At 69.8% G+C, this 57,671-nt stretch carries 51 protein-coding genes, 3 tRNA genes and 1 pseudogene (2 of these 55 only partly in view); 34 read left to right on the forward strand and 21 right to left on the reverse strand.

All coding sequences use genetic code 11. The features are described from left to right. The 10 genes from pstC to FVP77_RS01680 form a co-directional block, all read left to right on the forward strand. Positions 1-77, forward strand: partial view of a phosphate ABC transporter permease subunit PstC gene (pstC, locus tag FVP77_RS01635; RefSeq protein WP_147892956.1) — the final stretch only. The gene continues 991 nt to the left of window position 1, outside the view; only the last 77 of its 1,068 coding nucleotides appear in the window; the start codon falls outside the window, past its left edge; its stop codon occupies positions 75-77. Next, positions 74-1,528: a phosphate ABC transporter permease PstA gene (pstA, locus tag FVP77_RS01640; RefSeq protein WP_147892957.1), complete on the forward strand. Its 1,455-nt coding sequence runs from the start codon at positions 74-76 to the stop codon at positions 1,526-1,528. The genes pstC and pstA overlap by 4 nt, the downstream gene beginning before the upstream one ends. Next, a complete protein-coding gene (gene pstS / locus FVP77_RS01645; RefSeq protein WP_246133931.1) occupies positions 1,525-3,132 on the forward strand; it encodes a phosphate ABC transporter substrate-binding protein PstS in 1,608 nt (535 codons plus the stop codon). Before pstA ends, pstS begins: the two co-directional genes overlap by 4 nt. A 268-nt stretch (positions 3,133-3,400) precedes the next feature. After that, the gene (locus FVP77_RS01650; protein ID WP_147892958.1) at positions 3,401-5,953 is read left to right on the forward strand and encodes a hypothetical protein; all 2,553 of its coding nucleotides are present in this window, start codon (positions 3,401-3,403) and stop codon (positions 5,951-5,953) included. Between the two features lie 70 nt (positions 5,954-6,023). After that, positions 6,024-7,148 carry a hypothetical protein gene (locus FVP77_RS01655; RefSeq protein ID WP_147892959.1) on the forward strand — a complete coding sequence of 375 codons (1,125 nt, stop codon included), beginning with the start codon at positions 6,024-6,026 and terminating at the stop codon, positions 7,146-7,148. A gap of 27 nt (positions 7,149-7,175) precedes the next feature. Continuing rightward, a complete protein-coding gene (locus tag FVP77_RS01660) occupies positions 7,176-8,240 on the forward strand; it encodes a hypothetical protein (protein ID WP_147892960.1) in 1,065 nt (354 codons plus the stop codon). Between the two features lie 125 nt (positions 8,241-8,365). After that, positions 8,366-9,487, forward strand: a complete 1,122-nt coding sequence (locus FVP77_RS01665) for a COG1361 family protein (protein WP_147892961.1) — start codon at positions 8,366-8,368, stop codon at positions 9,485-9,487. Beyond that, positions 9,484-10,323, forward strand: a complete 840-nt coding sequence (locus tag FVP77_RS16685; RefSeq protein ID WP_187266774.1) for a hypothetical protein — start codon at positions 9,484-9,486, stop codon at positions 10,321-10,323. Before FVP77_RS01665 ends, FVP77_RS16685 begins: the two co-directional genes overlap by 4 nt. Next, on the forward strand, positions 10,320-11,312 hold the full coding sequence (locus tag FVP77_RS01675) for a sortase (protein WP_246133932.1): 993 nt from the start codon (positions 10,320-10,322) through the stop codon (positions 11,310-11,312). The genes FVP77_RS16685 and FVP77_RS01675 overlap by 4 nt, the downstream gene beginning before the upstream one ends. 23 nt (positions 11,313-11,335) lie before the next feature. Then, positions 11,336-12,280, forward strand: a complete 945-nt coding sequence (locus FVP77_RS01680; RefSeq protein ID WP_147892963.1) for a phosphate ABC transporter ATP-binding protein — start codon at positions 11,336-11,338, stop codon at positions 12,278-12,280. Positions 12,281-12,313: 33 nt separating this feature from the next. Here FVP77_RS01680 and FVP77_RS01685 read toward each other — a convergent pair whose 3' ends face one another. Then, complete coding sequence (locus FVP77_RS01685) at positions 12,314-13,711, reverse strand: threonine/serine exporter family protein (RefSeq protein WP_246133933.1); 1,398 nt, start codon at positions 13,709-13,711, stop codon at positions 12,314-12,316. 189 nt (positions 13,712-13,900) lie between these two features. On the opposite strand from FVP77_RS01685, the gene FVP77_RS01690 reads away from it, so the two are divergent. Continuing rightward, positions 13,901-15,187: an aspartate kinase gene (locus tag FVP77_RS01690; protein WP_147892964.1), complete on the forward strand. Its 1,287-nt coding sequence runs from the start codon at positions 13,901-13,903 to the stop codon at positions 15,185-15,187. A 100-nt stretch (positions 15,188-15,287) separates the two neighbouring features. Here the strand turns inward: FVP77_RS01690 and FVP77_RS01695 are convergent, their stop codons facing one another. The 5 genes from FVP77_RS01695 to FVP77_RS01715 are packed head-to-tail and all read right to left on the reverse strand — an operon-like array spanning position 15,288 to position 21,585. Further along, positions 15,288-16,898, reverse strand: a complete 1,611-nt coding sequence (locus FVP77_RS01695) for a dipeptide ABC transporter ATP-binding protein (protein ID WP_147892965.1) — start codon at positions 16,896-16,898, stop codon at positions 15,288-15,290. Beyond that, positions 16,895-17,692, reverse strand: coding sequence for an ABC transporter permease (locus FVP77_RS01700; RefSeq protein ID WP_147892966.1), 798 nt, complete (start codon positions 17,690-17,692; stop codon positions 16,895-16,897). The genes FVP77_RS01695 and FVP77_RS01700 overlap by 4 nt, the downstream gene beginning before the upstream one ends. Beyond that, positions 17,689-18,711, reverse strand: a complete 1,023-nt coding sequence (locus FVP77_RS01705) for an ABC transporter permease (protein ID WP_147892967.1) — start codon at positions 18,709-18,711, stop codon at positions 17,689-17,691. Before FVP77_RS01705 ends, FVP77_RS01700 begins: the two co-directional genes overlap by 4 nt. Then, positions 18,711-20,333 carry an ABC transporter substrate-binding protein gene (locus FVP77_RS01710; RefSeq protein WP_187266775.1) on the reverse strand — a complete coding sequence of 541 codons (1,623 nt, stop codon included), beginning with the start codon at positions 20,331-20,333 and terminating at the stop codon, positions 18,711-18,713. The genes FVP77_RS01705 and FVP77_RS01710 overlap by 1 nt, the downstream gene beginning before the upstream one ends. A gap of 49 nt (positions 20,334-20,382) precedes the next feature. After that, complete coding sequence (locus tag FVP77_RS01715) at positions 20,383-21,585, reverse strand: metal-dependent hydrolase family protein (protein WP_187266776.1); 1,203 nt, start codon at positions 21,583-21,585, stop codon at positions 20,383-20,385. Between the two features lie 401 nt (positions 21,586-21,986). On the opposite strand from FVP77_RS01715, the gene FVP77_RS01720 reads away from it, so the two are divergent. The 5 genes from FVP77_RS01720 (at position 21,987) to FVP77_RS01740 (ending at position 27,090) form a co-directional block, all read left to right on the forward strand. Beyond that, positions 21,987-23,057, forward strand: coding sequence for an aspartate-semialdehyde dehydrogenase (locus tag FVP77_RS01720; RefSeq protein ID WP_147892970.1), 1,071 nt, complete (start codon positions 21,987-21,989; stop codon positions 23,055-23,057). 101 nt (positions 23,058-23,158) lie between these two features. Next, positions 23,159-24,592 (forward strand): malate dehydrogenase (quinone), encoded by a 1,434-nt coding sequence (gene mqo / locus FVP77_RS01725; RefSeq protein WP_246134045.1) that lies wholly within the window; start codon positions 23,159-23,161, stop codon positions 24,590-24,592. 8 nt (positions 24,593-24,600) lie between these two features. Continuing rightward, positions 24,601-25,206 (forward strand): thymidine kinase, encoded by a 606-nt coding sequence (locus FVP77_RS01730; protein WP_147892972.1) that lies wholly within the window; start codon positions 24,601-24,603, stop codon positions 25,204-25,206. A gap of 40 nt (positions 25,207-25,246) precedes the next feature. After that, a complete protein-coding gene (gene galE, locus FVP77_RS01735; protein WP_147892973.1) occupies positions 25,247-26,272 on the forward strand; it encodes a UDP-glucose 4-epimerase GalE in 1,026 nt (341 codons plus the stop codon). A gap of 116 nt (positions 26,273-26,388) precedes the next feature. Next, positions 26,389-27,090 carry a FadR/GntR family transcriptional regulator gene (locus tag FVP77_RS01740; RefSeq protein WP_147892974.1) on the forward strand — a complete coding sequence of 234 codons (702 nt, stop codon included), beginning with the start codon at positions 26,389-26,391 and terminating at the stop codon, positions 27,088-27,090. 9 nt (positions 27,091-27,099) lie between these two features. Here the strand turns inward: FVP77_RS01740 and FVP77_RS01745 are convergent, their stop codons facing one another. The 5 genes from FVP77_RS01745 to FVP77_RS01765 form a co-directional block, all read right to left on the reverse strand. Then, the gene (locus FVP77_RS01745) at positions 27,100-27,870 is read right to left on the reverse strand and encodes an HAD-IIB family hydrolase (RefSeq protein ID WP_246133934.1); all 771 of its coding nucleotides are present in this window, start codon (positions 27,868-27,870) and stop codon (positions 27,100-27,102) included. 78 nt (positions 27,871-27,948) lie between these two features. Continuing rightward, a tRNA-Pro gene (locus tag FVP77_RS01750) sits at positions 27,949-28,022 on the reverse strand. Between the two features lie 121 nt (positions 28,023-28,143). Further along, positions 28,144-29,646, reverse strand: a complete 1,503-nt coding sequence (locus tag FVP77_RS01755) for a hypothetical protein (protein ID WP_147892976.1) — start codon at positions 29,644-29,646, stop codon at positions 28,144-28,146. Between the two features lie 115 nt (positions 29,647-29,761). Continuing rightward, entirely contained in the window at positions 29,762-30,685 is a 924-nt protein-coding gene (locus FVP77_RS01760; RefSeq protein ID WP_246133935.1) for a metallophosphoesterase, read from the reverse strand. Next, positions 30,686-33,277: a transglycosylase domain-containing protein gene (locus FVP77_RS01765; protein WP_147892977.1), complete on the reverse strand. Its 2,592-nt coding sequence runs from the start codon at positions 33,275-33,277 to the stop codon at positions 30,686-30,688. It abuts the gene before it with no gap. 100 nt (positions 33,278-33,377) lie between these two features. On the opposite strand from FVP77_RS01765, the gene sp36 reads away from it, so the two are divergent. Both sp36 and FVP77_RS01775 read left to right on the forward strand, forming a co-directional pair. Further along, positions 33,378-33,596 carry a Sp36 family protein gene (gene sp36 / locus FVP77_RS01770; protein WP_116647906.1) on the forward strand — a complete coding sequence of 73 codons (219 nt, stop codon included), beginning with the start codon at positions 33,378-33,380 and terminating at the stop codon, positions 33,594-33,596. Then, entirely contained in the window at positions 33,593-34,060 is a 468-nt protein-coding gene (locus tag FVP77_RS01775) for a RidA family protein (protein WP_147892978.1), read from the forward strand. The genes sp36 and FVP77_RS01775 overlap by 4 nt, the downstream gene beginning before the upstream one ends. A gap of 86 nt (positions 34,061-34,146) precedes the next feature. On the opposite strand, the gene acs is transcribed toward FVP77_RS01775, so the two are convergent. Further along, positions 34,147-36,114, reverse strand: coding sequence for an acetate--CoA ligase (gene acs / locus FVP77_RS01780; RefSeq protein ID WP_147892979.1), 1,968 nt, complete (start codon positions 36,112-36,114; stop codon positions 34,147-34,149). A 365-nt stretch (positions 36,115-36,479) separates the two neighbouring features. Here acs and FVP77_RS01785 point away from each other — a divergent pair, with 365 nt between their 5' ends. From FVP77_RS01785 to FVP77_RS01845, 13 genes are all read left to right on the forward strand, one after another. After that, positions 36,480-37,547, forward strand: coding sequence for a TadA family conjugal transfer-associated ATPase (locus tag FVP77_RS01785; RefSeq protein WP_147892980.1), 1,068 nt, complete (start codon positions 36,480-36,482; stop codon positions 37,545-37,547). Further along, positions 37,547-38,428, forward strand: coding sequence for a type II secretion system F family protein (locus tag FVP77_RS01790; RefSeq protein ID WP_147892981.1), 882 nt, complete (start codon positions 37,547-37,549; stop codon positions 38,426-38,428). Before FVP77_RS01785 ends, FVP77_RS01790 begins: the two co-directional genes overlap by 1 nt. A 50-nt stretch (positions 38,429-38,478) precedes the next feature. Then, on the forward strand, positions 38,479-38,736 hold the full coding sequence (locus FVP77_RS01795) for a DUF4244 domain-containing protein (protein ID WP_246133936.1): 258 nt from the start codon (positions 38,479-38,481) through the stop codon (positions 38,734-38,736). Next, positions 38,733-39,089 (forward strand): TadE family type IV pilus minor pilin, encoded by a 357-nt coding sequence (locus tag FVP77_RS01800; RefSeq protein ID WP_187266777.1) that lies wholly within the window; start codon positions 38,733-38,735, stop codon positions 39,087-39,089. Before FVP77_RS01795 ends, FVP77_RS01800 begins: the two co-directional genes overlap by 4 nt. Next, positions 39,089-39,418: an Rv3654c family TadE-like protein gene (locus tag FVP77_RS01805; protein WP_147892982.1), complete on the forward strand. Its 330-nt coding sequence runs from the start codon at positions 39,089-39,091 to the stop codon at positions 39,416-39,418. Before FVP77_RS01800 ends, FVP77_RS01805 begins: the two co-directional genes overlap by 1 nt. A 62-nt stretch (positions 39,419-39,480) precedes the next feature. Continuing rightward, complete coding sequence (gene topA, locus FVP77_RS01810) at positions 39,481-42,231, forward strand: type I DNA topoisomerase (protein ID WP_147892983.1); 2,751 nt, start codon at positions 39,481-39,483, stop codon at positions 42,229-42,231. After that, entirely contained in the window at positions 42,228-42,875 is a 648-nt protein-coding gene (gene tmk, locus FVP77_RS01815) for a dTMP kinase (protein ID WP_147892984.1), read from the forward strand. The genes topA and tmk overlap by 4 nt, the downstream gene beginning before the upstream one ends. Before the next feature lie 60 nt (positions 42,876-42,935). Continuing rightward, positions 42,936-44,102: a DNA polymerase III subunit delta' gene (locus tag FVP77_RS01820; RefSeq protein WP_147892985.1), complete on the forward strand. Its 1,167-nt coding sequence runs from the start codon at positions 42,936-42,938 to the stop codon at positions 44,100-44,102. 5 nt (positions 44,103-44,107) lie between these two features. After that, the gene (locus tag FVP77_RS01825; protein ID WP_342779723.1) at positions 44,108-45,640 is read left to right on the forward strand and encodes an alpha/beta hydrolase; all 1,533 of its coding nucleotides are present in this window, start codon (positions 44,108-44,110) and stop codon (positions 45,638-45,640) included. A gap of 68 nt (positions 45,641-45,708) precedes the next feature. Beyond that, positions 45,709-45,781: transfer RNA gene (locus FVP77_RS01830), tRNA-Thr, on the forward strand. 52 nt (positions 45,782-45,833) lie between these two features. Continuing rightward, complete coding sequence (locus FVP77_RS01835; RefSeq protein WP_246133937.1) at positions 45,834-46,226, forward strand: hypothetical protein; 393 nt, start codon at positions 45,834-45,836, stop codon at positions 46,224-46,226. 48 nt (positions 46,227-46,274) lie between these two features. Beyond that, entirely contained in the window at positions 46,275-48,572 is a 2,298-nt protein-coding gene (locus FVP77_RS01840; protein ID WP_147892988.1) for an MMPL family transporter, read from the forward strand. 36 nt (positions 48,573-48,608) lie between these two features. After that, positions 48,609-49,190 (forward strand): isochorismatase family protein, encoded by a 582-nt coding sequence (locus tag FVP77_RS01845; RefSeq protein WP_147892989.1) that lies wholly within the window; start codon positions 48,609-48,611, stop codon positions 49,188-49,190. Between the two features lie 4 nt (positions 49,191-49,194). Here the strand turns inward: FVP77_RS01845 and FVP77_RS01850 are convergent, their stop codons facing one another. From FVP77_RS01850 to FVP77_RS01875, 6 genes are all read right to left on the reverse strand, one after another. Next, positions 49,195-49,395, reverse strand: a complete 201-nt coding sequence (locus FVP77_RS01850; protein WP_147892990.1) for a hypothetical protein — start codon at positions 49,393-49,395, stop codon at positions 49,195-49,197. 32 nt (positions 49,396-49,427) lie between these two features. Continuing rightward, positions 49,428-50,216: an MOSC domain-containing protein gene (locus FVP77_RS01855; RefSeq protein ID WP_147892991.1), complete on the reverse strand. Its 789-nt coding sequence runs from the start codon at positions 50,214-50,216 to the stop codon at positions 49,428-49,430. 19 nt (positions 50,217-50,235) lie between these two features. Next, entirely contained in the window at positions 50,236-51,927 is a 1,692-nt protein-coding gene (locus FVP77_RS01860; protein ID WP_187266778.1) for a substrate-binding domain-containing protein, read from the reverse strand. A gap of 158 nt (positions 51,928-52,085) precedes the next feature. Next, the gene (locus FVP77_RS01865) at positions 52,086-52,463 is read right to left on the reverse strand and encodes a hypothetical protein (protein ID WP_147892993.1); all 378 of its coding nucleotides are present in this window, start codon (positions 52,461-52,463) and stop codon (positions 52,086-52,088) included. Beyond that, complete coding sequence (locus FVP77_RS01870; RefSeq protein WP_147892994.1) at positions 52,460-53,071, reverse strand: hypothetical protein; 612 nt, start codon at positions 53,069-53,071, stop codon at positions 52,460-52,462. The genes FVP77_RS01865 and FVP77_RS01870 overlap by 4 nt, the downstream gene beginning before the upstream one ends. Before the next feature lie 95 nt (positions 53,072-53,166). Beyond that, positions 53,167-53,520 (reverse strand): hypothetical protein, encoded by a 354-nt coding sequence (locus FVP77_RS01875; protein ID WP_147892995.1) that lies wholly within the window; start codon positions 53,518-53,520, stop codon positions 53,167-53,169. A 572-nt stretch (positions 53,521-54,092) separates the two neighbouring features. On the opposite strand from FVP77_RS01875, the gene FVP77_RS01880 reads away from it, so the two are divergent. Further along, complete coding sequence (locus tag FVP77_RS01880; protein WP_147892996.1) at positions 54,093-54,542, forward strand: hypothetical protein; 450 nt, start codon at positions 54,093-54,095, stop codon at positions 54,540-54,542. 304 nt (positions 54,543-54,846) lie between these two features. Then, positions 54,847-55,110, forward strand: a pseudogene (locus FVP77_RS01885) (tyrosine-type recombinase/integrase); the annotation flags it as partial. Here FVP77_RS01885 and FVP77_RS01890 read toward each other — a convergent pair. The 3 genes from FVP77_RS01890 to FVP77_RS01900 all read right to left on the reverse strand — a co-directional run bounded on the left by FVP77_RS01890 (position 55,037) and on the right by FVP77_RS01900 (position 57,253). Beyond that, positions 55,037-55,981 (reverse strand): hypothetical protein, encoded by a 945-nt coding sequence (locus FVP77_RS01890; RefSeq protein WP_147892997.1) that lies wholly within the window; start codon positions 55,979-55,981, stop codon positions 55,037-55,039. The pseudogene FVP77_RS01885 and the gene FVP77_RS01890 sit on opposite strands and share 74 nt — an antisense overlap. A 221-nt stretch (positions 55,982-56,202) precedes the next feature. Beyond that, a tRNA-Lys gene (locus FVP77_RS01895) sits at positions 56,203-56,275 on the reverse strand. Positions 56,276-56,578: 303 nt separating this feature from the next. After that, positions 56,579-57,253 (reverse strand): fasciclin domain-containing protein, encoded by a 675-nt coding sequence (locus FVP77_RS01900; protein ID WP_147892998.1) that lies wholly within the window; start codon positions 57,251-57,253, stop codon positions 56,579-56,581. A gap of 248 nt (positions 57,254-57,501) precedes the next feature. Here FVP77_RS01900 and sigK point away from each other — a divergent pair, with 248 nt between their 5' ends. Further along, positions 57,502-57,671: the 5' portion of an ECF RNA polymerase sigma factor SigK gene (sigK, locus tag FVP77_RS01905; RefSeq protein ID WP_147892999.1), read on the forward strand. It continues 421 nt past the right edge of the window; only the first 170 of its 591 coding nucleotides appear in the window; it begins with the start codon at positions 57,502-57,504; the stop codon falls past the right edge of the window.

Here is a 57,671-nt window from a genome sequence, read left to right on the forward strand (position 1 = left end):
TCATCACCCTCGTCATCAACTTCACCGCGTCGTCGATCGTCGCGCGGTCGCGCTCAGGAGCGGAGAGCGACGGATGACCATCGCCGCCGAACAGACCCTCACCACCCTCCACCCGCCGCACGCCGACGCGGGCGACGTCGACGTCTCGCACACGCTCGACGAGCGGGGCGAGACGACACACCGACAGACGATCCTGCCCGCGCGAGGCGCCACCCCGATCGGCCCGCGTCGCCAGATCCGCGGTACCGCAGCCGACGACACCTTCAACGTCGTCGGCGCGCTCGTGGCGTCGCTCGCCGTCGCCACACTGCTGTTCGGGTGGATCACGCCGATGACCGGCGCCGTCGGCTGGGCGGTGGTGGCCTACCTCGGATTCGTGCTGATCTACGCCCTGCTCATCGCGTTGCGCGCCGACAGGCTCGAGGTGGCGGATCGTGTCATGACCGCGCTCCTGTACAGCGCGGGGTCGATCCTGCTGGCCGCCCTGGTGTTCGTCGTCGTCTTCACGATCTGGCGCGGTGCGCCCGCGCTCTTCGGGGGGCAGTGGCTCATCCGATTCAACTTCTTCGTCGAGACGATGGAGTTCACCGGGCCGCTCGACCCTCTCTCCATGGGTGGCATCTCCCAGGCGATCGTGGGGACGCTCATCCAGATCGGTATCGCCCTGGCCATCGCCGTACCCCTCGGCATCGCCACGGCCGTCTTCATGAACGAGATCGGCGGCCGCTTCGCGCGCTTCGTCCGCACCGTCTCCGACGCGATGACGGCGCTCCCCTCGATCGTGGCGGGTCTGTTCATCTACTCCGCCGTGATCACGCTGCTCACCAAGGAGCGATCGGGGTTCGCGGCGGCGCTGGCGATCACCGTCATGATGCTCCCCATCATCATCAGGGCATCCGACGTCGTGCTCCGCCTCGTCCCCGGCAACCTCCGCGAGGCGTCGTATGCGCTCGGTGCGTCGCGGTGGCGGACGGTCTGGACGGTCGTCCTCCCCACCTCGCGATCGGGACTCGCCACCGCCGTGATCCTCGGCACCGCGCGCGGCGTAGGCGAGACGTCGCCGGTGCTCCTGACATCGGGTGTCACCGCGGTGATGAACACGAACCCGTTCTCCGGGCCGATGATCTCCCTGCCGCTGCAGGTGTTCGACTTCGTCAAGTCCCCCGAGCCGAACATGATCGCCCGCGGCTTCGGAGCCGCCGCGACGCTGATCTTCCTCGTGCTTCTGCTGTTCGTCATCGCCCGCCTCATCGGGGGGAAGGGCCCGGGCCAGCTCAACGCCCGGCAGCGGCGGGCGCGCGCCGCGGGCTCCGTCGCCGATCTGCACCGCATCACCCGGCAGAACGAGATCCGATCGGCCGTCGCCACCGCGGTGGTCGCCCCCGTGGGCATCGACGCACCCGTTCCCGCCGACCGACCCGTCGTCGCCACCGGCGAGGACGACACCTCGGAGCCGTTGCAGACAGCATCCGACATCACCGAGGTCATCGACCCGGCCAGCCTCGACTCACCGAAGGACCTCTCGTGATCCGCCGACCCTCCCGCCGTCTGGCCACGGCTGTCATCTTCCTGCTCGCCGCCGCCGGGCTCGCGACCGGCGCCGGATCCCCGGCCGTCGCGGCCGACTCGTATGCCCGCATCTCGGGGACGGGGTCGACGTGGTCGCAGAACGCCCTGGACCAATGGCGTACGAACGTCGCGACGAACTACGGCATGACGGTGAACTACTCGGGCGTCGGCTCGTCGGCCGGTCGCCGTGACTTCATCAGCGGCACGGTCGACTTCGCCATCAGCGAGATCCCCTTCCAGTCCAATCCGGAGGACGGGTCGCAGCCCGAGACGCCGACCACGAGCTACGCGTACATGCCGATCGTGGCGGGCGGCACGTCGTTCATGTACAACCTCAAGATCGGCGGCAAGCGGGTGACGAACCTGCGTCTGTCGGGTGCGACGATCACGCGGATCTTCGCCGGGCAGATCACGAACTGGAACGACGCGGCGATCAAGGCCGACAACCCGGGGCTGGCGATGCCCGACAAGGCCATCGTCCCCGTCGTCCGCTCCGACGGATCCGGCTCGTCGGCCCAGTTCAGCCTCTGGATGTCGAAGCAGCACGGTGACATCTGGAAGAACGGACTCCGCTCGCAGTTCCCCGTCCCCGCCAACGGCAAGGCGCAGAACGGCTCCCTCGGTGTTGCCGGGTACGTCAGCCAGGACTACGGCGAGGGCGCCATCACCTACGTCGAGTACTCGTACGCGCTCAAGTCCGGCTTCCCCGTGGCGAAGGTGCTGAACTCCGCCGGGTACTACATCGAGCCCACCGCGTCGTCGGTCGCCGTGGCCATGATGAAAGCGCGCATCAACACCGACCTGACGCAGATCCTCGACGACGTCTACAACAACCCCGACCCCCGGACGTACCCGCTGTCGAGCTACTCCTACATGATCGTGCCGACGCAGGTCGCGGGTATCTTCACCACCGACAAGGGGCGCACGCTCGGCGCCTTCGCCGAGTACGTGCTGTGCGAGGGCCAGCAACAGGCCGAGCAGCTGGGGTACTCGCCGCTGCCCATGAACCTCGTCAAAGCGGGGTCCGAGCAGATCAAGCGGATCCCCGGCGCCAACACCGCGGGTATCGACACGAACAAGTGCAACAACCCCACGTTCAAGCCCGGCGAGGACGAATCGAACAACCAGCTCGCCCTCACGGCGAAGCAGCCGGCGGCCTGTGACAAGCAGGGTCCGGACCAGTGCACCACCGGTACCGCGGGTGCGACGGGGGAGACCCCTGTCAGCGGCTCCGGTTCCGGGGGCTCCTCGGCCGGTGCCGCCGGCTCGGCAGCGGCGGCAGGAACGGCAGGGGCTGCTGCGGGTGACCCCGCCGCCGCGACCGATGCCGCAGCGGCGGCGGCATCCGCCGATGCCCCGCTCTACGACTCGAACGGGAACCTCATCTCCGGTGCCTCCGGTGGGGGTGTGGCCGCGGCCTCGTCACCGTTCACCCTCGCCGAGGGGGGCTGGGGGGCTCCCCAGTTCCTGATGCTCGCCGCCGCCATTCTTCTGTTGGGTGCGATCGTCACTCCTCCTCTCACGTCACGGCGACTCCGGCGGGGCTCCTCGACGCGGCCCTGAGTGCGCGCGCGACCGTCCGAGCGCTACGACGCTCGGGCGGTCTCCGGCGTGCCGGCGGGGTGCGTGGACAGAGTCTCGCGCGTGATCCCGGCCCCTCCCGATACGCCATGAGAACGCGATTCCTCGTTGATGAAGCGTTCATCTCGATTTCACGACCCGCCCATAATTTCGACCGTGTCGACAGGTCCCGACTGTCGCCCAGATCTGGAGAAGTACTGTGCCGACGGCTGCCACCACGCCCCGGTCGATGCGAGGTTTCCTGTCCGGCATGACCGGCGTGCTCGTCACCGGCCTCGTCTTCGCGACGCTGACCTTCAGCGGTGTGGCGACCGCTCAGCCCGCGGCCGCGGCCGATGACGACTCGCAAGCGGTGACGATCTCCGCGGCGAGCTACGACAAGGACGCGAAGAACGCTCCGTTCCCCGATCTGAAGCTCACGGTGTCGCAGACCACGGGGCTCGTCTCGCAGGGGATCCAGATCCGGTGGACCGGCGGCAAGGAATCCACGAGGCCGTCGGGTCAGACCGGTGGCGAGAACTTCCTCCAGTTCGCGCAGTGCTGGGGCGATGACCCCACCGACCCCTCCAAGCCGGACCGCACGACGTGTCAGTACGGCGCGTTCCTCTCGGCCGGCGCGATGCGCGACGGCAACCGCGCGAGCGCCCCGTCCGACGAAGACGACGAGTCGGCCGCGCAGGGGCCGGTGATCGCGGCGGAGGATCTGCCGTACAGCACCCCCGACAACGGTCAGCTCGATCCCGCGTACACCTCGATCCCCTTCCGGTCAGCGACCACGTCGTCGTCCGGCGTTCACGACATGGTGCAGAACGTCGTCGACAACAAGCGGGTACCGGGCGTCGACGTCAACACGAACCAGTTCTTCACGAAGTACACGTCGAACGAGATCCCCTGGGCCGGCTCCGGCGCCAACGGCGAGGGAAGCACCAAGTTCGAGGTGCAGACGGCCGCGCAGGCGCAGGGTCTCGGATGCGGGTCGCGGGTGACGTCGGCCAGCGGCGTGGTCACCGGGTCGTCGTGCTGGCTCGTCGCGATCCCCCGCGGCACGAAGGACACCGGCGAGGAGTCGATCAATCAGTCCGGTCTGTTCTGGGACAGCTGGAAGCACCACGTGGCCGTCAAGCTCGACTTCCGTCCGATCGGGATCAACTGCGCGATCGGTGCGAAGGAACGCCAACTGGTCGGCAGCGAACTCCTCGCGACGGCGGTGGCCTCCTGGCAGCCCAGCCTGTGCGGCGCCGAGGGCGGCGACGTGTTCAACATGATCAAGAGCAACGAGAGCGACGCCGTCGCCCAGGCGAACGCGGCGACGGACACGTCGCCCCTGGCACTGACGTCGCTGCCGTACTCCGGCGAGTCGCAGGACGACCTCGTCTACGCGCCCGTGGGCTTGTCCGCCGTGACCGTCGCCTTCGCGATCGATCGGTTCCCGAACCCGAACGACGGCGTCCCCGACGCGGTGAAAGAGCGCAGCGGGCTCCCGTTCGAGAGCATGAACCTGACGCCGCGGCTCATCGCGAAGCTCTTGACGTCGTCCTACCTCGACTCCCTCCCGACGGATGCGAAGAAGGACCACATCGCGGGCAACCCTCGCAACATCGTGTTCGATCCCGACTTCCTCGCGATCAACGACAAGGAGTGGGGGTACCAGGTCAACGCCGGTGTCGCGATCTCCGACATGCTCGTGCCCCAGGGGCGTTCCGACGTCGCCACCCAGCTGTGGCGCTACGTCCTCGCCGACGAGGACGCGCGGGCGTTCCTTGCGGGCACGCCCGACCCGTGGGGCGCGAAGGTCAACCCGTACAGCTCGACCGACGCCAAGGTCAATCCCGTCGGCGCGGGTCTGAGCCTGCCGCGCGACAACTTCCCCAAGGCCGACCCGACCCAGGTGGACGCGCAGCCGAACGGCGGCGCCGCGGAGATCAACCTCATCACGTGGAGACCCTTCACGAACGACCTCGACGTCTCGGCCTACCTGACCCTGCGCGGCGACGGTCAGGTGCTGGGCCCGTGGAATCTCGACGCCCGCCCGCCGCGGTACGACCGGGTCGCGCGCGACCTCCAGGGCTTCCAGTCCGTCGTCGCGCTCACCGACAGCTCGGCGGCCGCGAAGTACCAGGTCGTCACGGCGGCGCTGCGCAACCCCGCCGGGCAGTTCGTCACCGCCGATGCGGAGTCGATGACCGCCGCGGCCGGGGCCATGACCGCGTCCGCCGAGCAGCCGCAGGTGATGGGCCTGGATGCATCGTCCGAGCTCGCCAAGACGACCGCCGGGGCCTACCCCCTCACCATGCCCGTGTACGCGGCGGCGAGCCCGTTCCTGACCGACGCTGCGACCCGCGCGAGCTACGCCTCGTTCATCCGCTTCGCCGCCACGACGGGACAGGAGCCCGGCGTGCAGGTCGGCCAGCTCCCCGCCGGTTACGCGCCCATCCCCGCGAAGTGGGCTTCGCAGGCCGTGGCTGCGGCGAACGTGCTCCAGCAGGGCCTGACGCGCACGGTTCCCACGACGGGCGACGACGGGCCGTCGACGGCAGGTTCGATCGCGAACGGGACGCCCAACGGCCCGGTGTCGGCGGTCGCCCCTGCCGCCGTCGCTCCTCCCGCGGCCGCGGCCCCCGCTGCCGGCGGCACGGGAAACCCGACCGCCTCCGGTGCGGTCGCCGGCGCGCTCGCGGGAGCCGAGACCTCGGCCGACCCAGACAGCGGTGCGCTCGCCGCGACTCTTCCTCTCAGCATGCTCGCCGGCCTCATGAGCGCGGCAGCCGTGCTGATCATCCCCAGACTTCCGCGTCGTCCGTGACGCGGGCCCTTGCTTGCACACTCATCGCGTTACCCGAATGCACCATCCACCATCACCAGATAGGTACTCAGTGAAGCTCAAGAAGATCGCCGCGCTCGGCGCGGCTGTCGGCCTGCTCCTCTCGGGCGTCGGCCTCGCCTCGACCGCTTCGGCCGAGCCGGTGTCCAACAGCTACTCCGCTGTCGGCTCCGACACCCTCCAGGACGCGATGAACGCCCTGACCAACGGCACCAGCGCGTCGGGCACCTACGTGCGCGTCCTCGCCGCCGGCCAGTCCATCGGAAACTTCGACGCCTTCGGTGCGCCGGCCATCCAGACCAAGTCGGGCGGACCGTTCTTCGCCCGCCCGAACGGTTCGGGCGCCGGTCGTGACGCCCTGCGTCGCTCGATCGACGGGGCGAACTGGTCGGTCTCCGGCAACACCACCCCGGCCAAGCCCATCACGGGCCAGGTCGACATCGCGCGCAGCTCGAGCGGCCCCGCCAGCGGCACCTCCAGCGCCGACGGCCGTCTGCTCTACGTCCCGTTCGGCCGTGACGCCGTCGCGTACGCCTACAAGGGCGGCACCGCCGCGTGGGCGAACCTCACCGCGGCTCAGCTCAAGTCGATCTACGAGGGCACCACGACGACGATCGACGGCGTCACGGTGAAGCCGCGTCTGCCCCAGACCAGCTCCGGCACGCGCTCGTTCTTCCTCGGCGCCATCGGCGTGACCACGCCCTCGGGTGTCGCGGATGCGGCGAACACGACCGTTCCCGAGAACGACGCCGCGGTTCTCGGCGAGGGCGAGATCATCCCGTTCTCGGCCGCCAGCTGGATCGCCCAGGCGAACAATGTCGCCGGTGTCAACACGGTCGCCGCCTCCACCGGCGTGCAGCTCGGCTCGCCCATCAGCGGCCAGGCTCCGTTCACCGGAACCGCCCCGGCCCTCGTGCCGAACTCGGGCTACTACTCCAACACGACCTTCGGTCGTGACACCTACCTGATCGTCGAGCGCGCCCGCGTGCAGTCGTCGTTCACCTACAACGGCGCTCCGGCGTTCGACCCGGTCCTCGCGGGCCTTGTCGATTCCTCGAAGACCGCCAGCCTCACCAACTTCGGCAACGCGCCGACGACGCCCGGTGCCGTGAAGCGCAAGTTCGGCTTCCTCGCGCCCAACTCCACCACCGCCATCACTGCGTACGCGCAGGGCTGATCAGTTACGGGATAAGGAACCAGACTGATGTTCTCGCTCACCAAGAAGAAGATCGCCGTCGCCGGCGTTCTCGCTCTCGCCCTCGTCGGCGGGTCGGTCACCGCTGCCGCCGCCGCCATCACCCCGTCCGGCTCCTCGGAGACCATGTGGCTCTGGGACGGGACGGATGGTGCGGAGAAGCTCCTCGCTCCGACCACCCGCGTCATGGCGTGGGATGAGCCCGTCTACGCTCACCCCAACGACACCGACTACGCCACCTACAGCACCTACTTCAGGGGACCCTCGAACGCTCAGGCGGTGTCGATCTTCCTCTCCAACCGCGGCGAGGAGATGACCTCGAGCAGCTGGATCTCCAAGGGGACCAACGCGTTCTCCGACCCGGCCGCGAAGACGGTCCTCGCCCCCCAGGTCACGCTGATCAACACCGCGGGTGTGAACCTCGCGGCGGCGAAGGCGAACGGTGGCAACTTCTCGCTGGGCATCGCGTACACCGACATCAACGGTGTCGCGGTGCGCGCGGTCTCGTTCGTCCACATCACCATCCGCCCGGGCGGCGACTGGACGTACGAAGCGACCACCGACCAGACCACCACGAACCCGCCCGCGGGCTCGTCGTCCGGCTCCGTCGACCTCGAGGCGACCACGGTCGCCGCGCAGGACGGCGCGCTCTCGCTGACGGTCCCCGCCGGCGCCAAGGCCGTCTTCAGCGCCGCGACCCTCGTCGGCGGGAAGTCGACCTCGACGGCGACGCTCCCCGAGGTCACCGTCACCGACGACCGCATCGTGTCGAAGAAGGGCTGGACCGTCACGCAGTCCGTCGCCGACTTCGTCAACGGCACGAACGTCATCGGCGCGAAGAACCTCGGCGTCGCGCCGAAGGTCATCGCCGCCGGGACGACCTCGACCGGGGTCGCCGCAGCATCCGCTCAGGTCGCGGGTTCGGCGATCTACTCGTCGCCGTTCGCCGACGCGCCGGCCGGTTCCGGAGTGGGCGTCACCAAGCTCGGCGCCGACCTCACGCTGGTCGCGCCGGTGGATGCTCCGGCCGGGACGTACACCTCGAAGATGACGCTCACGCTCGTCTCGAAGTAACCCGATCACGACGGGGGGCGGCGTCCGACGCCGCCCCCCGTTCGTGATTCTCCTGTAAGTCGGTCGTTCAACCGCCGTTCACACCTCAGACGTGTCGCGGCAAGCAGTTTCTGGGGAGATGTATCGTGCTCAAGACCCCGCTCCTCGCGCGCCCGAACGCGCGGGGCATCCGCCTCGTCGCTCTCGCGATCGCCGGCTTCATCGCCCTCTCCTCCGGTGCCTCCACCGGCATCGCCCTGGCTGCCGATGAGGCGCCCGCCGAAGACTCGATCGGTATCTCGGCCGCGCCGCTCAACGACGCGGATGCGGCGGGACGCACGCGATTCGATTACCAGATGAGCCCCGGCCAGACGCTGGACGACACCTACGTCGTGTCGAACACGGGGACGACGGTGCAGACGTTCACGGTCTTCGCCACGGACGCCTTCAACACCGAGGAGGGGAGCTTCGGCCTCCTCGACACGGGCGTCGAGCCCTCCGACGCAGGGGCCTGGGTGCAGTTCTCCGGTGCGAAGAGCGTCGTCGTGGATCTCCAGCCCGGCGAGTCGGCCTCTCTTCCCTTCACGGTCGCCGCCCCCGCCGATGCGTCGCCGGGCGACCACGCCGCGGGGCTCGTCGTCTCGGTGCTCGCCGACGACGGGCAGGTCCTCGTCGACCGCCGCGTCGGAACGCGCCTCTACGTCCGGGTGCCCGGCGACCTGCAGCCGAACCTCACGGTGGCGGGCATGACCGCCTCCTACACCCCCTCGCTCAACCCGCTGGCCGGTGAGACGACGGTGACCTTCACCGTGCGCAACGCCGGAAACGTCGCCCTGTCCGGTGCTCTCAAGACGGAGATCCGTGGTCCGTTCGGCATCGGCCTGTCCGCCCCCGTCGAACAGGACGTCGACGAGATGCTGCCCGGAAGCACCCGCACGATCACCACGACCGTCTCCGGCGTGGGTCAGTGGGTGTTCCTCAACCCCGTGGTGACTCTGTACCCGAGCGTCGATGAGACCGCGCTGAACCCCGGCCCGCTGACCAGCGTGACGCGCGACACGGTGCTCTTCGTCGTTCCGTGGGCACTGCTCGCGGTGGTCCTCGTCGGCCTGGTCGTCTGGGGCTGGATCTGGTTCAGCCGTCGTCGCAACGACCGTCGAGCCGCCGCATGGGTGGAGTACACCGAGGCCGAAGCGCGCCGCAAGGCCGAGACCGAACGCGAGCCCGTGGGCGCCGGATCCACCGACTCGAAGCAGTCCGGGGCATGACCGTGGACACCGTGCCGTTGCGGCGGCGTCGCGTGGGCGGCATCGGTGCGATCGTGCTCATCACGGCCGCGCTGTGGGCCGGGTCGGCGGCCGGGGCCACCGCAGCATCCGCCTCCATCCCCACGGCGACGGCTGCCACGACCTGCGTGGCGTCCCCGTCTCCGGCGCCGGCCTCGGGCATCGACATGACGGCCACCGTGGTCGGTCCGGGTGCGCCCGACTGCAGCCCTCCGGTGCCCAGCTCCGGAGGTACGTCGTCCGGCGCCGGTGGCTCCGGGGGATCCGGACGCGGCGCCTCGACCGGGTCCGCGTCGAACGGCGCTCCGGCCACCGACGTGGCGCCGACCGTGAGCACGACGTCACCGACCGGCGACGAGGTCGATCTCGGGGGCGTCTTGAACGTCGGGGGCCTCTCGAGCGCCCCGGTCCTCTCGATGAACCCGTTCGGCGGCGACCTCCAGGTGTGGTTCACGGTGCGCAACGTGTCGAGCTCCACGATCGAGGCCACCGCGGATTTCTGGATGGAGGGACTGCTCGGCAATCGCATCTCGGCGGTCGACGACCTCGTCATCGCGGATCTCAAACCGGGCGAGACGCGCACGGTCAGCGCCGAGCTCCCGGGGGTGGGGCAGTGGACGGTTCTCACCGCGCACGCACGCCTCGAGCCCCCCGCGGAAGTGGGCGGCACCGAGCTCTCGCCGCTCACCCGCGACGCGACGGTCTTCGTCCTTCCCTGGTTGTTCGTCCTGATCGTCGCCGCGGGCCTCGGCGCCTGGGCGATCGCTTACGTCCTTCGCCGCCGCGACGTGGGCGTCCCGATGGGGGTGCCCGCATGACCGTCCTCGAGGCGCCCCCCGGGGCCGTTCCGACCCCCGAGCCCGCGGCTGCCGCGATGCGCGGCGGCCGCCCTCCGCGACCGCCCCGGACGCCGCCGCCCCCGCGCCGCCCGCCGCAGCCGAAGCGGGCACGTCCCCCGCTCACGCGTGGCGAGGCCATCGCACGGAGCATCGCCGCGACGCTCGCGGTCATGCTGATGATGTTCGTGCTCAACCTCACGGTCTTCAGCCACCTGCAGCACCTCGTCTCGCAGCAGCGACTCTCGGACGAGTTCCGCGCGCAGCTCTCCGCGGGAACCGCGCCGGTGAGCGAGGGGGACTTCGAGAACGTCCTGCTCCCGGATGGGGCGCCTCTCGGCATCCTCGAGATCCCGAGCCTCGGCATGTACGAGGTCATCGTCGAGGGCACGTCGTCGGCCGAGACCGCGACGGGCCTCGGGCACCAGCGCGACACAGTGCTGCCCGGCCAGGTCGGTGTGAGCAAGATCGCCGGGCGCGCTGCCGCCTACGGCGGTCCGTTCTCGGGCATCGCCTCCCTGAGCCCGGGCGATGAGATCTCGGTGCGCACGGGCCAGGGCCTGCACCTGTTCGAGGTCACGGGGCTGCGCTATGCGGGGGACCCCACTCCGCCGAACCCCCTGCGCGGGGAGAGCCGCCTGATCCTGATGACCGCGCGGGGGGCGCCGTACCTCCCCGCCGGTGTCGCCTACGTCGACGCGCGCCTCGTCTCCGAGGCGCAGGCCTCCGGTGCCCGCCAGACGACGCCGGTCACCCTGCCGCCCGAGGCGAAGCCGATGGCGACGGACACCACCACCGTGTGGGCGCTGGTGTTCGCGCTGCAGTTCCTCATCGTCGTCGAGATCGCCGCGGTGTGGGCGTTCCGCCGTTTCGGGCAGCAGCGCACCTGGATCGTGTTCGTGCCGGTCCTCCTCCTCGCCGGATTCCTCGTGGCCGATCAGACCACCCGGCTTCTTCCCAACTTGCTCTGACCACCCCGAAGGAAGCCGTCACCATGTCCGACGACATCACGACCGTCATCGATTCGGCGCCCGAGTCGCGCCGGAGCGAGTCCGCCCGCCTGCGCCGCGACCAGGCCGGCTACGCTCCCGCGCCGTCGACGCCGAACTACCCGTCGGCGCCCCTGCCGACGGCCGTGGCCGCGCCCGTCCTGCCGTCCGAGCCCCTCGCCTCGCTCGACGCTCGCAACATCACCGCGTGGTTCGGCGACCACCAGGTGCTCGACCGGGTGTCGCTCACGATGCCCGCGGGCGTCGTCACCGCGCTCATCGGGCCCTCCGGATGCGGCAAGTCCACCTTCCTGCGCATCCTCAACCGCATGCACGAGCTCGTGCCGTCGGCCTCGCTCGCCGGCGAGGTGCTGCTCGACGGCGTCGACATCTACGACTCCGGCCGCAAGCTCACCGAGGCGCGGCGCGACATCGGGATGGTGTTCCAGAAGCCGAACCCGTTCCCGGCGATGTCGATCTACGACAACGTCATCGCCGGGCTGAAGCTCACCGGTGTGCGGGCCTCGCGCGACGAGAAGGACTACCTCGTCGAGCGCTCGCTGACCAGTGCAGGACTGTGGAAAGAGGTCAAGGACCGCCTGCGCGCGCCCGGTGGCGGCCTCTCGGGCGGCCAGCAGCAGCGTCTCTGCATCGCGCGATCGCTCGCGATCAAGCCGAAGGTGCTGCTGATGGACGAGCCCTGTTCGGCGCTCGACCCCACCTCGACGCGCGTCATCGAGGAGACGATGGGCGAGCTGCAGAAAGAGGTGACGATCGTGATCGTCACCCACAACATGCAGCAGGCGCAGCGCGTGTCGCAGCAGTGCGCGTTCTTCCTCGCCTCGCAGGGGCAGCCGGGACACATCGTCGAGCACGGCGACACCGAGGCGATGTTCGGTGCCCCGATCGACCCTCGCACCTACGACTACGTCAACGGCCGCTTCGGGTAGGGGCCGCCGGAGGCGCGACCGCGCAGCATCCGCTCATCGGCGGATGCGCGCGCGCGTGCGGGTGACGCTGCGCAGCGTGGCGCGCACCGGCGCGCCGATGTAGAGGCCGAGCGAGGCGCCGACGGCCAGGCTCACCCCGATGATTCCCGCGCCCACCAAGGTGGTGAGACCGGTGAAGAGCTCCGCGGTGTTCTCGCCGGATTCCACGACGCCGAGGAGCCCCCGGAAGACCGCGGCTCCGGGCACCATCGGCAGGATCGCGGCGGTCGTGATCGCGACCGACGGCACATGCAGGCGATAGGCGACGACGACCCCCACGAAGCTCCCGACGAAGGCGCCGACGCCGCTGGCGGCGGCCGTGTCGAATCCGACGGCGGATGCGGCGACGTAGCCGAACCACGCGAGCAGACTCAGCAGCGCGCTGACGACGATGATGCGGCTGCGCGCGCCGTTGAACACGGCCACCGCGATCGCGATGAGGGCGGCGCCGGCGAACTGCAGGCCCACCGGCCCGAGGGGGAGGGCCATGCTCGGCGGTGCCATGCCGAAGCCGATGACCCGGGCGGTCTCCAGGCCGGCGAGGATGCCGATCACGACGCCCAGGGTCTGGGTGATGAGTTCGAGGATGCGCCCGGTCGCCGTGAGGGCGAAGCCGTCGATGGCATCCTGGGCGGCGCCGACGACCGTGAGACCCGCGAGCATCAGCACGATCCCCGAGGCGACGATCACCGAGGGACGGATCGATTGCGCCGTCTCCCACCCCGTCGTGGAGAGGAGCGGCGACAGCGCGGCGAACAGCGTCAACACGAACGCGCCGGCGATCTGGCTGAAGAAGAACGGAACCTTCGCCCGCGCGAGGCCGAACTGCGTGAGGGCGGCGAGGGCGGCGGCGGCGAAGGCGAGCAGGATGAGCAGCCAGTTCGCCCCGAACATCACCGCGACGCCGACGGCGAGCAGCGCCTGCGCGAGGATCACCACGGGCGGGCGGTAGCGGAACGGCGTGCGGCGGATCTCGCGGTACTGCGCGACGGCGCCGTCGAGGGAGAGACCTCCGTCGATCTCGGCCACGAGGGCCTGCAGACGCAGCAGCCGTTCGTGGTCGGGTGCGGAGCCGCGGACGACGCGCATCAGCGTCAGCGGCTGCGCGGCGTCGCTGCGGTGGTGGGCGACGGTGATCGAGTTGTACGTGACGTCGACGTGCACCGGATCGAGACCGTACACGGCGCTGACCCGCACGATCGTCAGCGTCGTGTCGCTCGCCGTCGCACCGGAGACCAGCATCGACTCGCCGATGCGGATCGCGAGATCGAGGATGCGCACGCCCAGGGCGTCGTCGATGATCGGGAGCACGGCGGTCATCTGCGCGTCGGACGGATCGGAGCGGACCAGCCCGGTCAGAGAGGAGAGGAGTCCTCGGCGTCGTTGCTGCACGTGGATCTCCGCTCGTCGGGTGGGCGCTGCGCATTCATCGGCCTCACGAGCGCCGCCGCTCCTCGAGTCTACGAGCCGGATACGACCCCGAACCGGTCGCTCCCGACACATGGCGGGCACGGCATCCGGGGCTCCCTAGAATGGCGGGGTGGGCGCAGCATCCGCCCGTTCGTTCCCGGGAGTTCCCTCATGGCGCTGATCGTCCAGAAGTACGGCGGATCCTCCGTCGCCGACGCCGAGAGCATCAAGCGCGTCGCCAAGCGCATCGTCGACGCCCGCCGCGCCGGGCACGAGGTCGTCGTCGCGGTGAGCGCCATGGGCGACACCACCGACGAACTGCTCGACCTCGCCCAGCAGGTGGCCCCGATCCCCGCCCCCCGCGAGCTCGACATGCTGCTCTCCAGCGGAGAGCGCATCTCCATGGCGCTGCTGGCGATGGCCATCCACTCGATGGGCTTTGAGGCGCGCTCGTTCACGGGCAGCCAGGCCGGCATGATCACCGACGCGACGCACGGCGCCGCCCGCATCGTCGACGTCACCCCGATCCGGCTGCGCGAGGCGCTCGACGAGGGCGCGATCGTCATCGTCGCCGGCTTCCAGGGCTTCAACCGCGACACCCGCGACATCACGACGCTCGGCCGAGGCGGCTCCGACACCACCGCCGTCGCGCTCGCCGCGGCCCTCAATGCCGACGTGTGCGAGATCTACAGCGACGTCGACGGCATCTTCACCGCCGATCCGCGCGTCGTACCGAAGGCCCGCAAGCTCTCCCGCGTCTCGAGCGAAGAGATGCTCGAGCTCGCCGCCAACGGCGCCAAGGTCCTCTATATCCGCGCCGTGGAATACGCCCGCCGTCACGGCGTGCTGATCCACGCCCGATCCACGTTCAGCTCGAGCGAGGGCACCTGGGTGCTCGACCGTTCGCGCCACCACGAACTCGTCCCCGAGGGAGAAGAGATGGAAGAGCCCATCGTCGCCGGTGTCGCCACCGACCTGAGCCAGGCCAAGATCACCGTCGTCGGTGTGCCCGACGTTCCCGGCAAGGCGGCCGACATCTTCAAGATCGTCGCGAAGTCGGGTGCGAACGTCGACATGATCGTGCAGAACGTGTCGGCGGCGGCGACCAGCCGCACCGACATCTCGTTCACCCTGCCGAAGACCGACGCGACGACCGCCCTCAAGGCTCTCGCCGCCGAGCAGTCGGAGGTCGGGTTCGAGAACCTCGTCCACGACGACCAGATCGGCAAGCTCTCGGTCGTCGGTGCGGGCATGCGCACCCACTCGGGCGTCTCGGCGACGCTCTTCGAGGCGCTGAGTCTCACCGGCGTGAACATCGAGATGATCTCGACCTCCGAGATCCGCATCTCGGTCGTGCTGCGCGGCGACGACCTCGCCGAGGCCGCGCGCGTCGTGCACACGGCCTACGGGCTCGACGGCGACACCGACGCCACGGTGCACGCCGGCACCGGCCGCTGACGCCGCATCCCGGCTTGCCGGCGTAGGAGAAGGGACCGGCGTAGGCCGATCCGCCTGAAATCCTCCTACGCTCGGCGCATCTCCTACGCCCGCGACGGGCTCAGGCGCGCGCGGCTCCGGGGATCGCTCCGAGCAGCTCGCGGGTGTAGTCGTGCGCGGGCTCGGTGAAGATCTGCCGGGCATCGGCCTGCTCCACGATCCGGCCGTCCTTCATGACCGCGATGCGGTCGGAGACCTGCCGGATGACGCCGAGGTCGTGCGAGATGAACAGGTACGTGAGCCCGTGCTCGGCCTGCAGGTCGACGAGCAGCTGCAGCACCTGCTCCTGCACCGACACGTCGAGCGCCGACACCGGCTCGTCGAGCACGACGAGTTCGGGGCGCAGCGCCAGCGCTCGCGCGATCGCCACGCGCTGGCGCTGGCCGCCCGACAGCTCGGTCGGGCGCCGGGAGAGCAGCTCCGGCGCGAGGCGCACGTCGGCCAGCAGGCCGCGGACGGCCGCTGAACGCTCGGCGCGCGAGACGCCGAACGCCTGCAGGGGCTCGGCGACGATCCGCTCGACGGTCATGCGCGGATCGAGGGATCCGAAGGGGTTCTGGTACACGACCTGGATGCGGCGGCGGAGCTGCCGCAGCGCCGAACCGGCGAGGTCGGTGATGTCGGTGCCGTCGAACGTGACGGTGCCGGCGTCGGACGAGACGATGCGCGCGACCATCCGCGCGGTCGTGCTCTTGCCCGACCCCGATTCGCCGACGAGCGAGAACGTCGACCCGCGCGGTACGGAGAATTCGACCGCTTCGACGGCACGCACGGCCTGGGTCCCGCTGCCGTAGGTCTTGGCGAGCCCCACGACCGACAGGAGCGGCCCGTCCCCGTCGGAGGCCTGCGAGGTGCGCGGGGCCACGGTCGGCGACAGCCGCCGAGCATTGAGCCCGGGGGCGGCGGCCACCAGCCTCTGCGTGTAGGGATGCGAGGGCGACGACAGGACCGACGCGGCGGTTCCGCTCTCGACGATCTGACCCTTCTCGACGACGACGATGCGGTCGGCGCGGTCGGCGGCGACGGCGAGGTCGTGGGTGACCAGCAGCACGGCGGTGCCGTGCGCCGCGGCCAACGACTGCATCCGATCGAGCACGTGGCGCTGCACCGTGGCGTCGAGGGCGCTCGTGGGCTCGTCGGCGATCACGAGGGCGGGCTCGCACGACCAGGCGATGCCGATGAGCACGCGCTGGCGCAGGCCGCCCGAGAGCTCGTGAGGATACTGACCCGCCCGTCGTTCCGGGTCGGGGATGCCGACCTCGCCGAGGATCTCGATCGCCCTTGCCGCAGCATCCTTCTTCGACAGGTCTCGGTGACGGCGCAGGGTCTCGGCGATCTGCTCGCCGACCCGCATGAGCGGATTGAGGCTGTGCGAGGGGTCCTGCGGGACGAAGCCGATGCGGGCGCCCCGGATACGGCGGAGCGCGGCGGGTCGCGTGCGACCGAGGTCGTGCCCCTCGAAGCGGATCTCGCCCTCGCGCACGCGGGCCTGCGCCGGGAGGAGCTGCACGATCGCGTGGGCGATCGTGCTCTTGCCCGACCCCGACTCGCCGACCACCGCGACGATCTCGCCCGGGGCGATCTCGAGGTCGACGCCACGGAGGGCCGGTGTGACCCGGCGCCCCTGGCCGTAGTCGACGCGCAGTCCTGTCACGGACAGCAGAGCGGTCATCGGGTTCCTCCGATCGAGCGCGACACCTGGTTGACCGAGAGCACGATCGCGAGGATCACGGCACCCGGGAGCAGGCTGAGCCACGGTGCGGTGGCGACGAAGTCGCGGCCCGCCGAGACGAGCGCGCCCCACTCGGGCGCGGGAGGCTGCGCGCCGAAGCCGAGGAAGCTCAGCGCCGACACCGACAGGATGGCCAGCGCCAGTTCGAGCGCCGCCATCGCGATGATCGGACGAGCGGCGTTGGGGAGCACGTGACGCACCAGGATCGCGGGGCCGCGAACGCCGAGCGTGCGCGCGGCCTCGATGTACTCCTCGCCGCGCACGCGCAGCACCTGCGAGCGCATCACGCGGGCGAAGGAGCCGGCGGTGCCCAGACCCACCCCGAGCGCGATGGACAGCGGACCGAAGCCGAGCGAGGCGACGACGATGAGGGCCAGCAGGATCCCGGGGATGGCGATGAGCACGTCGACGAACCGCATGGCGACGAAGTCGACGGCTCCGCCGACGTATCCGGTGACGAGGCCGATGATCGATCCGACCACCACACCGCCCACGACGGCCAGCCCCGCGGCGAACAGCGACAGACGTGCGCCGTAGATCACCCGCGAGAAGACGTCGCGAGCAAGGTGGTCGGTGCCGAAGAGGTGCTCCGGCGAGGGAGGCGCGAGCCGCGCCGTGCCGACGGAGTCGAACGGGTCGTAGGGGGCGAGCAGCTCGGGTGCGATCAGGGCGGCGGCCGTGAGCGCCAGTACGAGGATCGCCAGCACGAGGGCGGGTTTGCGCAGGACGGTCATCGGGTCGCTCCCTTCCGGCCGACGAGCCGCGTACGCGTGCGCGGATCGATCACGCCGTACAGGCCGTCGACCACGAGCGTGACGACGGCGTAGACGAGGGCGACGACGATCACGACCCCCATCACGACGTTGATGTCGCGGGCCAGCACCGCGTCGACGGTGAGGCGGCCGATGCCGTCCCGGGAGAAGACGGTCTCCACGACCGCGGTGCCGCCGGCGAGATAGCCGATCTGCAGGCCGATGATCGTGATGGAGGGGAGGAGCGCGTTGCGCAACACGTGACGGACGACGACCGTGCGCTGGGCGAGACCCTTGGCGTTCGCGGTGAACACGAACGGGCTCGCCCCCGCGTCGAAGACGGCTGCGGAGAAGACCTGGAAGAAGATGGCGGCGGTCGGCAGCGCGAGTGTGATCCCGGGGAGCACGATGCTGGGGAACCCGTTGGTTCCGGATGCGGGGAACCAGCCGAGCCCGAACGAGAAGACGGTGATGAGCACGAGCCCGCTGAGGAAGGCGGGGATCGCGATCCCGAGCGGGGGGATCTGCGCGACCACGTCGCGCATCCACGCCGGTCGGGCGACGTACGCCCACACGGTGAACGCGAGGGCGATGAGGAAGCCGAGCACGAGCGCGAACAGTGCGACGGCGATCGTGTGCGGGAAGGCGCGCCCGATCATGTCGCCGACGGGCTGGCCGGTCGCGATGGAGGTGCCGAAATCTCCGCGCACGAGCGCGAAGAGGTTCGAGAAGTACTGCTGCCAGAGCGGACCGTCGAAGCCGTAGCGTGCGCGGAGCGCGTCGAGCTCGGCGGGATCGGTCGATGTCGCGTCGCCCCCTCGCAGGGAGAGGGCGGCGAGCACCGGGTCGCCGGGCAGCGCGTGGATCAGCAGGAAGGCGACCGTGTAGGTCGCCCAGACCACGAAGAGGCACTGCAGGATCTTCGGGATCAGGAAGCGCGCGACGGACGCCGCCCTGCTTCCTCCGTCCGCTGACGCCACGCGCTGCACCGGCTGTGTCATCAGTCCGAGACCACCGCGGTGTCGTAGAGGTGCAGGCGCGCGGCCGAGTCGAACGTGATGCCCTCGACGCCGGCGCGCGAGCCGTGCAGCTGCACGGTCTCCAGCGTCGGGATCACGTAGGCGCGCTCGGCGACGATCTGCTGGATCTCGTCGACCAGCTCCTGACGTGCCGCGGTGTCGGCGGTCTGCGACTGCTCCTGCAGGAGCGTCTCCAGCTCGGCGTCGTCGACGATGCCCCAGCGCGACTTCGACGCGGTGGACAGGAGCGTCCGCAGGGCGTCGGGGTCGGTGCGGGTGAGGGCTGCTCCGAGCATGTCGTAGTCGCCCGAGGCGATCGCGCCGAAGAAATCGCCCGAGGAGACCATCTTCAGCTGCAGGTCGATGCCGACCTTCTTGAGGTCGATCTGAGCGGCCTCGAGCACGTCCTGCGCGTAGAAGGCCGTGACCGTGACGGTGAGCGGCTGGCCGTCCTTCTCGTAGATCCCGTTCGACCCGAGGGTCCAGCCGTCGTCCTCGAGCAGCGCCTTCGCGCCGTCGGCGTCGTAGGCGAGCACGTCACCGAGGTCGGTGTAGCCGGGGGTGGAGGAGGTCAGGACGCTCGTCGGCGCCTGGCCGCTGATCGACCCCGCGATGACGTTGATCTGGTCGCGGTCGAGCCCCTTCGAGATCGCCTGGCGAACGGCCTCGTCACCCAGCGGACCCCGCGTGGTGTTGACCACGAGCGAGTTGGGAACGCCCGGGTTCGCCTTGGCGTAGAGGTTGTAGTCGCCGGTGCTGAAGCGCGACTCGTCGACGTACGGCACGTCCTGGATGACGTCGTACTCGCCCGACTCGAGGCCGCCGGTGCGCACGCTCGGCTCGGAGATGATCGGGAAGGTCACCGACGAGAGGTAGGCCTCGCCCTCGTGCTGACGCAGCTGCGACGCCCAGTCGTAGCCGTCGCGGCGGACGACCTTCACCGAGTCGTTCGGCACGTACGAGTCGAGGACGAACGGGCCCGTGCCGGCCACCGACGCGCAACGCGTCTCGGCGGGGGCGGCCACGGTCTCGGGCGAGAGGATGCCGAGCGAGATCGTCGTGGCGCCCTGCTGGAACTGCACGTTCGGGTTCGAGAAGTTCACCGTGAACTCGGTGTCGCTGGCGACCTCGGTGCCCGCGTATCCCGCGAGGTAGCCGTTCGCGAGCGAGGCGGATGCGCCGAGCGCGACGATGGCGTCGAAGTTCGCTGCCACGACGTCGGAGGTCAGCGGCGTGCCGTCGCTGAAGGTGACGCCGTCGCGCAGCGTGAAGGTGTACGAGGTGAGGTCGTCGCTCACGTCCCACTCGCTGGCCAGCCACGGCACGATCTCGCCGGTGTCGGGGTTCTGATCCAGGAGCGAGTCGGTCAGCTGGCGTCCGACGATGAGCGAGGTCGTCACGGACGACTGCTGCGGGTCGATGCAGGTCGGGTCTTCCTTGAGCGCGAAGACGATGTCCTGCGCGACGTCGGCGCCGGGCGTGGCGGAGGTCTCGGCTGCTCCGCCGGCGCAGCCGGCGAGGGTGAGCACGGCGAGGCCGGCGATCAGGGGGGCGGCGAGACGGCGCGCTCCACGGGGGTGCGAGACGGGTCGAGGGGTGGTCACGGGTTCTCCTTCATGGGCGGAACAGGTCAAGTGGTGCGGGATCTCGGGGTCACGCGGGCAGTGCGCCGGCGATCAGCTCACCGCGGGCGACGACGGCGACGATGTTGTCGGCGGTGAGGTCGTCGATGTCCTCCCACGGCTTTCCGCGCACGACGAGGAAGTCGGCGCCCTGGCCGGGCTGGAGGCGGCCGACCTTGCCGGCGAGGCCGATGGCGTCCGCAGCATCCGAGGTGCCCGCGCGCATGGCGCGCTCGCTGGTCCAGTCGAACGACTGCTTCATGAGGCGGAGCTCTTCGAGCTGGTCGCCGAAGCGCACCATCACGCCGTTCGCGTCGGTGCCGAGCACGAAACGGATGCCGGCGGCCGCGGCGCCGGTGAAGTTGGCGTCGCGTTCGGTGACGACGGCGCGGCCCTTCTCGGCGGCGTCGTCGCTGACCGGGATCTTGCGATCGGCGATGGCGTCGTTGATCAGCAGTGTGGGGGCGACGGGGATGTTGCGCTCGAGCAGCGTGTGCCAGTGGCGCTCGAGGATGCCGGTGCCGTGCTCGATCGAGTCGACCTCGAAGCGCAGCGCGATGTCGACGCCCTCGGCGGTGTGCGTGTGAGCGGCGACGAGCATGCCGAGCGCGTGCGCCTCGTCGACGGTCGCGGCGATCTCGGCCTCGGTCTGGTTGCGCCAGCCGACCTTGTCGCCCATCGAGAGCACTCCGCCGCTCGTGTAGATCTTGATGCCGTCCGCACCGGAGCGCGCCCACTGGCGCACGAGACGACGGCACTCGTCGGGGGAGTCGGCGACGGGCGGTCGGTGCGCGTAGTGCGGCGGGGTGAACAGGTCGCCGTGGCCGGCGGTCATGCCGACCGGGCCGTGCACGAGCAGGCGCGGGCCGGGGATGATGCCGGCCGCGAGCGCGCGCGCAGCCGAGAACTGCACCTCGCCGCCGCCCAGGTCGCGGAGGGTCGTGACGCCGGATGCGGCGGCACGGCGCGCGTGCGAGACGACGTGCAGCGACCGCTCGGAGGCGGGGGTGATGAGCGGCCAGGTGAGCCAGTCGTTCGCCGGCGCCCCCGCGGACGAGTCGAGGTGCACGTGCGTGTCGACGAGGCCGGGGACGACGCTGTACTCGGACGCGCCGGGGGCGGTCTCTTCGACGGCGGTGATGCGGTCGCCCTGCCACGAGAGGGTGGCGGTGCCGCGGGTGCGGTCTCCGTCCCACAGGGGCAGGCCGGGAAGGGATTGCAGGCTCGCGGGCACAAGGACTCCTCGCAGAGAAGGGCGTTCGGGGGGACGCCGGGAGGGGAAGCGGACGATGGGTTCGCCGGGGGTGGTGGCAACGCTGGTCCGGGCGTCAGGATATCGGCGCTGAGGAGGCCCTCTTCGACAAAGGCGGCCTCTGCGCCGCATCCTTTACAGAACGGAAACATGGCGCAGGCCGCTCGCGAGGCGTCGGATCCCGCTCCCCGCGCGAGATCCCGCCCGGAATGTAACGATCGTCCATCAACCCGCGTTCTCGACGCAGGAGAAGCGCCCGGCGGAGGACGATCCGGCCGGAATCCTCCTACCTCCGGCGCTTCTCCTACGCCCGCGACCGGCGATGTCGCCCGCCGCGCCGATAGAATCGCGGAAACCGACCCGAGCAGCACCCGAGGAACGCCATGACCCGCATCTCCGATTCCGGAATCTCCCTCGCCATCGTCGGCGCCACCGGCCAGGTCGGCACCGTCATGCGCGAGATCCTCATCGAGCGTTCGTTCCCGATTCGCGACCTGCGCCTGTTCGCGACGGCCCGTTCTGCCGGCACCTCGATCGAGTTCGGCGGGCACGACATCATCGTCGAGGACGTCGCCACGGCCGACCCGTCGGGCATCGACGTCGCGCTGTTCTCGGCCGGCGCGACCGGCAGCCGCGCGCACGCGCCCCGCTTCGCCGAGGCCGGTGCCCTCGTCATCGACAACTCCAGCGCCTGGCGCATGGACCCCGAGGTTCCGCTCGTCGTCAGCGAGGTCAACCCGCACGCGATCGACGAGGCGAAGAAGGGCATCGTCGCCAACCCGAACTGCACCACGATGGCCGCGATGCCGGTGCTGAAGGTGCTGGATGCCGAGGCCGGCCTCGAGCGATTGATCGTCAGCACCTACCAGGCCGTCAGCGGCTCGGGGCTCGCCGGCGCGCAGGAACTGCTCGGCCAGGTCGAGGGCGTGCTCGCGCAGGGCGACGTCGAGCGCCTCGTCCGCGACGGCTCGGCGCTGGACTTCCCCCAGCCCGAGAAGTACATCGCCCCGATCGCCTTCGACGTCATCCCGTTCGCCGGCAACCTCGTCGACGACGGCGACAACGAGACCGACGAGGAGAAGAAGCTCCGCAACGAGAGCCGCAAGATCCTCGAACTGCCCGACCTCCGGGTCGCGGGCACCTGCGTGCGCGTGCCGGTCTTCACGGGGCACTCGCTCAGCATCAACGCCGAGTTCGCGCGCGACATCACGCCCGACCGCGCACGCGAGCTGCTCGCGAGCGCACCCGGCGTGCAGCTCGAGGAGGTGCCCACGCCGCTGCAGGCGGCCGGCACCGATCCGAGCTACGTCGGACGCATCCGTGCGGATCAGTCCGCCCCCGAGGGCAAGGGTCTCGTGCTGTTCATCAGCAACGACAACCTCCGCAAGGGCGCGGCGCTCAACGCCGTGCAGATCGCCGAGCTCGTCGCCGAGCGCCTGGGCGCCCACGCCTGATTGTTCGAGGCCGTGCGCACTCGCGATTGGGCCCCCTCAATCGCGCCTAGGATTGCCTGGTGAGCCAAGACATCGACGTGCTGCTCATCGGTGGCGGCATCATGAGCGCCACCCTGGGCACGTTTCTGAAAGAACTCCAGCCCGACTGGAAGATCGCCGTCTACGAACGGCTGAGCGACGTCGCGCTGGAGAGTTCGAACGCGTGGAACAACGCGGGCACCGGGCACGCCGCGCTGTGCGAGCTGAACTACATGCCGCAAGCGCCCGACGGCTCGGTCGACCCCGCGAAGGCGATCACGATCAACGAGCAGTTCCAGCAGAGCCGGCAGTTCTGGTCGTCGCTCGTAGAGAAGGGCGAGCTCGACGCCCCCTCGACGTTCATCAACGCCACCCCGCACATGACGTTCGTCCGCGGTGAGAAGGACGTCGAGTACCTGCGCAAGCGCTACGAGGCGCTCAAGACGCAGCCGCTGTTCGAGGGCATCGAGTTCAGCGAGGATTCGCGTGTCATCAACCAGTGGGCGCCGCTGCTGATGAAGAAGCGTCTGAAGAGCGACGAGCCCTTCGCCGCGACCCGCGTGCCGGCCGGAACCGACGTCGACTTCGGGTCGCTCACCCACCAGCTCTTCGCGAATCTCAAGGACAAGGGCGTCGAGGTCGTCACGAACCGCGAGGTGCGCAAGCTCAAGCGCGACGGCGACGGGGGCTGGCGGGTCACCACCCGTGAGACCCTGGGCCGCACGCCCGGTCAGATCACCGCGAAGTTCGTCTTCGTCGGTGCGGGCGGCTGGGCCCTGAAGCTTCTGCAGCGTTCGGGGATCCCCGAGATCAAGGGCTACGGAGTCTTCCCCATCGGCGGGCAGTGGCTGAAGACCGACAACCCCGCGCTCGTCGCGCAGCACAAGGCGAAGGTCTACTCGCAGGCGTCGGTCGGCGCTCCGCCGATGTCGGTGCCGCACCTCGACACCCGCGTCGTCGACGGACAGACGTCGCTTCTGTTCGGCCCGTTCGCGACGTTCAGCCCGAAGTTCTTGAAGAACGGTTCGCCCTGGGACATCGTCTCGCAGGTGCGGCCGCACAACCTGCTGCCGATGCTGAAGGTCGCGATCGACAACCCGGGCCTCATCAAGTACCTCGTGGGCGAGCTGCTGAAGACCCACGCTCGGAAGGTCGACAGCCTGAAGACGTTCGTGCCCTCGGCGCAGGGCAAGGACTGGGAGCTGCTCGCGGCCGGCCAGCGCGCCCAGGTCATGAAGCGCGACCCGAAGAAGGGCGGCGTGCTGCAGTTCGGCACCGAGGTCGTCACCGCGAAGGACGGCTCGATCGCCGGTCTGCTCGGGGCCTCACCGGGTGCGTCTACCGCCGTGTCGATCATGCTCGGGCTGCTCAAGACCTGCTTCCCCGACGACATCGCTCGCTGGGAGCCGCGTCTGAAGGAGCTCGTGCCGAGCTACGGCGAGACGCTCAACACGCGTCCCGAGGTCGCACGCGAGGAGCTCGCGAAGACCGCCGGCGTGCTCTCGATCTCGGTCTGACACGGGCTGTGGCCAAGCTCTACTTCCGCTACGGGGCGATGAACTCCGGCAAGTCGACCGCGCTCCTGCAGGCGGCGTACAACTACGAGGAGCGCGGGCAGCGGGTGCTCCTTGCCAAGCCCGAGATCGACACGAAGGGCGCCGACCAGATCGAGAGCCGTCTCGGCGTCTCGCGCACGGTCGACTTCCTGGTGGCGACCGGTGCCGACGCGCGGGAGTCCTTCCGCGCCGCGGCAGGCGACGCCCCGATAGCGTGCCTCCTCGTCGACGAGGCCCAATTCCTGACGCCCGGGCAGGTCGACGACCTGTTGCGCATCGCAGTGCTCGACGACATCCCGGTGCTGGCCTACGGCATCCGCACCGACTTCCGCACCGAGGCCTTCCCGGGCTCCGCGCGCCTTCTCGAACTCGCGCACAGTCTCGAGGAGCTCAAGACGATCTGCCGTTGCGGGCGAAAGGCGATCTTCAACGCGCGGCTGATCGACGGCCGCTTCGTGTTCGACGGCGATCAGGTGGCGATCGATCAGGGGCTGACGACCGGTGAGGTCACCTACGAGTCGATGTGCGCCGTCTGCTATCTGACCGAGTCCGGCGGGCGGCTCGACGGGCGCTGAGCGACGCGAGCCGACCGCCGCAAGTCGGTAGCCTGGAGGCATGCGCGTACTCCTTGCCGGCGGTGCCGGTTACGTCGGAACCCACACGGCGGTAGCCCTTCTCGAAGCCGGCCACGAGGTCGTCCTGCTCGACGACCTCTCGGGCACCCAGGCGGTCGCCGCCGCCCGCGTGGAGCAGATCACCGGCGCGTCCGCCCCGTTGGTGGTGGGGGATGCTGCCGACGACGCGGTCGTGGAGGCCGTCTTCGCCGAGCACGGCCCGATCGACGCGGTCATCCACCTCGCCGCGTTCAAGGCCGTGGGGGAGTCGACGCAGCAGCCGCTGAAGTACTACTCCAACAACCTCGACACCACGTTCGCTCTTCTGCGCGCCGGGGTGGCCCACGGCATCCGTTCGTTCGTCTTCTCGAGCACCGGCACCGTGTACTCCGACCCCGCCGACCTGCCGTTCACCGAGGAGTCGACCACGAGCGTCGACCTCTCGAACGCGTACAGCAAGTCCAAGCGCATGAACGAGGTCGTGCTCGCCGACGTCGCCCGGGTGAACCCCGAGCTGAACGTCACCGTGCTGCGCTACTTCAACCCGGTCGGGGCACACCCGAGCGGTCTGATCGGCGAAGACCCCTCGGGCATCCCCAACAACCTCATGCCCTACGTCTCGCGCGTCGCGATCGGCACCCTCGATCGCATCGGCGTCTTCGGCAACGACTACGACACCCCTGACGGCACGGGCCTGCGCGACTACATCCACGTCGTCGACCTCGCCGAGGGCCACGTCGCGGCGCTCGAGAAGGCCGAGCCCGGTTTCGCGATCTACAACCTCGGCACGGGCATCCCCGTGAGCGTGCTGCAGCTGATCGCCTCGTTCGAGGCGGCGGTGGGTCACGAGCTGCCGACCGAGATCCTGCCGCGTCGCGCGGGCGACGTCGCCGCGACGTACTGCAACCCGTCGAAGGCGGCCCGCGACCTCGGCTGGCGTACGCGGCTGGGCATCGACGACGCGTGCCGCGACTACTGGAACTGGCAGAGCACGAACCCCCAGGGCTACAGCACCACCACCGCCTGAGACACGCGGATCGGCCGAGACGCACCGCCAGGCGCGGCGTCTCGGCCGATCCGCGCGTCTCACGCTCCTGCCCGCCCCGCCCGCGGGCTATCGTGGGGACTCCTCCGGAGGTGAAGATGCCGAACACCGCACCGCGCGCGTGGCAGGTCGTGCTCGAGAAGATCGAGGGCGATCTGCTCGCCGGTCGTCTCGGCCCGGGGGACCGGCTCCCTCCCGAGCGCGACCTCTCCGTGCAGCTCGGCGTCGGACGCTCGAGCGTGCGCGAGGCCATCCGCGTGCTCGAGGTGCTGGGGCTCGTGCGCACCGGCACGGGATCGGGGCCGACGTCGGGCGTGACGATCGTCGCGACCCCTCGCGGTGGTCTGTCGGCGCTGCTGCGGCTGCAGGTGGCCGCCAACGGGTTCGACATCGCCGACGTCGTCAGCACGCGCGTCACCCTCGAGTCGGCCGTCGTGGAGGCGCTCGCCGCCGCCGACGAGCCCGACCTCGCCCAGGTGCACGCCGCCCTCCACGAGATGGAAGGGCCGGAGCTGCCGGTCGCCGAGTTCCTCGCGCTCGACCGGGCGTTCCACGTCGCGTTGTCGGAGGCCTCCGGAAATGCCGTCGTCACCGCCATCATGGTGGGTCTGCGCACCGCGATCGACGCCTACGTCGAGGCGGGCGCCCTCCGCGTGACCGACTGGGACGCGACCGCCGCGCGGCTGGTGCGCGAGCACCGCGCGATCGTGGGCGCCGTCGAGCGCGGCGAAGCCCAGGAGGCGCAGCGGCTCGTGCGAGCGCACATCGCGGGGTACTACGCCGAGGCCGTCACGGCCTGAACGGGCCTCTCAGCGGACGGGGAGCGTGGGGATGAGGGCCTCGAGGTACTCGGCGGTGTCTTCCCAGCCCTCGACCGCGTGGCACTCGACGCCCATCGCGAGCACGGGGTAGTCGTTGCCGTCGGGATCGAGGCGATCGCCGATGAACAGCATGTCGTCGAGTGGGATGCCGGTGGCGTCGGCGAGCTGGTTCATGCCGTAGGCCTTGTCGATGCCGCGGTGGGTGATGTCGATCGAGGTCGACCCGCCCGAGCGCACCTCGAGGTCGGGGATGCGTGCGGCGACCGCTTCGCGCAGGGTGTTCTTCTTCTCGCCGGTCGGGTCCCACGCCTTCTTGGCGTCGAGCGGGGCCTTCTGTCCGAGCGCGGAGAACGTGATCTGCGATCCGCGGTCTTCGAGGATGTCGCCCCAGGTCTCGCCGGCCCACAGACCGAGGCGCTTGGCCTCTTCCTCGACCGCGGCGAGGGCGCGGGTCTTCTCGTCGTCGGTCAGAGAATGCGCGTAGACGGTCTCGATACCGGCCGGCGTGAGGAGGTAGTACTGGGTGCCGCACGTCGGCAGCAGGTGCACGTGGCTGAGTAGATCGGCGGATGCTGCGGGCAGCCGCTCGACGACCTGCGTGCGGAACTGCGCGAGCTGCCCGCCGGAGATGATGGCGACTTCCACCCGCTCGGCGAGGGCGATCAACAGTTCGCCGATCCGCGGGTCGATCGCGGTCTTCGAGGGGGCGAGGGTGTCGTCGAGGTCGAAGGCGACGAGGCGGGGCGTGATGTCGGGCACGGGGCTCCTGTACGAGACGTCCAAGGAATGAAAGAAGGCTCCGTCAGGCGACGGAGCCTTCTCGCTCATGATATTCAGTCGGGGTGACAGGATTTGAACCTGCGGCCTCGTCGTCCCGAACGACGCGCGCTACCAAGCTGCGCCACACCCCGGAGCAACCACACGAGTCTACCCCGTTCGGAGGGATGGTTCGAACCGTGGGCGCGAGGAGATGACCGACCGCCCGCCGATGGCGTGGGGGAGCGCATCGGCGGACGGCGGGGTTCTGGGAGGTCAGAGAGACGCCGTCGCTCGCCGCCGCTGTCGCAGATGCGCCAGGAGGGCGATTCCGAGCAGCAGGGCGGCGCCACCGGCTCCGGCGATGCGCGGAGTGAGACCGTCGCTTCCTGTCGCGGCCAGCGTGCGCGAGGGCTCCACGGGCGGCTGCGCCACCGGGGGCTTCTCGGGCGTCGGCTGCTCTGGCGGGGGAGGAGCCGTGACGGTCACCATCTGCGTGGCGACACCGAAGTTCTCCGTCCACGAGAACCCGGGGCGCAGGTGCGGGGCGGTCGCGGGATCCTGCTCGGCCGAGTCGATCCGCCAGACGGCCGTATAGACGCCCGGGCCGGGCAGCTCCCACTCGGAGGTGACGCGGTAGACCCCGGGCCCGGTCGCCGGATCGCTCTCCAGCGCGAGATCGCCGACGTGTTCCGCGTCTGCGGGGACGGCCTCGGTCTCGGGCAGGACGGCCTCGGTGCGGTAGACCTGAGCGGTGGCGCGGAGCACCACGAACGTACCGTCGGCCGCGCGCGGCCACGCACCCTCGATGGGTGAAAGCGTCACGTCGTCCACGAAGGGACCGCCCTCGATCTCCGGCTCGGCGACCCGGGTGGTCAGACCGGGGGTGAAGACGACCGGGCGGGGCGCAGCGTCCGTCGCCTCGGCGGTGAACTCGATGTGGCCCCCGGGTCCCGCCGTGTCTTGACCGCCGGGAGTCGTGAAGTGGCGGACGGCCGGGGCGAACCCCGCCGATCCGTGTGCCCTCGCGTGAACGCTGAAGGGTGCGCCGTCGTCGGTCGGCGGAGTCGCGACGATGGCGTACGCGGTGCCGGGGGCGGCGTCGGCGCGCTCGGGCGAGCCCGTGTCGGCGAACACGGCGTGGGTGAGGGTGATGGTTCCCGCCGCGGAGGCATCGAGCTGCACGGTGCCTCGCCGCGGATCGGCGGTGTCGGTCGTCAGCGTGAGGCTCGCCGAGCTCGACGGCACGGTCACGGCCATCCCCTCGGCGTAGTAGGCCTCGGCGAGCGACCCCACGCCGGCGCTGTGCTCGGGGGCGAGCTTCGAGAAGGTCCAGTGCACCGCCTCGGCCAGCGAGTCGCCGCGATACCCCCACGCGTGAAGGGTGGCCTCTCGATTCGCGATCGACTTGACCGCCCAGCCGACGGCGGCCGACTGCACCGGGTCGGCCGTTTGCCCGTACTTCGTCACGAGGAGGTTGATCCCCGCGAGCTGATGGGGCGAGAGACCCGCCGCCGAGCCACTGCGACCGTGGTCGACCGAGCCGCCGGTCGGCAGGGGAAGCCCCGGGATGATGCAGTAGGTGTGGACCCCGCCGACGAGCATCGAGCCGTGCCAGCCGTGGGCCGACAACGGTGCCCAGGTGCCGAAGCCCGACCCCTGGTCGGCCGCACGAGCGGGAGGCGCTGTCCACAGCGAGCCCAGGAGGACGAGCACCAGGCACAGGACGAGCGCCGCGGGGGCGCGAAGACGGAGGAGGGGGACGGGCACGGTGGGCATCGCAGCATCCTTTCGACGAGGTGTTCGTCGATCGTGCGATGCGAGCGGATGCTGCGGGCCTTGCCGGAACGCGGATGTGGACAACCCGCACGAAACCCCGCTTGGGGAGGAGAGGTCAGCGCGGGAGGAGGGTGAGCAGTGTGACCTCGGGGCGGCAGGCGAAGCGCACCGGGGCGTAGATCGAGTGGCCGAGTCCGGCGCTGACGTTCAGCGGCGCGGTGCGTCCGTCGTGCGTCCACTCGCTCAGACCGCGGGCCTGGTCGAGCGGGATGTCGCAGTTCGCGACGAGCGCGTCACGGCTGCCGGGGATGCGCACCTGTCCGCCGTGCGTGTGGCCGGCGAAGATGACGTCGGCCCCGAGGTCCACGTATTCGTCGAGCACACGGCGGTAGGGGGCGTGGGTGACACCGAGGGTGAGGTCGGCCTCGCCGAGCTCGCCGATCGCCTCGGGGAGCACCTCCAGGTCGTCCCAGTCGCGATGGGCGTCGTTGACGCCGAAGGCGTTGATGCGCACACCACGCACCTCGAGCGACGTCGCCGCGTTGTCGATGAGCGTCCAGCCGAGGTCGTCGGTCAGGTAGCCGTCGAGGGCGTCGACGTCCATCTCCTCGATCTCGGGGTTCCGCTGCGACGGACCGGTGAAGTAGCGCAGCGGATTACGGAACGACGGACCCTGGAAGTCGTTCGACCCGTGCACGAACAGTCCCGGCACGCCCGTGAACGGCTCGAAGGCGTCGCGAAGGCCGCTCAGGCCGTCGCGGTGTCCGATGTTGTCGCCGGTGTTGACGATCAGGTCGGGCTCGAGTCGAGCGAGGCCCGCGATCCACTCCTGCTTGTGGTGCTGCCACGGCGCCATGTGGGCGTCGGAGATGTGGAGGATGCGGAGGGCATCGGCGTCACGCGGCAGCACCCGCAGGGCGTGATACCGCACGGTGAAGAGATAGCGCTCGATCCCCATGCCCCATGTCGCCGCGCCCGCACCGACCGCCCCCACCGCCGCGACGGCGGTGAGGGCGGCCTTGGCCGCAGGTGTTGCCACTCAGCAGGCCTTCGCGGTGTACGCGATGGCGATGGCAGTGCTGCGCGAGGCGACGCTCCCGGCACCCGGGTTCGTGCCCGAGACGAGACCGGCGTCGGGAGCAGCAGGATCGACCGTGCAGCTGCCGGACAGCTGGGTGAAGCCGGCGGCCTGCAGGGTCGCGACCGCCTGGGCGGGCGCGGAGCCCGCGACCGAGGGAATCGTCGTCGCCTGGCCGTTGCTGGGGCTGATCGTGATGCTCGCACCGGATGCTGCGCGGTTCGCACTCTGACCGGCGACGATGTTCGTCGGCTGATCGGAGTCGATGGGATCGCCCACCTGCACCGAGAAGCCCGCCGCTTCGAGAGTCGACTGCGCCTGGTCGATGGTCTGGCCGACCACGTTCGGCACGTCGCGCAGCACCTGGCGCACCAGGTTGTTGTCGGGCCGCGGGAACGCGTCTCCGCCGTACGCCGCGTTGGCGGCTCTCTGGACGTCCTGTGCGATGTAGTAGCGGATGTTCTGCAGGCCGATGCCGCGGTAGCTGTTCTTGAAGACGTCGAGCGTGCCGTTCGCGTTACCGGCCCAGACGGCCGTCGCGACCTTCGAGCTCGACTCCACCATCCAGGTCTGCCACTCCTGGTGGGTTCCCGTCTTTCCGATCAGCGCGGTGCCGTCGCCGGTGTTCGCTCGCGCGCCGGTGCCGCCGCCCGTCATGACGCCCTGCAGGGCGTATGCGGCGGTCGCGGCGACCTCGGGGCTGATGACCTGCTCGCAGGTGGTCTCCGGGATGGGGAGCTCTTCGCCCTTGGAGTTCGTGACGCGGTCGATGACCTTCGGCTGGCAGTAGACGCCGTTGTTGGCCACCGTGCCGTAGGCGCCGGCCATCGCCATGGGCGAGACGGCGCTGGGGCCGATGATCTGCGTCGGGTACTCGACCTCGATGGGCTCGCCGTTGCTGCCCATGACGCCCATCCGGGCCGCGACCTTGCCGATGTCGCACAGGTCGAGCTGCGACGCCATGGCGACGTAGCCGGAGTTCAGCGACTGAGCGGTGAAGCTCATCGGCGTGCCGTAGCCGCCGCCACCGCCACCGAAGTTGCCCGGCTTCCAGGTGTTGCCCACGATGTTGCCGGTGCAGCTGTTGGTGAAGCGGCTGATCGGCACGTCTCGACCGTTGACCGACTCGTTGACGGAGTGGCCCTTCTCGAGCCAGTCGATCAGGGTGAAGAGCTTGAACGTCGAGCCGGCCGAGAACCCGTCGGACCCGCCGTTCTTCTGCGTTCCGGCGTAGACGATCGACGAGTACGCCGGGTCGCTCGCGGCCAGATTGCTGTCCTCGGTGAACTTCGTGTTCTGGGCGATCGCCAGCACCCGACCGGTCGTGGCCTCGACGCTGACCGATGTCGAACCGTAGCTCGTGCCGGGCACCGACTCGGGGGCGTACTCGGCCATGGCGTCCTGCGCCGCGCTCTGCACGCGCCAGTCGAGCGTCGTGTAGATGTTCAGGCCGCCCTGCTTCAGGGCGCGCTCGCGATCTGCCGACTCGGCGCCGAACGCCGGGTCGTTGCGCACGACCGAGACGACGTACTGGCAGAAGTAGGCGGTGGCTCCGGTCGCCGCGCACCCGGTCTGGGCGGGGGTGATGGCCGGAGTGATCGGTTCGGCGACGGCGGCGTCGTGCTGCTCCTGCGTGATCTTGCCGTCTTCGAGCATGCGTCCGAGCACATAGGTCTGTCGGGTCTTCGTCTGCGCGTACCCGTTCGCGGCGCCGTTCGACTCGTTGTTGGGCTGATCGATGCGGTACGTGTTCGGGTTCTGCACGATGCCGGCCAGCGTGGCCGCCTGGCCGACGCTCAGGTCGGCGGCCGACACGTTGAAGTAATAGCGGGCGGCGGCGTCGATGCCGTAGGTCGTGCCACCGAAGTTGGCGATGTTCAGGTAGCCGAGCAGGATCTCGTCCTTCGAGTACTCCTTCTCGAGCTGGATGGCGTAGCGCATCTCCTGCAGCTTGCGCTCGTAGCCGTCGACTCCCGACGCCTGGGTCGCCTCGAGCCAGCAGCTCTGAAGCGCTTCGTCGCGGGTCTTCACCGTGGTCACGGTGCCGTCGTCGGCGGTCACCGTCTCGGCCTGCGCGTCGCGCTCGCAGCGCTGGATCAGCACGTTCTTCACGTACTGCTGGCTGATCGACGATCCGCCCTGCGTCGCGCCGCCCTGAGCATTGCTCAGGAGGGCGCGGGTGGTGCCGATGAGGTCGACCCCGCCGTGCTGGTAGTAGCGCGGGTCTTCACTGGAGAGGATCGCGTCGTAGGCGACGGGGTTGATCTCGTCGAACGCCACGGGGGAGCGGTTCTGGTCGTAGAACGACGTCAGTTCCACCCAGCCGGCATCGCCCCCGTTCGTGTAGATCGTGGTCGGCAGCATGAGCTCGTCGATCTCGAGGTAGCTCGGCATGTTGTCGAAGATCTTGATCGCGCTGGAGGCGGCGGCGCCTGAGACGGCGATGGCCGGGGTCACGGTGGCGGTGATGAGCACACCCGCGACGACGCTGAGGCCCACGAGTCCGAGAAGACCCCCGAGCGCGCCAGTAGGCGTCCGTTTCTTGTCAGGCATAGGCTTGATGGTAAGGGAGAACCCTGGGCGATGGCTCGACAGCCCCGCCGTTTCCGTAGGCCGCGATTCCCGCGCCGACCTCGACGATTCCGGAGCCGCGATGACCACGTGGGAGTACCTCACCACACCCCTTCTCATCCACAACACCGCCGCCATCCTCAACAACTGGGGTAAGCAGGGCTGGGAGCTCGTGCAGGTGGTGACCGGTCCGGAGGGCGGGCTCGTCGCCTACTTCAAGCGTCCGACGGGCGCCGGCTCCGCCAATGCGGGGCTGGATGCTGCGGCCACCGCCGCCCAGCAGTTCGGGGAGTCGTCATGACCGCGTCCGCCATGCTGGCAGAGCTCGGCATCGAGCTTCCGAGCGTCCCGCAGCCCGCCGGCGCCTACATCCCGGCGAAGGTCTCCGGCGACCTCGTCTTCACCGCGGGGCAGCTCCCGCTCGTCTCGGGCGTGCTCCCGGCGACGGGCAAGGTCGGCGAAGGCCGTGACCTCGTCGACCCCGCCGACGCATACCAGTACGCCCGGCTCTGCGCGCTCAACGCGATCGCCGCGGCGGCGGCGGCTGTCGGCGACGTCGACCGCATCACCGGCGTGCTGAAGGTGACCGGTTTCGTCGCGTCCGTTCCGGCCTTCACCGGCCAGCCCGGCGTCATCAACGGTGCGAGCGAACTGCTCGGCCACGTGTTCGGAGATGCCGGGCGTCACGCCCGGTCCGCCGTCGGCGTGCCGGTGCTCCCGCTCGACAGCCCCGTCGAGGTCGAGGTCATCTTCACGCTCGCCTGAGCCGCAGCATCCGTTCCAGGCGCTTCGACAGGCTCAGCGCCCGGGGTGGGTGCGGGCGACCGGCGTGGGCGGGGCCGCGCCGTCCGCTACTTCACCTGCGCCGAGATGGTGCTCATGACCATCGTGTCGGCGAGCGTCGTGGTGTCGCCGACCTCGCGGCCCTCCGCCACGTCGCGCAGCAGGCGTCGCATGATCTTGCCGGATCGCGTCTTCGGCAGTTCGCCGACGATGTAGATGTCGCGGGGGCGGGCGATCGGGCCGATCTGCTCGCCGACCCAGCCGCGCAGCGTCGAGGCGAGGCCCTCGGCGGGGTGCGCCTTGAGGAAGCTCTGCTTGATGATGACGAACGCGACCACCGCCTGCCCGGTCGTCTCGTCCGACGCTCCGACGACGGCCGCTTCGGCGACCGCCTCGTTGCCGACGAGAGCCGACTCGATCTCGGCGGTCGACAGCCGGTGCCCCGAGACGTTCATCACGTCGTCGACGCGGCCGAGGAGCCACACGTCTCCGTCGTCGTCGAGCCGCGCACCGTCACCGGCGAAGTAGTACCCCTTGTCGGCGAACTTGTCCCAGTACGTCTCCTTGTAGCGCTCGGGGTCGCCCCAGATCCCGCGCAGCATGCTGGGCCACGGTTCGGTGATCACCAGCAGTCCGCCGTTGCCGTGGCCCACGGGCTCGCCCGCGTCGTCGACCACGTCGACCGTGATGCCCGGAAGGGGCACCTGCGCCGAGCCGGGCTTCGTCTCGGTGACGCCGGGGAGTGCGGAGATCATGATCGCGCCGGTCTCGGTCTGCCACCACGTGTCGACGATGGGGGCGGTCTCGTCGCCGATGATCGTGCGGTACCACATCCATGCCTCGGGGTTGATGGGCTCGCCCACCGATCCGAGCAGTCGCAGCGACGACAGGTCGAACTTCTGGGGCACCTCGCGGCCGATCTTCATGAACGATCGGATCGCCGTCGGCGCGGTGTAGAACACGGTCACGCCGTACTTCTCGATGACCTCCCACCAGCGCCCGGGGTGCGGGGTGTCGGGGGTGCCCTCGTAGAGCACCTGCGTCGCGCCGTTCGCCAAGGGACCGTAGGTGACGTAGGTGTGCCCGGTGATCCAGCCGATGTCGGCGGTGCACCAGTAGACGTCGGTCTCGGGGTGGATGTCGTGCACCACGCGGTTGGTGAACGCCGCCTGCGTCAGGTATCCGCCCGAGGTGTGGAGGATGCCCTTGGGCTTCCCGGTGGTGCCGGAGGTGTAGAGGATGAAGAGCGGATTCTCGGCCGGGAAGCCCTCCGCCTCGTGGTCGGGCGACGCATCCGGCACCGTCTCGTGCCACCACAGGTCGCGCCCGTCCTGCCATTCGACGTCGTTGCCGCCGCGGCGCACCACGAGCACGTGCTCGACGGTCTCCTGCACGCCCGACCCGTTGCGGTCGGCCAGAGCCATGTCGACGGCCGGCTTGAGGGCCGACACCTTGCCCTTGCGGTAGCCCCCGTCGGCGGTGATGACGAGCTTCGCGCCGGCGTCGTCGATGCGCGCGCGCAGGCTGTCGGCCGAGAACCCGCCGAACACGACGGAGTGGATCGCCCCGATACGAGCGACGGCCAGCATCGCCGCGACCGCCTCGGGGATCATCGGCAGGTAGATCGCCACGCGGTCGCCCGCACCGACCCCGAGCCCTTGCAGCACGTTCGCGACGCGCTTGACCTCGTCGGTGAGCTCGGCGTACGAGACGCGCCGCTCGTCGCCGTTCTCGCCCTCCCACAGCAGTGCGATCCGGTCGCCGTGACCGGCTTCGACGTGACGGTCGAGGCAGTTGTACGCCACGTTCAACTCGCCGTCGGCGAACCAGGTCGCGAACGGGGGATTCGACCAGTCCAGGCCCTGCGTGAACGGCGTGTGCCAGTGGAGTTCGCGCGCCTGATCGGCCCAGAAGCCCTCGCGGTCGGCGGCGGCCCGCTCGTAGAGATCGGCGGCGCCCACGGCCGCGTCGGCGAAGTCGGCCGACGGCGCGAAACGTCGCGTCTCCGAGAGGAGGTGATCGATCTGGCTGCTCATCGGGGCGCGCTCCCTTGCGTGGTGGATGGGAGGGCGGATGCTGCGCATCGCCCGCCGGACAGGCTCAATCTAGCCACGCCTCGGAGGGGCGACTACCTCCGATAGTTGGTCGGCGCCTCGCGCGCGTCGATCACGTTCATCTCTGATTGGGCATAGGATCGATGGCAGCCGAACTTCGATTCTGGCATTCGCGGCGCGCGCACCCCCCCAATCGTGCGTGCTGCGTGGCGGCACCTCATACCCCCCTATGAGGTGCCGCCTTCTCTTTGTCCCGGCGCTCCTCCCCAGTGCCGCGGGGTGGCGTGTTCTCCACCGCGACCCTCGATAGTCTGCGATGAGCGGATGCTTCTTCCTACGGTCGACGGATGGTCGTCCCCTTCGTCGTCACCCCGCGTCCGCACCATCCGCGCGCCGGATCGAGCGAGCCCGTCTCGCTCGTACCCGTCGTCGTCCCCGCTCTCCGTGACGAGATCGCGCCGATCGACGAGGGCCTCGTCTCGCGGCATCCGCTGCTCCAGTCGTTCGGGCGCTACCTCGACGATCCCGACGTGACCGACCTGTTCGTCAACGGCGACGCCGGTCTCTTCGTCGACCGCGGTGACGGGCCCCGGCGCGTCCGGGAGTGGCACGCGGGCGAGAACGACGTGCGTGACCTCGCTGTCGCGCTGATCGGCCTCGGCGGGCGCCATATCGACGACGCGACGCCGTGCGTCGACGTGCGTCTCGGCCGAGGACTGCGGGTGCATGCGGTGCTCGCGCCGATCGCGCACCGCGGCACCTCGATCTCGATCCGCGTGCCGAGGATCACGTTGCCCGACCTCGACGACCTCGCCCGTGGCGGCATGGTCGACGCGGCCGGCGCGACAGCGCTCGATCGGCTCGTAGCCGAGCGGACGAACGTTCTCGTCACCGGCGCGGGCGGGGCGGGCAAGACCACGCTCCTGTCGGCACTGCTGTCGCGTGCGCCCGAGACCGACCGCATCGTCACGATCGAAGACGTCGCCGAGCTGCGGCTGCGCCACCCCCACCACGTTGCCCTCGAGGCGCGCCAGCCGAACCTCGAGGGGGCCGGCGGCGTCGATCTGGCGCGACTCGTGCGCGAAGCTCTGCGCATGCGCCCCGACAGGCTGGTGGTCGGCGAGTGTCGCGGCGCCGAGGTGCGCGACCTCCTCGGAGCCCTCAACACCGGCCACGAGGGCGGCGCCGGAACCGTGCACGCCAATGGGCTGGACGACGTACCCGCCCGGCTCGAGGCCCTCGGCGCGCTCGCCGGTCTCGACGACCGTTCGCTCGCGCGTCAGGTCGTGAGCGCGATCGGCTGCATCGTGCATCTCGCGCGCGATACCGACGGGACTCGCCGGGTCGTAGGCGCCGCTCGACCGGTGCTGCGCGACGATCGGCTCACCGTCGAAGGGCTGCCGTGGGCCTCCTGATGCGGCGAGTGAAAGACGGAGAGCCGGATGCGGCGGCCACCGCCGAGGCGGTGCTGCGGCTCTCGGTGCTCCTGGCGGCCGGGGTGGCGCCGTCGCGGGCATGGACGTTCCTCGCCGACGCGGGCGACGCCGTGGCCGCGACGGTCTGCTCCGCCATCGCCGCGGGCGACGACGCCTCCGACGCGCTCGCGTCGGCGGGCGGACCATGGCGCGACGTGGGGGCGGCCTGGGGCGTTGCGACCACCGTCGGAGCGCCGCTGGCGCAGAGCCTCCGCGACGTCGCCGCCGCCCTGCGCGACGGCCAGCAGGCGGCCGACGAGGTGCGGGTCGCCCTCGCCGAGCCCGCCGCCACCGCGCGCCTCATGAGCTGGCTGCCGCTCGTCGCCATCGCTCTCGGACTCGTCCTCGGATTCGACACCGTCACCGTGCTCGCCGCGAACCCGATCGGCGTCGTCTGCCTTCTCGTCGGGATCGTCCTCATCGTCGTTGCGCGCCGCTGGAGCGCCGCGCTCGTGCGCCGCGCCCACCCCGAGGGCGGTATCCCCGGCATCGACGCCGAGCTCACGGCGATCGCCCTCAGCGGCGGCGCGCCGGTCGAGCGGGCACGGGCACTCGTCCGCGGCGCGACCGAGATGCGCGACGGCGAGGTCGACGAGATCCTCGCGCTCTCGACGACGGCCGGCGTCCCGGCCGTCGAGCTCCTCCGCTCGTCGGCGTGGCTCGCACGTCACCGCGCTCGCACCGATGGTCGGCTGCGCGCGGCCGAGCTGTCGTCGAAGCTGCTGCTCCCGCTCGGGGTCTGCACGCTCCCCGCGTTCCTGCTGCTCGGGGTCGCACCGATGCTGCTCAGCATCCTGTCCTCCGGCGTGCTCGTCGTCTGACACGCCATCGTCCGTGCCCACCCGTCTCACCCACCCATGAAGGAGTACGCATGACCGACACCCCGACCTCCGACCCCGACGCCGCGGCGGCCGCCGACGGCGCAGCGACGGACGACGACATCCCCACCCTCACGCGGCGCCGTGCGGCGCAGCTGTTCGGCGACGACGCCGGGGCCGCCACCGCGGAGTACGCGATCGCCACGATGGCCGCCGTCGCGTTCGCCGGCCTCCTCGTCGTGATCATGCGCTCCGACGAGGTGCGCGGCATCCTGACCGATCTCGTGCGACGTGCGCTGACCTTCGAATGAGCGGGGACTCCGCGGCGCCCCGGCGTCGGCGCCTCGGCGACCGCGGCTCGGTCACCGCGGAGTTCGCCGTCGTCCTCCCCGCGATCGTGCTCGTGGTGACTCTCGGGGTGGGTGCGCTGGCCGCCGGCGCGCGGCAGGTGCGCCTCGAGGATGCGGCGGCCGATGCCGCGAGGATCATCGCGCGCGGCGACGACCCGGGGCGCGCACACGCGATCGTCGGCTCGGCGGGAGGCGCGGCCGAGATCCAGCAGCGCGGTGACCTGATGTGCGTCGTCGCGACGGCGTCGGCGCCGCTCGCCCTCCCGCTCCCCGACCTGACCGCGACGTCCTGCGCACTGGCCGGCGGGATCTGATGGCCGGCACGGTCGCCGGCGTCGGCGTGATGGCCGGCGCGATCGTCGTCACGGCGGCGCTCGCCGTCGTGGGTGCGGCGTCGGTGCACACCCAGCGACTGTCGGGAGCGGCGGATGCTGCGGCCCTCGCCGCGGCCGATGCCGCCAGCGGTGCGGTCACGGGCGTCCCGTGCGACCGTGCCGCCGAGGTCGCCGCCTCCGCCGGGGCCACCGTGACGAGATGCGATCTCGACGGGCTGGTCGCCACGGTGACGGTCTCGGCGCCGTTCGGAGCGCTCGCCGCATCCGTCTCGGCTCGTGCCGGTCCTCCTCCTACCGCCGCGCCCTGAGAGCAACGAACGGCCTCTGCTCACAACTCGTGTGTATGGTGTGCAACGACGAAAGGACCCCAGTGGCACACGGCAAGAAGCTCGTCATCGTCGAGTCCCCCACGAAGATGAAGTCGATCCAGGGGTACCTCGGTGACGACTACGAGGTGTTGAGCTCGGTCGGTCACATCCGCGACCTCGCGAGCAAGAAGGACATCCCCGTCGAGAAGAAGGCGGCGTACGGCAAGTACTCGATCGACGTCGACAACGACTTCGACCCCTTCTACGTGGTCAACGACCGCAAGACGAAGACCGTCGCCGAACTCAAGCGCGCCCTGAAGACCGCCGACGAGGTGCTGCTCGCCACTGATGAAGACCGCGAGGGCGAAGCCATCGCGTGGCACCTGCTCGAGGTGCTCAAGCCCAAGGTCCCCGTCAAGCGCATGGTCTTCCACGAGATCACGAAGGACGCCATCCGCGCCGCCGCCGAGAACACCCGCGAGCTCGACCTCGCCCTCGTCGACGCCCAGGAGACCCGCCGCGTGCTCGACCGTCTGTACGGCTGGGACGTCTCGCCGGTGCTCTGGCGGAAGGTCGGCTCCGGCCGCGAGGGCGCTGCACTCAGCGCCGGCCGCGTGCAGTCCGCCGCCACCCGCATGGTCGTCGAGCGCGAGCGCGAGCGCATGGCGTTCGTCTCGGCCTCCTACTGGGACGTCGAGGCGCTCGCCGCCAAGGGCGCATCGTCGTTCACGACCCGTCTGGCCCGCCTCGACGGCGCGCCCCTGGCCCGCGGTGGCGACTTCGACGACCGGGGAACGCTCAAGAAGGCCGTCGTCGTCCTCGACGAGGCCGGCGCGCGCGAACTCGCCGCGGCGATCGAAGCGGCTGGTGTGGCCTCCGTCTCCAGCGTCGAGGCGAAGCCCGGCACGCGCAGCCCGAAGCCCCCCTTCACGACGTCGACCCTCCAGCAGGAGGCCGGACGCAAGCTCTCGATGAGCGCGAAGCACGCGATGAGCGTCGCCCAGCGTCTCTACGAGAAGGGGTACATCACTTATATGCGTACCGACTCGACGGCGCTGTCGGCGCAGGCGATCTCGGCCGCGCGCGAGCAGGCCGTCACGCTGTACGGCGACAAGGCCGTTCCGGCGAACCCCCGCACCTACCGCAACAACGCCAAGAACGCGCAGGAGGCACACGAGGCCATCCGCCCGTCGGGTGAGCACTTCCGCACGCCGTCGTCGGTCTCGGGCGGGCTCGACCGCGACGAGCAGAAGATGTACGACCTCATCTGGAAGCGCACCGTCGCCAGCCAGATGTCCGACGCGAAGTACGAGACGACGACCGTCACCCTCGTCGTGCAGGCGGGGGAGAAGGCCGCGGAGTTCACCGCGTCCGGCACCGTCTACACCTTCAAGGGCTTCCTCGAGGCCTACGAGGAGGGCAGCGACGAGAAGCGCAACGCCACCGATTCCAGCGACGACCAATCGTTGCCGGCCGTCGCCGTCGGCGACACGCTCGACGTCCGCGACGTCGAGCCCAAGGGCCACGCGACCTCGCCGAAGCCGCGCTACACCGAGGCGAGCCTCGTCAAGGCACTCGAGGAGAAGGGCATCGGACGCCCCTCGACCTTCGCGAGCATCATCGACGTGATCCTCGACCGCGGCTACGTCAGCAAGCGCGGGCAGGCCCTCGTGCCGAGCTGGCTCGCGTTCAGCGTCGTGCGTCTGCTCGAGGAGCACTTCGCCGACCTCGTCGACTACGACTTCACCGCCGCCCTCGAAGACGACCTCGACCGCATCGCGCGGGGTGAGCAGGGCCGCGGTGCGTGGCTCAAGTCGTTCTACTTCGGCTCCGAAGACCAGGTGGGCCTGCGCAACATCGTCGACAACCTCGGCGAGATCGATGCGCGCGAACTGAACTCGACGCGCATCACGGATGCTGCGGTGCTGCGCTTCGGCAAGTACGGGCCCTACCTCGAGATCGCCGAGTCGGCCGACCCCGAGGCGAAGCCCCGTATCGTCAACGTGCCCGAAGACCTCGCGCCCGACGAGCTCACCGCCGAGAAGGCGCAGGAGCTCATCGACGCTCCCGTCGCCGGCGACCGCGTGCTCGGCGAGAACCCCGAGAACGGCAAGCTCATCGTCGTGAAGGACGGCCGGTACGGGCCGTACGTGCAGGAGCTCGAGCCCGAAGAGCCCGAGAACGTCGACGCGGCGACCGGCGAGGTCGTCGAGGCGCCGAAGAAGCGCGGTGCCAAGAAGGTCGAGGCGCCCAAGCCCCGCACGGCGTCGCTGTTCAAGTCGATGTCGGTCGACACCCTCGATCTCGAAACCGCCCTGCGCCTGCTCACGCTTCCGCGCGTCGTCGGCGCCGACCCCGAGTCGGGGGAGGAGATCACGGCGCAGAACGGACGCTTCGGGCCCTACCTCAAGAAGGGCACCGACTCGCGCTCGCTCGACAGCGAGCAGCAGATCTTCGACGTGACGCTCGAGGAGGCGCTGGCGAAGTACGCCGAGCCGAAGTACGGCGCGCGCCGTGCCTCGAGCGCGCTGAAGGAGTTCGACAACGATCCCGTCAGCGGCAAGCCGATCCGCCTGAAGGACGGCCGGTTCGGCGCGTATGTCACCGACGGCGAGACGAACGCGACGATTCCGCGCGGCGAGGTCGCCCTCGACATCACCTTCGAACGCGCGGTCGAGCTGATCGCCGACAAGCGCGCCAAGGGCCCTGCCCCCAAGCGCACGACCACGCGGAAGGCGCCGGCGAAGAAGGCCGCGGCGGCTCCGAAGAAGGCGGCCGCGCCCAAGAAGGCGGCGCCGAAGAAGACCTCGTGACCGAGGTCACGTCGGCCGGAGCCTCTCCGTCCGGTCTGTTCGTCACGCTCGAGGGCGGCGACGGCGTCGGCAAGACGACGCAGGCGCGCCTGCTCGAGGAGTGGCTGGCGGGCCAGGGGCGCACGGTCGTCCGCACGCGCGAGCCGGGCGGCACCGAGGTCGGGGTGCTCATCCGCGACATCGTGCTGCACCACCGCGGCGACGTGGCGCCGCGCGCCGAGGCGCTGCTGTACGCCGCCGACCGCGCTCACCACATCGAGACGGTGGTGAGACCGGCGATCGCACGCGGCGAGGTCGTGATCCAAGACCGCTACCTCGACTCGTCGGTGGCGTACCAGGGCGCCGGCCGCGTGCTCGACGCGGATGAGGTGCGCGACCTGTCGCTGTGGGCCGCGGACGGTCTGCTGCCGCAGGTGACGGTGCTGCTCGATCTCGATCCGACCGCCGCCCGCGCCCGCCTCGACGCCGACGACAAGCCGTTCGACCGCCTCGAGGCCGAGAAGCACGACTTCCACGCCCGCGTACGGTCGGCCTTCCTCGCGCTCGCCGCGTCGGAACCGGAGCGCTTCCTCGTGCTCGACGCGTCCCGCCCTGTCGACGAGATCGCCGCCGCGATCCGCGAGCGCGTCTCATCCGTCCTGTGACGAGGGTGGATGCTGCGCGGCCGGACGGCGCTGTCGCGACCCGCGTCTAGGGTGGTAGCCATGTCTGGTGCCGTGATCGACTCCGTGGGAGTCGGTGCGCCGTGGGACGCCGTGTGGGGCCAGGACGAGGCCGTGCACGCGCTGCGCACCGCAGCATCCGACCCCTCCGCCCTCGCGCACGCGTGGCTCATCACGGGGCCGCCGGGCTCCGGACGCTCGACGCTGGCCCGCGCCTTCGGGGCGGCGCTGATCGCCGAGCCCGGCGACACGGCGGCGATGAACCAGGTGCTCGCGGGAACGCACCCCGACATGACGGCTCTTCGCACCGAAGGCGTGATCATCTCGATCAAGGAGGCGCGCGCGCTCGTCGAGCGCTCGTACTTCTCGCCGTCGCTCGGCCGGTACCGCGTCATCGTGATGGAAGACGCCGACCGCATGGCCGAGCGCACCTCCAACGTTCTGCTCAAGGCGCTCGAGGAGCCCCCCGAGCGCACCGTGTGGGTGCTGTGCGCTCCCAGCGACGCCGATCTCCTGCCCACGATCCGATCGCGCGTGCGGGTGCTGCGCCTGCGCGAGCCCGAGGTCGACGACGTCGCCGACCTCCTCGTGCAGCGCACCGGTGTCGACCGGGCGGTCGCGGTGGAGTCGGCCCGGCACGCCCAGCGTCACATCGGCATGGCCCAGCGGCTCGCGACCGACGCCGACGCCCGCGCGCGGCGGGCCGAGACGCTCGCGGCCGTGCTGCGGGTACGCGGGGTGGGCGACGCGGTCGAGGTCGCGGGCCAGATCGTGCGAGTCGCGACCGACGACGCCAAGGCGCTCACCGCGGTCCGCGACGAGCAGGAGCGAGCGGCCCTGCTGCGCACGATGGGGGTCGCCGAGGGGGCTGCTGTTCCGCCCGCGGTGCGGGGGCAGGTCAACCAGCTCGAAGACGATCAGAAGCGACGCGCGACCCGCAGTCTGCGCGACGGCATCGATCGCGTTCTGACCGACCTGCAGGCGCTCTACCGCGACGTCGTGCTGCTGCAGTTCGGTCGCGACCACGACCTGATCAACCCCGAGCTCGCCACCGAGCTGCGTGCGGTGGCGGCCGACTGGTCGGCCGCGCGCACCCTGGCGGTGCTCGACCGGATCGCGGTGACGCGCCGCAACCTCGAGCAGAACGTCGCCCCGCTCCTCGCGCTGGAGAGCATGCTGATCACCGTCGCGAACGGCAGCGAGCCGTGACGCGGGTGAGGAGCCGGATCGCTGCGGCCGTCGCGGTTCTGGCCTCGGTCGTGCTGGTCGCGAGCGGATGCTCGGCGTTCACGTCGGATTCGTGGGCCCCGCCGCCCACGGTGACCCCCGACGTCTCGGGTGTCTCGGCCGATCTGCTCCCCTTCTACGGCCAGGAGGTCGCGTGGGAGTCCTGTGCGGCCGAGGAGCAGTTCGACTGCGCGAACGTGCGCGTCCCGCGCGACTGGAACGCCCCTGCGGCGGGCGAGATCGAGATCGCCGTCATCCGACATAGGGCCGACAGCGGTGAGCCGATCGGATCGCTGTTCACCAACCCGGGCGGGCCGGGGGTCAGCGGCGTCGACACCCTGCAGCAGGCTCTCGACGTCGTCGTCGGGTCGCCGCTGCGCGAGAACTATGACGTGATCGGGTTCGACCCCCGAGGCGTCGGAGCCTCGACGGCGGTCGACTGCTACGACACGGCCGACCTCGACCAGTACCTGTACGACATCCCCGACGCTCCGCGCGGCAGTGACGAATGGACGGCGGAGCTCGAGGCCCGTGACGCCGCGTTCGCCGCCGCCTGCGACGCGAACAGCGACGGGCTGCTCCCCTTCGTCTCGACCGAGAACGCCGCGCGCGACCTCGACGTGCTCCGCGCCGTCACGGGTCAGACGACGCTCGACTATCTCGGCTACTCCTGGGGCACGGCCCTCGGCGCCGCCTACGCCCAGCTGCACCCCGACCGGGTGGGCCGCATGGTGCTCGACGGCGCCCTCGATCCCTCCATCCCGGGCGCCCAGGTCGGCGTGGGCCAGATGGAGGGGTTCCAGAGGTCGCTCGACGCCTTCCTGACCTCATGCGTCTCGTACGACGACTGCCCGTTCCGCGGCACGCTCGCCGAAGCCTCGGCCGACCTCGACGCCGTGTTCGCCTCTGTCGACGCCCGCCCGCTCGTCGCGGTGGACGGGCGCGAGCTCGGCGCCGACACATTGATGCTCGCCCTGCTGAACGCGCTCTACTCGCCCGCGAGCTGGCCGTACCTGCGCGTGACGCTCACGGGAGTGCAGAACGGCGACCCCGCGCCGGCGTTCACACTGGCCGACGCCTACAACGAGCGCCAGGGCGGCGGCTACGTGGGCAATTCCGAAGAGGCCTTCCCGGCGTACAACTGCATGGACTACCCCGTCGCGGGCGAGGCCGAGACGCAGGCGGCGCAGGCCGAGCTCGAGCAGGTGGCACCGCTCGCCGCCGAGTACTTCAGCGGCCCCGACGTCTGCGAGCAGTGGCCCTACCCGCCCACCGGTACGCGGGGCCCCGTCTCCGCAGACGGGGCAGCGCCCATCCTCGTGATCGGCACCACGAGCGACCCCGCCACCCCCTACCAGTGGGCGGTGTCACTGGCTGATCAGCTGCAGTCGGGGGTGCTGGTCACCCGCGTCGGCGAGGGGCACACCGGCTACAACAAGGGCAACACCTGCGTCGACGACGCGGTCGTCGCGTACCTCGTCGATGGAGTGGTTCCCGACGCCGACATCCGTTGCGAGTGACGGTCGTGGTTCGCGCATCGCCCGCGAGCAGGTAATATCGGTGATCGTGCATCGCGCGAGCGACGCGCGCCACCTTAGCTCAGACGGCAGAGCGATTCACTCGTAATGAATAGGTCAAGGGTTCGATTCCCTTAGGTGGCTCCGGACGAACGGGCCGCTCCGGCGGCCCGTTTCCCGTATCCCGGGGAGGATCATGTCGGCCGTCGATGCGATCGTCGAGATCTTCACGTGGATCGGCTTCGGAGCCGGCGCTCTCTTCGCCGGTGTGGCGTTCGTGCTGTACATCGCCGACGGCACGTGGGTTCCCGTGCACGCGGTGATCGAGGATCTCGGCGACCGTCGAGTCGCGCGCTGGTTCGATGACGAGGGCGGCGTGGGCGAGGCCGCGTTGACACCCGCCGACGACGAGGCGATCGGCAGTGCCGATGCCGCCGATGTCTTCGTGCGCGTCGGGTCGCTGCACCGGATGCGGTTGCATCGACGCTCCCCGTCGGTGCGCGCGTTCGTGCTGCTCGCCCTCGGGCTGATCGGTCTCGGTGTCGCGGGGCTGGTCGTCTCGATCGTCTCGCTCTTCGCGGCGGGCTGACAGCCGACCGAGTGGCATGAGACACATGTCGCTAGATAAGCTAGCGATATGTCTCATCCCGATGTCACTCGTCGCGTTCCCTCCCGGTGGTTGCGCGTCGGCATCCCGGCTGTCCTGATCCTCGTCTGGCTGGTCGGGGGATCGGTCGGCGGACCGTACTTCGGCAAGGTCGACGAGGTCGCCGTGAACGACCGCTCGTCGTTCCTGCCCCAGTCGGCCGACAGCACTCAGGTGAACGAGCGGCTCTCCGACTTCACCGGCAGCGACAGCATCCCGGCCCTCGTCGTGGCGACGGCCGACGAGGGCGAACTCACCGCGGATCAGCTCGCAGAACTCGAGACCGTCGCTGATGACATCGGAGCCCTCGACGGCGTCGCCGGAGACGTCTCGCCGCCGGTGGTGTCGGACGACGGCGTCGCCGCCCAGATCTTCGTGCCGATCGACGGCACCGGCGAGGTCGCCGAGATCGTCGAACAGATCCGCGCTCTCGTCGAGACCCGGTCGCCGACCGGAACCGAGGCGTGGGTGACGGGGCCCGCCGGATTCACCGCCGACCTGGTCGGTGGTTTCGCCGGGATCGACGGCCTCCTGCTTCTGGTCGCGCTCGGCGCCGTCTTCGTGATCCTCATCGTGGTCTACCGGTCACCCCTCCTGCCGATCCTCGTGCTGCTGACGTCGACGTTCGCTCTCTGCGTCGCACTGCTGACGGTCTGGTGGCTGGCGAAGGCCGGGATCGTCGTGTTGAACGGTCAGGTGCAGGGCATCCTGTTCATCCTCGTCATCGGCGCGGCGACCGACTACGCCCTGCTGTACGTGGCGCGCTTCCGAGAGGCGGTGGGAGACGGGCAGAAGAGATGGGACGCGACGACGCGGGCATGGCGCGGGGCGTTCGAGCCGATCCTCGCCTCCGGCGGCACGGTCATCGCGGGCCTTCTCTGCCTGCTGCTGTCCGACCTCGCGACGAACCGCGCGCTCGGCCCGATCGCGTCGATCGGAATCGTCTTCGCCGTGCTCTCGGCGCTGACGTTCCTCCCCGCGCTCCTGGCCGTCTTCGGCAAGGCGGCCTTCTGGCCGTTCATCCCGAAGCCGGGGTCGAGCGCGATCCCGACCGACTTCACCCGCGCGGCCAGGGGCATCTGGCCCCGCCTGGCCCGATTCATCGCCCGGCGTTCCCGTCCGGTCTGGGTCGTCTGCATCGTGCTGCTTCTCGGTGCCTCGGTGGGCGTCACCCAGTTGAAGGCCGACGGCGTCCCGTCGAGCGACCTCGTGCTCGGTGCCTCCCCGGCACGCGACGGGCAGGACCGGCTCGCCGAGCATTTTCCGGCGGGTTCGGGAAGCCCGGTCTACGTGCTCGTCGCCGAGGGCCGAGTCGCCGATGCGATCGAGGTGCTCGACGCGGCACCCGGCGTGGAGGACATCTCCGCAGCATCCGCCGATTCGGTCACCGGGCAGGTGGGCGTCGCTCTCGAGAACGGCGAGCCGGTGTACACCGCCGCCGGTCCTCCCGGGTCGTCCGCGCCGACGCCGACCGTCTCGGACGGCGAGGTGCTGCTCAGCGGCACGCTGACCTCCGCCAGCGACTCGCTCGAGGCCGAAGACACGGTGCGCGATCTGCGGGCCGCGCTCGATGACGCGCTCGGGTCCGACACGACCTTCGTGGGCGGCGAGACCGCGACCGACGTCGATTCGAACGACACGTCGATCCGAGACCGCACGCTGATCATCCCCGTCGTGCTCGCGGTGATCCTGCTGATCCTCATGCTGCTGCTGCGCTCGATCGTCGCGCCGGTGATCCTCATCGCGACCGTGATCCTGTCGTTCGGCGCCGCGCTGGGCGTGAGCGCGCTCGTCTTCGACGGAGTGTTCGGATTCCCGGGGGCAGACCCTGCGGTGCCGTTGTACGGCTTCGTCTTCCTGGTCGCCCTCGGTGTGGACTACAACATCTTCCTGATGTCGCGCGTGCGGGAGGAATCGCTCGCCCACGGCACGCGACAGGGCATCCTCCGCGGGCTCGTCGCGACCGGGGGAGTGATCACCTCCGCCGGTCTCGTGCTGGCGGCGACCTTCGCCGCGCTCGGCGTCATCCCCATCCTGTTCCTGGCCCAGATCGCGTTCATCGTCGCCTTCGGCGTCCTGCTCGACACGTTCCTGGTGCGGTCGCTGCTCGTGCCCGCCCTCGCCTACGACCTCGGCCGTCACGTCTGGTGGCCGTCGAAGCTCGGACGGACGGATGCGGCGGCCGCCGCCGCATCCGATCCCGACGTCAGCCCGAACTCAGGCTCATCGGCGATCGCCCCGGCGACACGCCGGGCGCTGAGGGCCCCGCACGGCGATCAGCCTGAGTAAGTGCCGGGGGAGGCGCGTGCGTCGTACGCTCGAAGGATGACCCGCGCCCTCTTCATCGTCGACGTCCAGAACGACTTCACCGAGCACGGAGCGCTCGGCGTCGAGGGCGGTGACGCGGTCGCGCAGCGCATCTCGGCGTTCCTCGGCGAGCACGCCGGGGATTACGCGCTGGTCGTCGCGTCGCGCGACTGGCACGACGGAGACAACGACAACGGAGGGCACTTCGCCGAGGGGCAGCCCGACTTCATCGACACCTGGCCGGTGCACTGCGTGGGTGGCACCTTCGGGGCCGAGTACGACGAGGGCTTCGACACCTCGGCCGTCACTCACCATCTGAAGAAGGGTCAGGGCAAGCCCGCCTACTCGCTCTTCGAGGGGATCGGCGACGACGGATCGACGGCCGCGCAGCTGTTGGAAGACCACGGCATCCGTGACATCGACGTCGTGGGGCTCGCCACCGACTACTGCGTGCGGGCCTCGGCGCTCGACGCCCTCGCCGCCGGTCGCGGTGTGCGGGTGTTCACCGACCTCGTCGCCGGGGTGCACCCCGACTCCAGCGCAGCGGCTCTGACCGACATCGCCGCGGCCGGCGCTCAGGTCGTGGACTCGCGCGGCTGACGGGTCAGAATCCGCTCGGACGCATCCACGCGGCCCTGCCCTCGGCGCGGCGCGACGCCGCCTCGGGGGACTGGTCGGGCTCGGTTCCTGCCCGGAGCAGATCGTCGCGCGGAGCCTCGGCGGCTTCGCGGTCTCGTCGTCGACGCCACACGACACCCGCGGTCACGAGGCCGCCGAGGAAGAGGAACGGGATGAGCGGGAACATACCGCGAGCCTAGGCACGCCCGTCGTGAAGGGCTAGGCCGGAGAGACGTCGTCGCCCACGCGCACGGTGCCGCCACCGCCGTCGACGGGGAGGAGCAGGATGCCGAGGGTGGCCTCGTCCTGGTCGAACGCGGTCGTGAGCACGCGCAGCAGTCGCACGTCGCGAACGCCCGTGTCGGGGTTCGCCATAATGGCGGCGCATCGTCCGATGGGTCGCTGCACCTCGAACTCCGTCTCGCCGATGCGCACGCGGCCGGTCCACGCCAGTTCGTCCCAGGGCTCGGTGCCGCTGACGATGATGTTCGAACGGAAGCGTCGATCGTCTACGGGGGCGTCGACGGCGGCGTCGACCGCCGCGACCGATGCCGAGCCGTGGAGCGATACGTAGCCGCGCGGGCGGTCTTGGAATCTCGAGGTGCGACCGTCGCCCACGAGGCGCACGCCGTCGGCGGGGAGGCGACGTGCGTCGCTCGAGGCGGCGACGAATGCCGATACGGCCCGCTCGAGCTCGGCGCGGCCGGCGTCGTCGAGCCCGGCCTCGGCGAGTTCGGTGTCTCCGTCGTGGATGCTGACCCGCAGCGTCTCGTCGTCGAGGCGCAGCCGCAGCCGAGCGAGCGACGGGAAGTCCATGAGTGCGAGGCCCTGACTCTTCGGCCAGTAGTCGAGGCCGTCCTGCTCGCGCGGCTCGACGTCACCGGCGAAGCGGAACGCGAGCACGCGGTCGCCCGCGATGCGTCCGTCGGCCTGAACGACGAGGTCACGGCGAGGCTCGGGTGTGAAGCCTTTGACGGGGTAGCGGTAGAGGGCGGCGACGTGAGGCACGCCTCATCCTTTCACTGCGTCAGCGGGAGACGATGGTGAGGGTCATCCTCGCGCGATATGTGCCGGGCTCCGCGTCGAGAGGCGCGATCAGCCGGAATCCGCCGGTGAGGACCGCCGTTCCGATGCCGCCGCCCGGAGCCGCATCGGCGAAGAGGGCGCCCGTTGACGAGCCTGTGAAGGCGGGCGCTGCCGCGAGCCCGGATGCGGTGCTGCCTGCGTCGACCGCGGGGGTCAACGTCAGAGCCGAGGCCGGGATGGTCTGCGATCCCGAGATGAAGTCGGTGACCGAGCTGTGGACGGTGTAACCCGGACGCGACACGTGACGCTCGTCGACGACGGAGAAGCGGGGGAGCGACCCGGTCGTGACGGAGCGCCCGTCGACGATGGCGGGTTCGTCGAAGACCACCGTCGTGCCGGTGGGCACGCTGAGCGACAGATCGCCGTCCGTCGCCGGGAGGACGGATGCTTCGAGCCAGACCGACCCGTCGGTCGTGACGCAGTCCGCGCCGATGCGGTCGCACGCGGGCGGGTAGGGCGCTGTCTGCGTCAGGGCGTTGTCGGAGATGCTGGTCTCACCGGAGCGGAACGTGGGATTGCGGCATCCGTCGATGCCGAGGCTCGCAGCATCCGCCCCCGGTATGCGCGCAGCCTGCGCGAGACCCGCTCGCACGAGATTGACCGGGAGCGGGGCGTTGCCGAGCGAGTCGGCTCGCTGCTGGCTCTCGCAGAGGAAGTGGCGAGCGAATTCCGCGAGCGAGCGGCCCTTGTCGGCCGTGAAGATCCCGCCGACCTCGGTGGGCGCGATCAGATAGGCGTACGACGAGAGCGGGTAGGCCCGCGGGTCGGGGTTGTCGTAGACGCCGTCGAGGATCTGCGTCTGGTCGGCATCGACTGCGGCTCCGAGCAGCGCGATCGAGACGTTCGTCGCGGTCGGCCCGACGTAGTATCCCGCAGCGTTGAGGACCTTCACGGTCGAAAGCCCGGCGCGCGTGGCGTAGGAGTTCTCGACGTACGTGATCGCACCCTGGCCGTAGCTCTGGGCCACGTACCCGGAGACGCCGAGCGAGCCCGACTGCGCCACGCCGTTTCGGGGCAGCGGGAAGGTCGAGCTGCTGCCGGCGGTCCAGACGTCGCCGAACTCCCTGGAGAGCCAGCGCGAGAATGATGCGCTGGAGCCGGTGCTGTCAGCGCGAACAATGGGGGTAATTGCGCTGTCGGGCAGGTTGACGCGGGGGTTGTCGGCCAGGATCGCGGGGTCGTTCCAGCGGCCGATGGTGCCCGAGAAGATCCCGGCGATCGTGCGCCCGGAGAGGCGGAGGTCGGTGAAATTCCGCCCGTCGACGCGCAGGTTGTAGGCGAGGGCTGTGCCGCCGGCCGTGGCGGGGATGTAGGTGTATCCGCGAGTCGGACGCTCAGGAGGGCCGCCATACTCGGGAGTCGACTGGAACGGCAGCTCGCTGACGGCGAAGTCGACGGTGCCATTGACGAAGTCTCCGCGGCCCGCGCTGGAGCCGATTCCGGAGTAGTTGACGGTCATGCCGGTACTCGCCGCGACATCGCGGCGTGCCCAATCGAGGGCGGTCTGCGCCCAGGTCGAACCGGTGCCCGAGATGTGAGTCCAGCCGGCCGCGTTCGCCGCGGGCGCGACACCGGCGATCACCGCAGTGACGGCGACGAGCGCCGCCGCCGAGAACAGGCGGGCGCGCCGCATTCCACCGAACATCTGCGAGCTCTCTTCCCCCGGGAGGGAAGAGGCGACTTCCCCGAGCGCGAACCTATCGGTCGGTCAGCTGTCGCCGCCGCGGCATCGGAGTCCGTACGCCGACCGTTCACCGCCCGTATCCACGGCGCGCCGATCTGGCCTCGGCTTCAGTCAGCATCCTGATGTCGCCGGCGCAGCAGGTTGCCGAAGCAGAGCACCCCTCCGACGAGGGCGCCGTAGGTGATCACGGTGGCATCCCAGCTGGCGACGTAGGCCGTGCCGGTCTGTCCGTCGGGATACGAGAAGGTGCACGCGAGCCCGATAGGGAAAGAGGTGAACTCACCGCTCACGCGTTGCTCCCAAACATCGGAGATAGGTAGTGGCGAGCGCATTCCGGAGGTGTTGCAATTGGCGGTCGCTCCGCCGTCGTGCTGAAGGAGGTAGAACATGAACGTGTAGACGATCGCCGCTGTCGCCAACAGCCCCGCACCGCCCAGTCTGAGCGCCGTCTGTCCTGACCTCCGAGGCGGGTTCGCGGTCGTCACTTCTCCGCCGTCCCCACTATCGACGTCTCGCTGTTCGTGATGGGCGGTTGGCGCGTTGCCCGTCGGTGCTGCGGGAAGACCGCCTCCGCGTGCGCAAGCGACGGGTAGACGCGGAATTCGAGTGCGTCTGCTCGGTCGTCAGTGAAGGGGCCGTCGCGATCGCCCCAGAGCTCCATCCGATGGTGGACCACGGTGTCCGACATGGCCGACGCGACGAGGCGGGTGCGCTGCTGGAACTTCGGACCCAGCCGGTCGGACGGCGCTCTCTGCGACAGGTAGAAACCGGGCACCGATCGCCCGCGCAGGCTGCCGGTGAAGGCCACCTTGTCGATCAACGTAAGGACATCGGTGTCCGGCCCCACGATCGTGGCCAGTTCGCTTTCGACGGGTATCGAAAGTTCGAGGAAGAATCCCCGCTCCGTCAGTACGGGGTCTCGCGCGACGGCCGTGAACATCTCGACGCTCGCGCGCGCCAGACGTCGCTGAAGCGTGCCGCGGACGGGAAGCAGGGTGTCGACATCGACCTGTGCGAAAGTTGCGGTGTCACCTAGCTGCGGGGCGACCTCGTGCAGCCACGAGACCGCTGCTCTGATTGCTCGCTTCGTCACATGTCCCCCGGGTCGTGCGACAGAGAGATTATCGACCGGACAGTGTTCAGTCGATGGAGCCGAAGTGTCTGTGGTGTGGTGATGTCAGAACCCGCTCAGCCGCCGAGGCCGAGGCCGGTGAGCAGGAAGTCGGCGGTGCGCGACAGGTTCGAGACCTGCCACGCGGTGACGACGAGCGCGATGAATGCGAACCACGCGACGTCGCCGGCACTGCTGCGCCGGATGATCCGCTGCACGACGAGACCCGCGACCGTACCGATGGCGATCGTGGCCCCGGCGACCTGCGCGAACGCCATGCGCACGTAGGCCGCCGCGTCGGGCGCGTCGTAGCTGTTGAAGACCGCCACGAGCGCCAACGGGATGACCATCACGCCCAGCACCAGGATCACGCCGGAGGAGAAGCCGCGCAGGCGAGTTCCGGGTGCGGGCCGCGTCGCTGTCTGGCTCATGGCCGCAAGCCTAGGGGCCGGGCGAGGCCCGCACACTCGCGACGGCGTGCGGGGCTGGAATGGGAACATCTACCGACGCGCGATCGAACTAGGAGACGGCCACTCCGCATGGAATCTTGCGATCGACCTGCTTGAGCAGGGCCGCGAGCAGCAGGCATCTAAGTTTGCGTTGGTTGGCTGCGTCGATGGGAGACGAAACTGCAATCGCGTCCCTGGCAGATGAAGAGCCTCCGGCATAACGCCACACCGACGCAACTTGTGCAGATGGCGATCCTCGTGCGGTGCCCTGAACGAAGCACCGTCGCGACCACCCACACAAGACCCTCGGAGGCGAAGTCGGCAAACCGCCCGTTCTCTCCCGACCGCGCTCAGAAGCAGAATCGGTTTACGCGCTGCTCTTCAATGCGTCCCGTGGCGTTACGGTGTTGACCATGCGGCGTAGCTCTCTTGTGGTCCCCAGTGCATTCCTTACCCTCACCGTTGCTCTGACAGGTTGTGCGACAGGTGCGAACGTCGCCGGGAGCGGTGCGAACGAAGAGTTGCCGACTCCCGTCGAGTCAAGCGAGCCCACCATGCCGGAAAGTGGTGCTGCAGCAGCGCTTGCCCAAGCTCAGGAGTGGCTCGACGCGGCAAACCTCCCCCCGGGAGCCGTTCGCACAGACACCCCGTCCGCCAGCTTCAACTCGTACACCGGTTGGCCATGCGGCCCATACGAGGAGCTGGAGGGGTACTGGGCGATTCCCAAAACGACCGTTGTCGACGTCGCCAACTGGCTGATCCAGAATCCCACCGCTGATCTCATAACGACTAACTTCGGACCGGCAAGTGAAGAATGGGGGCCGATCGATTCAGCGGCCGTCGGCTACATTCCTGCCGTCGGCTCGCAAGAAGGGATCGTCTACACGCTCGCGAAGAAGGACGACGGCGTCGCGGTCAGGGCCGAGGTCGCGGCGCAGACCGACACCGCCACCTGCCCACCCCTCCCCGACGGTGGAATGTACGGAGCGCCAGGACAGGGTTAGCGTCGCAAGCCGCCGAGGTTGCGGACCTCTCCGCATGCCGCCTAAGCGAACCATTACCGGGCCTGGCCGGTAGGCGATCCGAATAGGAACTTCGACTGCCGGGAGGATTAGGCCGGGGTGTCCGTTCTTCGCAGCCGGAGCGAACTGGCCCATCAGGTCAGGGCCTCGCGTGATGTAGCTCAGTACGCCGGCGCCCATCGATGAGGTGAGCGCTATGACAGTCTCGACGGCCCAGGACCTGCGACCCGCGGCACGGCGCGCGCGTCGAGGCTGCAGTGGATGCGGGGGAGGAGCCGCCGCGCCCATCCCCGCGCGGACGCCCCACGACCTGCGGCACACCGCCGCCTCCCTTGCGATCTCGGCCGGGGCCAAAGTCAAGGCGGTGCAGCGCATGCTGGGCCACGCATCGGCCGCGATGACGCTGGACACCTACGCCGATCTGTTCGACGACGATCTCGACTCCGTCTCGGGGGCGCTGAACACTACCGCAACTGCTATCGGGGCGATGGGTTCGTTCCTCCGCCGTGATCCTCAGGATCCGCCTCCTCTAGACGCCGAATCTCGTTGATAGTGTCGATCATTTCCGTGAGAAAGGGGCGTTTCGGATCGGCGGTGAAAGGAGGTCCGCCGGTGACGGACGTCAACCGCGACAGGTGATCGTGCTGAACGGACTCATACGCGACGACCCACAGATCGGCGATCGACATAACGACCTGTGCGGAGCCTGCCCAGTCCGTCACTCCGTGACGAATCAGTCCTCGCCCATCGTCGTCTACGTCGAACACCGCCAGATGCTGGCCGATACCGGCATGGGCTGACGAGCTGAGGTAGCTGTAGAGACGCCCTGCCGACGGTTGCGTCACAAGGCTCTTCATCGCCGACATCGACCGTTGGGGCTGAACCTTCGCCACCGACTCGAAATCATCTAGTGGAGCGACTGCGACGGACCACGCGATCTGCTCGAGTGCGACTCGTGCGACGGCGTCCGCCTCGATGCGCAACCGAAGCTGATAAAGCACGTGTGCGGAGAACATTGTGTGGATGAGGCGTTCCATCGCAACCGATCCAGCGAACATCCCTTCCGTGAGTGGCGCGTGCTCGTTCGTTTGGAGCGACCTCCTGCAGGACTCGACGTGTGACATCGCGCGCTTGTAAGCCTGAATGTATGCGGCACGTGGCGGGTGCTCGACGGCGCCTGGAAGCGACGCGAATTGTTTGCGCGCCTTATCGAGACTCTTCATTCCCAAGGTCGTTGCTAGCGCCACGGCTCGGAGATCCTCGTTTAGGTCGCCGTCGGGATCCCGTGAACCGTCATAAACGATGGTCCCGGTGCCCAGGGACGAGACAGCCCCCATATGGGCCAAGGTGTTGAACAGGGCCTGCGTGCCGAGCGCGGCCTGCTGCGCTCGCAACATATCGACGGCATCTGGTGTGCTCACGTTTCGACCGTACGTGTAGCTAACGATTCCTCGTGAGCGACGCTGCAGCTGCCACGGGAATACCGCGGTTCCCACTGGGGTTGAGGAAAGCCCTGAACGCCTCAGGTACGTCGGAGAAGGCTCTCGGGGTGTTGTCAGATTGTTGTCACGCGGCCATTTCGGCGAGGCGTGAACCGCTGCGATCCCAGCCGGGAGTATGGATCGAGGGTGTCAAAATGCGGTGGGCCCCGTGGGGCTCGAACCCACGACCCGCGGATTAAAAGTCCGATGCTCTACCGACTGAGCTAGAGGCCCCTGACCTCCCAGCCTACCGGCAGTCGTCGCAGCATCCGATCGCGCTGCCCTTCGGTGTCGAGGCGGTTCATCGATGGGGCGCGCGTGCACGGATGGGCAGCGCGGGCCACGGATCGGCAGCGCGAGCGGATGGGCGGCGGCCCGACGATCGACAGCCCACCCGAGCCGACGCACGAAAGAGCGCCCGGCGCGCAGCGGCAGGGCCGCACGCGCCGGGCGCACACAGAAGCGGCCGCCGGTTCCCCTCGCCTGGGTTCCGACGGCCGCCGTTCATGTCCGACCCGAAGGCCGGTTCCGGTCTGCTTACGCAGCCGGGGGCATCAGCACCGTGTCGATGAGGTACACGGTCGCGTTGGCGGTCTGGACGCCACCGCAGATCACAGCAGCCTGGCCGCCGACCTCGATGTTGTCACCGCTGCCGGTGATGGTCAGGTCAGCGCCGTTGACGGTCGTGAAGGTGCCGTCGATCTCGTCGGGGGTCAGCTGGCCGGGGATCACGTGGTACGTGAGGATCGACGTCAGCGTGGCGCTGTCGGTCTTCAGTGCCTCGATGGTCGCGGGGTCGATCTTCGCGAAGGCCTCGTCGACCGGAGCGAAGACGGTGAACTCGTCGCCGTTGAGCGTGTCGACCAGGTCGACGTCGGGGTTGAGCTGACCGCTGACCGCTGCGGTGAGCGTGGTCAGGATGGGGTTGTTGGATGCGGCGACCGCAACCGGGTCCTGCGACATGCCCTCGACCGAACCAGCACCGCTGGGAACGGCGGCGGCGTAGTCGGCGCAGCCGGAGCCGACGAGGTTGGCGGCCGGGTCCATCATGGACTCGCTGGCCGACGGCGACGAGCTCATCGAGGGAGCCGACGATGCCGACTCTTCGCTGGTGTTGGCGCCGCCGGTGGAGCCACCCGAACAGGCGCTGAGGGCGAAAACGGATGCCACGACAAGGGCGAGGCCACCGGTGATCTTCTTGGTGCTGAGCATGATTCCTCCGAATTTTGGAGCCCGGGGATCGGGCTGCTGCAGGACAAACCCCGGTGCGGGGGTCTGGCACACCGTGGAGGCGGTGTACAGGCTGTTCGGGACGGGTGCCGAAACGGATTGACCTTGTGCGGAATTTCTTTCCCGATGCACCCGTTGAGCGTTTTCGCATAGGAGATGCATGACTTTGCATGAAACGCCCAGCGTCTCGCGCGTCGTCACCCACCGGTGAGTGGGGCATGCTTGTACCTATGGTCATCGACGGCGTGGAAGTTCCCGAAGACGGGGCCGACCATGTCGATCACGTAGGCGAGTTGCTCCAGCGGGTCGCCGCGGGCGATGACACGGCCTTCGCCCGGCTCTACGACATGATGTCGTCCCGGGTGTTCGGACTCGTCCTGCGCGTGCTCGTCGACCGCTC

The organism is Microbacterium hatanonis (assembly GCF_008017415.1).
Classification (GTDB): Bacteria; Actinomycetota; Actinomycetes; order Actinomycetales; family Microbacteriaceae; genus Microbacterium; species Microbacterium hatanonis.

Bases quoted from the DNA above. Each gene is read 5' to 3' on its own strand.
- pstA (WP_147892957.1), top strand. From the start codon at position 74: ATGACCATCGCCGCCGAACAGACCCTCACCACCCTCCACCCGCCGCAC.
- FVP77_RS01650 (WP_147892958.1), top strand. From the start codon at position 3,401: ATGACCGGCGTGCTCGTCACCGGCCTCGTCTTCGCGACGCTGACCTTC.
- FVP77_RS01660 (WP_147892960.1), top strand. From the start codon at position 7,176: ATGTTCTCGCTCACCAAGAAGAAGATCGCCGTCGCCGGCGTTCTCGCT.
- FVP77_RS16685 (WP_187266774.1), top strand. From the start codon at position 9,484: ATGACCGTGGACACCGTGCCGTTGCGGCGGCGTCGCGTGGGCGGCATC.
- FVP77_RS01675 (WP_246133932.1), top strand. From the start codon at position 10,320: ATGACCGTCCTCGAGGCGCCCCCCGGGGCCGTTCCGACCCCCGAGCCC.
- FVP77_RS01680 (WP_147892963.1), top strand. From the start codon at position 11,336: ATGTCCGACGACATCACGACCGTCATCGATTCGGCGCCCGAGTCGCGC.
- FVP77_RS01690 (WP_147892964.1), top strand. From the start codon at position 13,901: ATGGCGCTGATCGTCCAGAAGTACGGCGGATCCTCCGTCGCCGACGCC.
- FVP77_RS01695 (WP_147892965.1), bottom strand. From the start codon at position 16,898: ATGACCGCTCTGCTGTCCGTGACAGGACTGCGCGTCGACTACGGCCAG.
- FVP77_RS01700 (WP_147892966.1), bottom strand. From the start codon at position 17,692: ATGACCGTCCTGCGCAAACCCGCCCTCGTGCTGGCGATCCTCGTACTG.
- FVP77_RS01705 (WP_147892967.1), bottom strand. From the start codon at position 18,711: ATGACACAGCCGGTGCAGCGCGTGGCGTCAGCGGACGGAGGAAGCAGG.
- FVP77_RS01720 (WP_147892970.1), top strand. From the start codon at position 21,987: ATGACCCGCATCTCCGATTCCGGAATCTCCCTCGCCATCGTCGGCGCC.
- mqo (WP_246134045.1), top strand. From the start codon at position 23,159: ATGAGCGCCACCCTGGGCACGTTTCTGAAAGAACTCCAGCCCGACTGG.
- galE (WP_147892973.1), top strand. From the start codon at position 25,247: ATGCGCGTACTCCTTGCCGGCGGTGCCGGTTACGTCGGAACCCACACG.
- FVP77_RS01740 (WP_147892974.1), top strand. From the start codon at position 26,389: ATGCCGAACACCGCACCGCGCGCGTGGCAGGTCGTGCTCGAGAAGATC.
- FVP77_RS01755 (WP_147892976.1), bottom strand. From the start codon at position 29,646: ATGCCCACCGTGCCCGTCCCCCTCCTCCGTCTTCGCGCCCCCGCGGCG.
- FVP77_RS01765 (WP_147892977.1), bottom strand. From the start codon at position 33,277: ATGCCTGACAAGAAACGGACGCCTACTGGCGCGCTCGGGGGTCTTCTC.
- sp36 (WP_116647906.1), top strand. From the start codon at position 33,378: ATGACCACGTGGGAGTACCTCACCACACCCCTTCTCATCCACAACACC.
- FVP77_RS01775 (WP_147892978.1), top strand. From the start codon at position 33,593: ATGACCGCGTCCGCCATGCTGGCAGAGCTCGGCATCGAGCTTCCGAGC.
- acs (WP_147892979.1), bottom strand. From the start codon at position 36,114: ATGAGCAGCCAGATCGATCACCTCCTCTCGGAGACGCGACGTTTCGCG.
- FVP77_RS01785 (WP_147892980.1), top strand. From the start codon at position 36,480: ATGGTCGTCCCCTTCGTCGTCACCCCGCGTCCGCACCATCCGCGCGCC.
- FVP77_RS01790 (WP_147892981.1), top strand. From the start codon at position 37,547: ATGCGGCGAGTGAAAGACGGAGAGCCGGATGCGGCGGCCACCGCCGAG.
- FVP77_RS01795 (WP_246133936.1), top strand. From the start codon at position 38,479: ATGACCGACACCCCGACCTCCGACCCCGACGCCGCGGCGGCCGCCGAC.
- FVP77_RS01800 (WP_187266777.1), top strand. From the start codon at position 38,733: ATGAGCGGGGACTCCGCGGCGCCCCGGCGTCGGCGCCTCGGCGACCGC.
- FVP77_RS01805 (WP_147892982.1), top strand. From the start codon at position 39,089: ATGGCCGGCACGGTCGCCGGCGTCGGCGTGATGGCCGGCGCGATCGTC.
- FVP77_RS01820 (WP_147892985.1), top strand. From the start codon at position 42,936: ATGTCTGGTGCCGTGATCGACTCCGTGGGAGTCGGTGCGCCGTGGGAC.
- FVP77_RS01835 (WP_246133937.1), top strand. From the start codon at position 45,834: ATGTCGGCCGTCGATGCGATCGTCGAGATCTTCACGTGGATCGGCTTC.
- FVP77_RS01840 (WP_147892988.1), top strand. From the start codon at position 46,275: ATGTCTCATCCCGATGTCACTCGTCGCGTTCCCTCCCGGTGGTTGCGC.
- FVP77_RS01845 (WP_147892989.1), top strand. From the start codon at position 48,609: ATGACCCGCGCCCTCTTCATCGTCGACGTCCAGAACGACTTCACCGAG.
- FVP77_RS01850 (WP_147892990.1), bottom strand. From the start codon at position 49,395: ATGTTCCCGCTCATCCCGTTCCTCTTCCTCGGCGGCCTCGTGACCGCG.
- FVP77_RS01860 (WP_187266778.1), bottom strand. From the start codon at position 51,927: ATGCGGCGCGCCCGCCTGTTCTCGGCGGCGGCGCTCGTCGCCGTCACT.
- FVP77_RS01875 (WP_147892995.1), bottom strand. From the start codon at position 53,520: ATGAGCCAGACAGCGACGCGGCCCGCACCCGGAACTCGCCTGCGCGGC.
- FVP77_RS01880 (WP_147892996.1), top strand. From the start codon at position 54,093: ATGCCGGAAAGTGGTGCTGCAGCAGCGCTTGCCCAAGCTCAGGAGTGG.
- FVP77_RS01900 (WP_147892998.1), bottom strand. From the start codon at position 57,253: ATGCTCAGCACCAAGAAGATCACCGGTGGCCTCGCCCTTGTCGTGGCA.